Genomic DNA, 57671 nt, shown 5'->3' on the forward strand with positions numbered 1-57671 from the left:
TACTTATGCTCGCCTACGATGGCTACATTATTAATACCAGGGATAGACTGCATTCTATCTTTGATAGTCGTAGAAGCAAGGTGACTTACTTCTTTTATATTTTTGGTGTCGCTTTCCACTTCCAGGAATGCCACCAGATTGTCTGGTGATGATGCCTTTTGTACGATTGGTGGATCGACATCGCTCGGGAGCTGTTTACGAGATTTGGAGACTTTGTCTCTAACATCGTTCAGCGCATCCTCAATGTCAATTTCCCGATTAAATTCGATTGAAATAACACTTACCTGTTCTCGCGATTCGGATGATATGGTCCGTATGCCACTTGATTCGGCAATGGATTCTTCCATCGGTCTGGTCAGTTTAGATGCAATTACATCTGGACTTGCACCAGGATAGAAGGTAATGACCGTAATGACGGGTGGTTCTGTTAACGGGAATTCGCGGATACCTAGTTGTTTCCATCCTATTATTCCTAATATGACGATAAGGAGAGAAAATACCCCGGCCAAGACGGGTTTTTTTATACTTAAATCTGATATACTCATGAAGCTAAGATTTGAAATTAATTAATTTGACAGGACAGCTTTTACGGGAGTACCGTCTCCTAAGCGCAGCATGTTGGAAACAATGATGCTATCGTTTGGCATGATACCAGACGTTATGATTGCGTCCTTTTCTGTTCTGTTACTTACGGTGACTGCCATCGGTTTTGCAACCCCATTTTTGATCACAAAAACAGCATAGCCTTTTTCACCTGGTGCTAAAGCCTCAGTTGGAACTGTTATTCCCTTTGCACCTTGATTATTTACTTGGAAGTACACTTTAGCCGATAGACCTGCCCGGAATTGTCCGTCAGCATTATTTGTTATTGCTTGTACTTGTAAGCTTCTGCTTTGTGCTTCAAGCCCTGGTTCTGTAGCTGCTATTGTAGCGAAATATTCGGTATCGGATAATTCGGATGTAAACTTAATTTTGCTTCCTGTCTTTATCAATGGTAAGTATTTTTCTGGGACAGAGAAGTTGATCTTAATAGCGCTTTGATCCTGTAAGGTCACGAGTGTCTCTCCGGGAGATACATAGGCTCCGAGATGTACTTTTGAAATACCAATTTTCCCGGAGAATGGCGCCCGGATTATGGTCTTTTCTAAATCTACTCGAAGCAGCTGTTCTTGTGCATTTAAAGATTCGAATCGCATAACGGCCTCATCATATTCTTGCGGTTTTACGGTTTCGGTTTTTAATAGATTGCCAAGTCTTTCTTTATTCAGTTTAGCGAGATTCAATTCGGCACCTACTTGTTTTAAACGGGATCTGATATCGGCATCATTGAGTTTGTAAAGTACGGTTCCTTGACTGATATAACTACCGTCTTTAAAAGATACCTGAGTAATCTTCTGAGGGAGCTCGCCAACTATGGAAACTTCTCGATAAGGCATCATGGTGCCGACGACGGCTTCTTTTTGATCGAGTTGCTCTTCCTGTGCGATGATGATATCTACGGGTAATTTACTGGCATCTGCGGATGGTGTTGGTGCTTTTTCTGACGTTTTTTCTTGTTTATTTTCACAAGAAATAAGTAAGATGCTGAGTATGGGAATTAAAATTCCTAATCTTTGTATTGTGTATTTGTATAACATGTTTTGATGTTTTATTTTTAACAATCGATTAAATTTCATTGCCAAAATTAGATACAAATGCGACCGTACTTTTACAGAATTACAGATAAGAGTTATGATATTTATTTTGATGTTTTATATCGTTTTTTGCTGAATGGCGTGAGTGGAATCGCTTAACATCTTGGCAAAAAATAGGAACTCCTGTTCATGTATATAAACAGGAGTTCGAATAAATATTTGAATTAATTAATGAGGTCTATTACCGCTAATTTTCTTTAGCAGTTTTCTAAACTTGGTTTTTATTTTTTGATTGCTCTTCTATAATTGCTAGTTTATTGCGTTTCATTCTTTTATAATGTGAAGATGTAAAACCTGTGTATTTCTTCAACTGGTTTGACAGGTGTGCAGGACTACTGTACCCTAGACTATAGGCAATTTCAGATAAGGAGAGTTGTGTATAAAATAACAGTTCTTTTACTTTCTCTATTTTCCTTGAGATAATGAATTTTTCAAGTGTCCATCCTTCTGAGGATGAGAATAGTGCACTTAATGAATCATAATCTTTACGTAATTCGTCGCGGATAAGTGTTGAGAATTTAATGCGTTCGCCAGTGTCTAATTGTTTTTGAATGCCTTTTTCTACAGCGCTTTTAATCTGCGAGATGAGTCTCTGATCTTTGTTATATAGTAAATCAAAACCATACTTCTGCAACATGGTTTTGATAACTTGCTCTTCAAGGATTTTATCCCTTACTTTTAGAATTACTTCACCTAAGCGTATGTCGGAAATCTCCAGACCAAGCTTTGGTAATTCTTCTGACAGAATGTATATGCACCTATCGCACACCATTCCTTTGATTAATAGTTTCATGGATAAAATAAATGTTTAATATTGATTGTGTTATGTGATCAAAATTGCGTTTTTATCAGTAATAAAATATTACGTTATTTCTTGTTTATTTTATGAAATTTTAAGAATCATGAAAATAATCGACAAATTTATTAGCATTAAAAATTACAAACTAAACAAGTAAAAGCAGCAATAATTTACTATCAATCATGCAGATTTTTGTATGAAGTAAAAACGCGAAAAAAAATGAAAAATAGACAAAATACGGAAGATCAAATTTTAAATGTGCTTAAAGATTATGAATCAGGAAAAAGTGGTTCGGAGCTGTTTGCTAAATATGGTGTATCAGGGACAAATATTTTTGAACTGAAGAAAAAATATAAGGACTTAGGGACAGATATCTTGAAAGAGTTTATAGATCTACATGACGAAAATTATAGGTTGAAAACGATGTATGCTGATTTAAGTTTGCAATATCGTAAACTGAAAGATGTATTAAAAGAGGATTTCTAAATGAAATATCCGATAAGTAGTATCTGTCGGGAAAAAGTGTTCAATAAAGTGGGTGTAAACAGGGTGTTATTATTAATCAGCTATAATCTAAACATAATTTCAGGGATACTTTATTGTGTTTTAAGGTATCCCTGAGATTTAAAATCTTTTAATTGCCACAACAACCTGTTGCGCAACTTGAGTCTTGTGTGATGTTATCAGCGACTTTATAACCCGCTTTTTCAATCGTTTCAATTACCTCCTTTTTTTCATTGTCATCTTCATAGTTGATGAACAACTTGCCACTTTCAATTTTTTCGATTGTAATGCCTGCGATACCTTGCACAGCACTGTTCACTCTTGTTTGGCAATGAGCACTCTGCATGTCTGGTATACTCAATTCTACTTTTTTCATTTTTAACTAATTTTGATATAGCAAATTACCGGATAGTTATTGAATCCTATATTACACTTTTTCCTATTTGATTTGCGATATTTACTGATGAAATGGTGTATTGTGTCGAAGTCAAGACTGTTCTCTGTAATTGATGAAGGTGGTTCAATAGAAAAGGCGGCCCTTAATGATGGAACCGCCGATTTAAATATTGTGCTTTTTATTTAAAGTCGAAATTATAGTTACTGTTTTTTTGCAATAGGTGTGTAGTCGGGAAGATTAGTTACTCTTATCGTATCGATCCCTTCCAAAGACCATGTAATAGGAAGCATAGTCATATAGCCGCATTTCGGACATTGGTCTCCTTCTATACCGATCATCTCCTTATGTGATGGACAACCTGTAATAAAATTACCATTTTTATCAAGTGCGTGACTGAGTTCATTTTCGTACTTGTTTACTCTTTTTGTTGCCCCATTATTCTGAGCAACCTCCGTATGATTGTGGGTATCTCCATCTTGATGATCATGTCCTTTTTTTGCACTTGTGTTATCGCTAGCACAAGCTGATACAAATGCAATTGCCAAGGTCAGTATCGCTATTATAAATTTGTTTATTTTCATATTGTTACGATTAATAGTTTATAATCTTCTAGCTCTTATTGGGTTATTTTTTCCATTTTAACCGCAAGCTATTGCTTACCACACTTACACTGCTTAGGGCCATTGCTGCTCCAGCAAACATGGGATTGAGCAAGAAACCATTGATCGGGAAAAGAATTCCTGCAGCAATGGGAATGCCGATAAGATTATAGATAAATGCCCAGAACAGGTTTTGCTTAATTGTTGCTACAGTCTGTTTAGAAAGACGTATAGCCTGTGAGATTTTTGACAAGTCGGATGAAATAATAGTCATTTTGGCGACATCCATTGCTATATCACTTCCCTTACCCATGGCAATACTGACATCTGCCGTAGCTAGTGCGGTACTGTCATTAATACCATCGCCTACCATTGCTACTGTTTTACCTTCTTGTTGTAGTTTTTTTACAAAATCAGCTTTATGTTGCGGTAGTACTTCGGCCTTGTAGTTCGCTATGCCCGTCTGCTGCGCAATGGCTTTTGCGGTAGCTTCATTATCACCTGTAAGCATATACAATTCGATGCCCATCCGTTGCAATTGCTTAATGGCCTCAATAGATGTTTCTTTTATCTTGTCTGAGATTGCGAGTACGGCCAATGCTTGATGACTGTCTGCAAACCAGATAACTGTTTTTGATTGTTCACTCCATTTATCAGCTTGCAGCTGCAGTTCATCTGTAATACTGATATTGTTTTCCAGGAGTAATTTTCTATTACCTGCCCAATAATTTTCATTATTGTAACCTGCTTTTGCACCTTTGCCTGTTATACTTTCAAATGTGCTGAGTGAAACGGGAGCTGTACCTGCCATATGTTTAACGACTGCTTCAGCTAAAGGGTGTTCAGACTGTTTTTCTAAACTGAATAAAATCTGCTTTACTGTTTCATCCTCATTTAACCATTTGATACCGGTAACCTGTGGTTTTCCTTCAGTGATGGTTCCAGTTTTATCTAAAACAATCGCATTTACTTTTTTTGCTAATTCAAGACTTTCAGCATCTTTAATCAAAATTCCATTTTCTGCTCCCTTACCAACACCGACCATAATTGCGGTAGGTGTAGCTAATCCCAAAGCACATGGACATGCAATCACTAATACTGTTACTGCAGCCAGAAGACCCTGTACTAAACCGCTTTCTCCACCTAATACAATCCATAACACAAAAGTGATAAGCGCAATGCCAATAACTACGGGAACGAAGATACCTGCGATTTTATCGACAAGTTTTTGTACAGGAGCTTTGCTTCCTTGTGCATCCTGAACCATTCTGATGATTTGAGCAAGCATTGTTTCCTTACCAACTTTGACCGCGGTAAATTGGAAACTTCCCTTCTGATTGATGGTTCCTGCAAATACTTTCTCATTTTCGATTTTCAACACAGGAACAGGTTCTCCACTTAGCATGCTTTCATCCACATACGAATTACCTGATTTTACTATACCGTCTACAGCAATTTTTTCTCCCGGTTTTACTAATATAACATCGCCTGCATTTACATCTTCTATTGCTGTTTGTTTCTCAGTACCGTCAGATTGTATTACCATTACTGTTTTAGGTTGTAATCCCATCAGTTTTTTTATAGCCGACGAGGTGTTTCCTTTCGCTTTTTCTTCAAGTAGTTTTCCTAAGAGAATAAATGCGATGACCACGGCAGCAGCTTCAAAGTAAACGTGTGCGTGTAATCCTCTTGCATGCCAGAAATCGGGTGCAATCATATTGAATACACTGAATATATAGGCTATACCTGTGCTTAAGGCTACTAGGGTGTCCATATTGGCCGAACGGTGTTTTGCTTGTTTCCATGCATTGATATAAAAATCTTTACCTAACCATAGGACAACTGGTGTGGCAAAAAACCACATGATTTCATTGCCATAGGGCATATCCATAAAAAACATACCGATAGTCACTACAGGAAGTGAAAGTAGGATTGCCCAAATGGTTTTATTTTTTAGTGTACGGAATTTCTTTTCATGTATTGCCTCTAACGTTTCCTGTTCTTTGGCTTCATCTTCAATGAGTAAATCAAATCCGATGGACTGCACTGCTTTTTGGAGCGCTAATGGGCTGGTCATATTGGGAAGGTACTCTACGGACAGTCTTGCTGTAGCAAAATTGACAGCTGCATTGACGACGCCGTCAGCATATTTAACACCACTTTCTGCACTGATGGCACAAGACGCACAGGTCATATTAAGGACAGGAAAGGATTGTTTTACAGTAGTAACGCCATAACCTAAATCCTGGATGGCTTTAACAGCCGCCGTCACGGTATCGGTATCATTGACCGTTATCGTTGCACGGCGATTGTTTAGCTCTACTTTGTGGCTTTCAATACCTTTAACCTGTGCTAATCCTTTATCAACAATCAAAGCACAATGTTCGCTGTCTACATCTTCTAAAGGAAGGAATATTGGTTGCCTATTATTCGTTGCCATATTTTGTATCTTTTATTTTATGATACAAAGTTGAGAACAATTAAGGTTTTGGGTATTGCACTTTAATGGAAAAGAGTTGTAAGATTTACACCTCGTCCAACGGTGTTCTTTTGTCTTCTTTGATCTGCTTGAACTGACTTGGTGTAAGCCCTGTTACTTTTTTGAACTGGTTGCTTAAGTATGCAACACTGGAATAGTTAAGGCTGTCAGCAATTTCGCTTAAAGACAATTCGTCGTATCCTAACAGTTCTTTGACTTTTTCAATCTTTTGGGCAATAAAGTATTTTTCGATCGTCGTGCTTTCAACTTCTGAGAATAGGTTTGAAAGATAATTATAATCATGTTGTAACTTATTGCTCAAAATATCGGATAGGTTATTTTTTGTTTCACTGTCTTGGTAATGTACCAACTCAATAATAACGTTTTTGATACCCTCAATGATTTGACTTTTTTTATCGTCAATGACTTCAAATCCTCTTGCTAATAGATTTTCATTCAGCATTTTAATTTGATCGTCCGATAATTCTTGCTTCAAAGCCACTTTTCCAAGGGTCACATTTTCTGTTTGAATGTTAAGTTTTTTTAATTCACTCTGTACCACCATGATACAGCGGTCGCATACCATGTTTTTTATATATAGTGTTGCCATATCTTTTCTTTATATGCTAAAATAATGTATGAAATCGAACAGGTAAATGTACAATTAATATTTATAGGTCATCAATTTTTTAAAAATTTGACGCTATTCCTAATTGCATATGCTTGTTGTTTATAAAGGATATCATACTGCGACCCCTAATCGACATATGCATTGTTCGTTAAACTTCCTCTTTGATAAGAATCGGGTAGGGGTATTTTGTCTTTCTAGGATAAGTTTTTAGAGTTAGAGGAAGGTTTGCCGATATTTCTGAGGGCTGATTCCTATTAATTCTTTGAATAGGTTTGAAAAAGTCGGAATACTGTCGTAACCGATTCTGTAAACAATTTCACTAATATGCAGTGATTGATCTTCTAATAATTCTAATGCGAGCTGCATACGGCTTAATTTTATAAACTGAAAAATGGTTATATCTGTTTCTTTTTTAAATTGTCTTGACAATGTCCTCTCGGGAATATTTACGTGTTTGGATAAGGATGTTATTGTAATCTGTTCACTGATTGATTGCGTAATATATTCAACAACTTTTAGGAGTGACTCGGATTTTGGTGGTTGTGCATGAAGTTTTAGGGGGCTGACTAATATATATGATAACATTTTTTTTAAAGACGCTAACCCAACTTCTTTCAGTTCTTTATCGGACCAATGTTGTACGCCAAAGGCTAGAAGATTATCCAGTAAGTTTGATGGAGAGAAAATAGCGATATTTCCCCAATGTGCAATAGGATACTGTTCCTTATTCAAATCAAGAAAGATCGTCTTGAGTTTTAAATTGGGCGATCTTGATATTAATTTATGTTTGACTTGTGCGTCAACATAAGCGTAGTGGCGGGCAGGAATACAAAAACTTCCCTTTTCTGAGTAGAGATATACGGCGCTCATTTCGGGGGAGATCAGCTGTGCTTTTTCATGATCATGTATCTCGGTATTAAATTGACCAAAATACCGGATCTCAATATTTCCATCTTCAATAACTTTTGTACAATCTAGTGTTGATATATAAGCTTTTGGCATAATTAGATAAGTATTGCTCTATTTTCAAATATAACAAAATAAAATCTGTCTTTATTTTTGGGAAAAAGAAATAGAATGAATAAGAAAAAAATAGATATTTTCGATACAACTCTTCGCGATGGCGAGCAGGGACCTGGGTGCTTGCTGACTCTTCAATCAAAACTGGAAATAGCCGAACAGCTTGAATTTCTCGGTGTTGATATTATAGAAGCCGGTTTCCCTGTGAGTTCTCCTGCAGATTTTAAAGCCGTACAGGAAGTTTCAAAATTAATTAAAAATGCTAAAGTGTGCGCATTGGCAAGAGCTCGTGAACTGGATATTGACATTGCGGTTGATGCCCTCAAAAATGCAGTGTGCCCTCGTGTGCAACTTGGTATCGGGACTTCGGATATTCATATTAAAAATAAATTTAATAGTACCAGAGATGAAATTTTAGCCGTAGCATTTAAAATGGTGAGGTATGCGTCAAAAAAAATTGAAGAGGTGCAATTTTTTGCTGAGGATGCTGGTAGAGCTGATAATTTATTCTTAGCAAAAATGGTTGAAAATGTAATTGATGCGGGAGCAAAGGTTGTTAATTTACCAGATACAAATGGTTTTTGCACACCATTTGAATATTATGAAAAGATAAAATTTGTGATTGACACTGTTCCGAATATTCATAAAGCTAAAATCTCTGTCCATTGCCATAATGATCTGGGAATGGCGACTGCAAATACGATCGTAGGTCTGCTAGCTGGCGCTAGCCAAGCGGAAGGCACTGTAAATGGTGTTGGTGAAAGAGCTGGAAATGCCGCTTTGGAGGAAATCATTATGACGCTTATGATCAAAGATCTGCCAGTGTATACGACTGTGAATCCGATCTATATTAGTAAGTTGAGTAAAATGGTCGAAAGGGCTATGTCGAATGATGTTCAGGCGAATAAGGCTATTGTTGGGAGAAATGCATTTGCGCATTCTTCGGGAATTCATCAAGACGGTGTACTCAAGGACAGAAGCAATTATGAAATAATCGATCCTGCGATGATCGGTTTCGAGTTGCCGGATCTTATACTGACAGCCCGAAGCGGTAGGGCTGCATTGAAAAATAGGATGCAAACGCTAGATATACAATTTGTAGAAAAGGAATTTGAGCTGTATTATGACTGTTTTTTGCGGTTAGCGGATACTAAATCTATTGTAACTGATGCTGATCTCGTGGATTTATGTCATGATATTAATAAGAGATAAGCTGACGTGTTGAATTTCCTGATTCTTTATAGCATAAGATAGGATCATTTTTTAACATATGTAAAATTTATAATCAATGCTTTTGGTCAATTTTGTACTCCGCATGATAGGTTGATTACAATAGATATATAAAATTGAATTGATTATAAATGAGTAAGTATGGATCTTAAGAAGATATTAGTGGAAATTTATCCATTGCCTGAAGAATCGATTTCGAAGTTGATGCTATTAATTCGAGAAGTACATTTTCCAAAGGGGCATATTATTATTAAAGCTAATAAAATCGAAAAGTCGATCTATTTTATCAAAAAGGGAATTGTCCGAGCTTATGCTGAGCATGAAGGCCTGCAACGTACTTTTTGGTTCGGTGAGGAAGGTGAAACTATTCTTTCCATGAAAAGCTATGCTGAAAATGAAAGGAGTTATGAATTTATAGAATTAATGGAACCTTGTCAACTTTATGAACTTGAGATAAAAGCAGTAAAACATTTATTTAACGAAGATATTTACATTTCTAATTGGGGTCGAAAACTTGCTGAAAAGGAATTGATAAAAGTTGAAAATAAATTGATATCCCGGGAAATACAATCTGCAAAAGAAAGGTATGAGCTGTTGGTGAGTAAAAACCCGAGTTTATTGCGTCGGATACAATTGAAATATTTGGCCTCTTACCTAGGGATAACGCAAGTTACACTAAGTAGGATCAGAAAAAAAAGTTAGGGCAGTATTAATATTACGTATTTAATAATGAGCGTTTTATTTGCTGTAGGAGTAATTGTAAAAGGGTTTTCATCCAATTGGCTGAAAGCCCTTTTGTTTTTTTAGTTCGGAGGTATAGTACTGCTGGATTCATTAAGAAAGAACTTATTTTGTATGTAGGCATTATTTAACATATGTAAATTTTTATCTGTTTTTGATTTGTCAATTTTACACCCATATTAAATATGATTTGCTAAACAAACAAAATTCAGATATGAAAAAAACAATAGGATCGATTAGGCAGTTTCTTGAAGCTAATTTTTTACATTTTAATGCGGCTAGTCTGGTTGACGCAGCGAAAGGTTATGAAGCTCATTTGGAGCAGGGGGGTAAAATGTTGGTTTCATTAGCCGGAGCAATGAGTACTGCTGAGCTGGGAATTTCATTGGCAGAAATGATTCGACAGGATAAAATCGCGATCATAAGCTGTACGGGTGCTAACCTCGAGGAAGATATTATGAATTTGGTTGCCCACTCGCATTATAAAAGAATTCCAAATTATAGGGACTTAACTCCTCAAGATGAGTTAGATCTTCTTAACAGTAAATATAACCGCGTGACGGATACCTGTATACCGGAAGAGGAGGCATTCCGGAAAATACAGGTTCATATTGAGAAAATCTGGAAAGATGCTGAGCAAGCTGGTGAAAGATTTTTTCCGCATGAGTATATGTATAAACTTTTATTAAGTGGTGTTCTTAAGGATGTATATGAAATTGATCCTAAAAACTCCTGGATGCTTGCCGCAGCGGAAAAGAATCTACCGATTGTGGTCCCAGGATGGGAGGATTCGACTATGGGAAATATCTTTGCTTCCTATGTTATAAAAAATGAATTAAAAGCATCAACGGTTAAGAGCGGTATTGAATATATGGTCTGGTTAGCTGACTACTATGCGAAGCATGCTATTGATCAAGGTATCGGTTTCTTTCAAATCGGAGGTGGAATTGCGGGCGACTTTGCGATGTGTGTAGCGCCAATGCTGGAGCAGGATCTTGAAATGGAAAATATTAAAAAGTGGCGATATTATTGTCAGATCACAGATTCAACTACTTCGTTTGGTTCGTATTCCGGATGTATCCCGAATGAAAAAATAACCTGGGGTAAGCTGGACGTGGATACTCCTAGCTATGTTATTGAGTCCGATGCAACAATAGTTGCTCCTTTGATCTTTGCCTATCTTTTAAATCGATAAAATACTCCTTCATTATGGTGTGCGTCTCGTGATGCACACCATAAATCTAAAATTCTTAATAATTGAATAATGCATGATATCAAAAATCTGAAATGGTTCTGTTTGTTTCTTTTCACACTGTTCGTTTCTGTGTCAAAGGGGAATGCTTCGGATGCAAAGAATTCTCAAAAGGAAAATATAGATCGCTTCATACAGCACCATCTGGAGGATGACTATTATTTTTCGTTATTTAAAGACGAAGAGAATAGCCTCACTTATGGATTTCCTTTGCCAGTGATATTAATAGATGAGGGTATTAACATATTTTCATCATCTAGGTTTATCCATACGGATGGTCCTGTCCAGATCGAGGATAAGTTTTATCGTATAGATCATAATAAAATTTATCGAACTGATGAGAATGGGGATAAGCTAGTTGAAGCTAATAAATTTGTAAAACCGATCGATTTGTCTATTACAAAAAATGTTGTTGGTTTGATTTTGACTGCTGGTTTAATGTTTTTTATGTTTATAGCATTGGCAAGATCATACCGGAAAAATAAGTTGCCACAGGGATTTGGACGAGTGTTAGAGCCTCTTATTATCTATGTGCGCGATGAAATGGCTAAGCCTAATATCGGCTCTAAATATCAGGAGTTTTTGCCTTATCTTCTTTCTGTTTTCTTTTTAATATGGATTTTAAATCTGATTGGGTTAACTCCTTTAGGTTTTAATGTTACTGGAAATATTACGGTGACATTATGTTTGGCTTTATTTACTTTAATCATTACCAATATGAAGGCATCTAGGAGTTATTGGAAGCATATTTTCTGGATGCCAGGTGTTCCAATTCCTTTTCGTATCGCATTGATGCCGATTGAGGTTATCGGAATTTTTACCAAAGCTTTCTCCTTAATGATTCGACTGTTCGCCAATAATGTAGCTGGTCACACTGTTATTATGGGGCTTATTGCAATTATTTACTTATTGAATAATCAATTGACATTGGGGGGAAGTATTGTTGTTTCACTTTTACTGACGTCCTTTTTGTTTATTATCAAGTTATTGGCGGCATTTTTACAAGCTTATATCTTTACAATGCTTTCCTCTCTTTTTATTGGACTGGCGGTGCAAGAGGATGAGCATCATTAATTCTTGACGGGAGCTAACTTCAGCTTAGACATATTTTTTTCCTAACAACTTCGTACCGCTCATAACAAAGGAGCGGTACGAAGTTGTTTTTAATATGGACAGGTTTACATCAGTCCAAATTTCAATCCGATAAAAAAAGTTCTTGGTCGACCAGGACCATAAATATAATTACTGTCTCTATTTTTACCGATATCAAAATCTTTCTGATATTGATTGAACATATTCTGAATACCGATATTGAATTGAAGATCCTGCTTAATTTGTTTTAAGGTAAATCGATAGGATAATTTGATGTTATTTTCTAAAAATGTGGGTGAGGTGTTAAGGACATCCTGATCAATGCCTGGGGCACCTGCAAAATGAGGTACTTTCATTGGACCAGTCAAAACTCCTGATAAAACGGCATTGAAGCGATTCTGGGGCCAAAAACTGAGTGTATAATAACCGTACAGATCGGGCGAACGCAGATATTTTCTTGTTCCTGATATAGTTGAAGACCAAGATACAGCTTCATCATAGGTTGATTTTTGGAATGTTAAACCCGTCTCAAGCTGTATTTTCTGATCATAATTGAATCTTCCTTCAGCTGTGATTCCTCTTACGGATGAGCTGGATCCATTTTTTCGTAAGAGTTGCTGATTGTTATTTTGATCGGTACCGATTTCTTCTAAAACAAAAGTATTATACAGTCGTGTGAAAAAGCCATCTACCGTGAAACCGTAGATAAAATGTTCGCTTGCTCTATTGAAATCTAATGAAACGTTAAAGCTATTGGATGTTTCTGCGATCAGGTTGTCATCTGTTCTAATGACGGAAACTCCACCTCCGGCAAAAGCCATATGCATGTCGGTTTCTAATGCTTGCGGTGCTTTAAACCCTCTCGCATAGGATGTGCGAAGCTGGGTTTCAGTACCAAGTTTATATAATGCACTTAACCTAGGGGTCAGTACAAGTTTATCTATACGATTGGATTTATTTAACCGTAGTCCTGATAGCACGGTTAATTTTTGGGTTACTTCCCAGTCACTTTGTAAAAAAGCACCTAATAGATTTACATGCTGATCAATGAGATAATCATATGCCTTAATTTCATCGAAAGTATATTCATATTGATTTTCAATTCCGGTGGTGAAGGTGTTTTTTCCATTCAGAAAATCAGAGCTGATGTAGTTGTATTGGACTCCGCTTTGAATGGAATAATTTTTTGTATGGCCCCAGGCATCGATTTGATCTATGCCTGTATAATGTGTTCTTTTTGTATTTTGAGCAGCGCCATAAACGCTAAATGAGCTTTCTTTATCTTTTGCCTGATGTTCATAATTGAAACCTCCTACTAAGATATTATGTAACCGATATTCGGACTGGTCGGCTTTGTCGGCTTGCAGATCCAATTTATTTCCACCTTTTCTTTCTTCGTTGATACTCCAACCATTTATTTCTAGTTTATCCTGAGGAGATAACTTAAAAAATGAATTGAAACCAAAGGAGTTGTTTTGTAACATAGGCATTTCGGAAAAACCATCGCCATTTGCATCGTAAGAATTACGGTTGCGGTGAGATGCAAAGAAAGAAACTCCCGCATTTTGCTCTTCATTGACTGCTGTTAGATTGGCATTGAAAAAATGATCCCAGGTTTTGTTGCCCATTAATGAACTGTTATTTGAAAGTGTAAAGGAGCTTTTTTGGGCTTGCTTGGTCAGAATATTGACTGTTCCGGCTATAGCTGATGAACCATATAAGACTGATCCGCCCCCCCTGACAATTTCAACACGATCAATCATGTTGGCAGGTATCTGTTCTAATCCATATAAACTCATCAATGAACTAAATACGGGCCGACTATTAATTAAAACCTGTGAATAAGAACCTCCTAATCCATTCATCCGCAATTGAGAATAATTGCAGGTCTGACAGTCTGTTTCCATCCGTAAACCGGGCTGAAAACATAATCCGTCGGCTAAGGTGTTGGATTGTGTAATATTGAATGTTCTACTATCTAGGATATTGACTGCTACAGGACTTTCAGACCTTGTGCGCGCCGTGCGGGTACCGGTTACAACGACACTATTTAAGCGATTGCTGATCGAGGTCAATGCTACATCTCTTACTTGAAGTTTTGTATCTGCTATTGTTAACGTTAAAAGCTTTGTCGCAAAACCAATGAAACTTACTTTGATCTGATGCGAACCTACAGGGATATTTTGCAATTCATAATTTCCTGTGCTGTCTGCTTTTGTGGCAAGACCTAATAGGGGAATGCTTACTGTGGCCCATTCAATAGGTTCTCCTTCGCTATCTGTTATTTTACCTTTTAGACGTGCAGTTTGGGCAGAAAGAGTCAAACTCATCAAAATGATGACTCCTGTTATTAAAAAAATGTTAATGTTCATTATGTAAATATTATTTGTTAGTCATGCAAATCTATAAAGTTTGCACAAACTAACAAATTATTTATAACAATATTGTTAGATTGTGCTAATAATTAGTAGTTTTGTTATAATGATATCACAGACTGAAGAAAATTATCTGAAAGCATTATTTGCTTTGACGAGTACAAAAGGTGAAGCCAGCGTAAATGAATTAAGTAAACTGCTGGATATAAAAATGCCTACCGTTAATGGTATGATGAAACGCCTCAGTGAAAAGGATTTTGTTATTTATGAGAGTTATAAACCATTAAAGCTTACGGAAAAGGGTAAGAAAGAGGCATCATTGATTATTCGGAAGCATCGTCTTACCGAGATGTATCTTGTGGAGAAAATGGGTTTTGGCTGGGAAGAGGTACATGATATTGCGGAACAAATTGAACATATAAAATCTCCAGCATTTTTTGAGAAAATGGATGAAATTTTAGGTTTTCCTGAAGTGGATCCTCATGGTTCTCCCATACCAGATGTAAATGGTAAATTAAAATTAAAAGAGTTTATTAAATTGAGCGATTGTAAAAGTGGGGATGTCGTAAAATTTATGGCTGTTAGACCTTCTTCGGAAGAATTGCTTAAATTTTTAAATAGCCGTCAATTGATTCTTGGGGCTGTGATTACGATAAAATCTGTTGAATTATTTGATAAGAGCATGTCTGTTAGTTACTCGGGTGATGGAACCGAGGTTTTAAGTAGTATGGTATGTGAAAAATTGCTCGTAGAACATATCAGTAAATAGGTTAATCTATATTTATAAATATAGGAAATAAGCATAGGAATAGAATTGTAGTTTCTAATGCTACAAGATGAAGTGTATTTCTCGTATTTCCTGTAACATTTTAAGTACTAAAAATCAATTTTGGAACAGCTCATTGAGCTGTTTTTTTATAAGCAAACGTTTGATTCAGTAGTCTAATGACGTTTGGACTAGTGGACCACACTTCTTGATGATCTGGCTTGCAACTTGGCTTTTGCGCATATTATTATATATTTGAAATACAAAAATAAGGTTGACTTATTTATTGTTATCGTTTTTTATGCGCTTTTCCTATGAATGGCACATGAAAAAGGGACGACAATTAAGTTTGGCTCATTTTTGTTATACTTCAAACCAATAATTATGTACCTAAGATATCAACTATTATCTTTTCTCCTTATCGTTTGCCTGTGCTCATTTGCTGTACAAAAACCTAAAAATTATCCTCAAAAATCTTTCCATAACCTAGCATTGCGTTTAGATGGTCATGATAATGATGTAAGAACGGGTATGGGTGTTTTACGGAATGAATGGACGATAGAAGCATGGATAAAAGGAGATGATCGTATATGGAAGGAGTATGAAGCTATCTTTGGTGGCGGTGAGTATAGCGATCTAAATAGCTGCGATAATATGCCTCTTGTCATTAAGAATGGTTATCTACATAGTAATGGGGCTGGACTTACGGCTTCTGAGCAATTGGATGATAATTGGCACCACGTTGCGGCTTCCTGTAATGGGAAGTCTACTTTTTTATACTTAGATGGTAAAGAAGTGGCTCGTAAAGATACAGTTGTTGCCATTTTACCAGGTGCTATTGGTCTCCACGAGAAAAAACAAAGTTTTGGTGGATATATTGATGAGGTTAGAATTTGGTCAAAAGCTGTTCCTATCAACGTAATCAATAAGTGGAAAAATAGATCTGTTGAAAGAACTCATCCCCAGTTTTCTGCCCTCGTAGGCTATTATACATTTGATGATTTTAAAGATGTGGTATCGGTAAACTGGGTAGGAAAGGGACATCTATCTTATCACTTGAGAAATGGACGCAGTGACTATTATGGCCAGCTTCCGATGGCATATACGGTAGAAAATACCAATGTTTCTTTTCAGAATTTTAATAAGAAACAGCAATTGTTTAATGCGGTCGTTGTACAGAATGAGTGGGATTTAGAACAAGGTACTGTAGATGGCCAGCTGTTAAAATTGAGGATTGTGGTACAGGGTGATCAAAAAGCGCTTAGCTTGGACGAAATTAAGCTTGATCTCACGCAAAACTCTTCTTTGAAAGATCTCAATGGTATAAAATTGTATTATACGGGGCAGTATCCTAAATCGAATATTAAACAGCCTATTTTCGATGGTACACAGCATCTCGAAAAAAAGATGATTTTTAGAAATAAGAATGCAAAAAATAAATTTTACTTAAAACCAGGTGTTAATTATTTTCTCGTTAGTGCCACTGTCCAAGATAAAGCGGAGATCGGGAATCAACTGGGGGCGCTCATTACTGATTTCGTTTTGTCTGGAAAAAAATATAAACCTGAGATAGAGGAATCAAAAGTTAAACAGTTTGTTACTCCTAAAGACAAGAATAATTTTGTTAAAGTGCTTCAGTGGAATATCTGGCATGGTGGTGTGCATTTGGGTAAAGATAAAGGCCGAGAACGTATTATTGATTTGATCCAAACTTCTAATGCAGATATTATTACCATGCAGGAAGGTTATGGTGCACAGGATACGATCGCAAAAACTTTGGGATTTTATTTACAAACCAAATCTTCAAAGGACAATCTGGCATTGTTCAGTAGATATCCTATCAAGAAGATCCAATCAAGTGAACCGTTTAAATCTAATCCTGCAACGATCAAACTACCTAATGGACGTGATATTATAGTGAATGGCTGCTGGCTTAGATATGCGTATCGACCTGAATATACAAGTGGTTATCAAAACTTCGGTATGGAACCTAAAACCTGGGTTGCAGAAGACGCTATACTTTCTTTGGTGGATGTGAAAAATTTATTAGAAAAGGATGTTGATCCTTATGTTGAAGCTGTAGATCAGCCTATTATAATAGGCGGCGATTTCAATTCTTATAGTCACCTGGACTGGACTGAAAAAACTAAAGAACTGCATTTTGGTTATGGTGCTGTACCATTTCCGACATCGAAGTTTATGATAGAAAACGGTTTTAAGGATTCTTTTCGTGAAATTAATCCTGACGAATTAGGTAATCAGGGCGGCACTTTTGCACCCATATATGGTCAAATGCCTGATGCCAGAATAGATTTTATTTACTATAAGGGGGCTATTCAGGCGATCTCATCAAAAGTCATTAGGACAAGTCCGGAAATTGATGACGTTTGGGCTTCTGATCATGCTGCTGTGATGACGATCTTTGAAACTACGTTAGGTAAAAATATTAATAAATAGATCTCGATCGTACTTTTATGAAGAATTAAAGTTATTCGTACCTGTTTATTTGATCTATACTTTACTAATTGTTCAGAAACCAAAGTCGGGAGCAGTGTATCGCGCAAAAGAGTAAAAGTTTTTGAAAAAAAATAATCAATCTGCTATTTGATTTTCTCAAGGTATCTCCAGTAGTACCAGAATTGGAATTACTACTGGAGATTTTAATTTATTGCTTTTCTAGAACCCATTTTTGATTATTAGTACCAATATTATTATTGATACTGTATAATACAACTTGTGTATTATCACTCGTACTACTTCCGGGATTGTCGATAATGTATCCTTTGCTCAGAATGGTTTTAATGTATACCGTATTGTTGCTTTCCAGAAAATTGATGGTCCATTGTTGATTTTGGTTTGTCGAATTGGTATATTGAATTAATCCTGTGTTGATGTCATCTATACTTCCAGGAATATCGATAGATTTGGAACTAGCAACGTTTACTAAAGCATACCCAGCGCTTCCGGCAACGATTTTCCATTTTTGTGAATCACTTATGCTATTGCTATACTGTACGATCTGAGCTGCATTAGCAGTACTATTATCGCGAACAGTGAGGTATTTGCCGCTGCTTACATTTTTTATTTTGTAGGTATCATTCGCACTGAAAATGGTGAGCGGAATTAATTTTGAGGGTGCTTGTTGATTAAAAATATCTGTTAATGTTATGCGGACTGTATAATTTCCTGATGTTAAACTGCTTGATAACGTGTCCACTCTTTTTTCGGGTTTAATTTTCTCCTGCGTTTGTATTACAGACCCTGAAGCATTTAAAAGCTCAAGTTTATAACTAAGCTGCGGTGATTTGTTTTCATTTATTCCCCAGGATACAATCAGCTTGTTGTTGTGGTAACGTGCAGTATTATAGCTGTTCTCTATGGTCGTTAATTCAGGTGCATTACCTTGACCTGTCTGTGCTGGTAAATTTAGTACCCGCCCTGTACCAAAGGCTGGATCTGGCGTGGTGGAACCGCCGTGTTCCATGAAATATGCGTCTTCTGTACTGTTGTATCCGACATTAAAGGCGCGATCAAATTGACCATTACGTACTGAATCATTGTCATTGGCAGAGAAATATCGGCTACTTGATTTTTCCCAAACGTTATTGATACTTAAATTCCAATTGTCTTTAAGAAATGCTTTACGGTGAAATCTACCATCATAATTTGGATTATCTCCGACCCAATTTTCTAAAAATGTTCCAGTACCTGACCCCAGATATCCTGCGCTTGCTTCACGGCCAATTGTAGAGGTATGCAACCATTTTCCTGTAGATAAATCTTGAACAAAATTGGCAATATATATTTTTCCATTTTCCTTCCAGGAACGAATGACCATATTATACCAGGTGTTGAGCGTCCAATTATAAGGATTTAATGTTTTTTGCCCATCGCCTTCACCACCAAATCGGCTGGCAATTGTTTTGCTATCGAGATAAGAGTAAAACGCTAAATTATTTGTTGCAGTATTTTTGTCCCACAGTGATGCGAGCATAATATTGGAGGTGCCATAGCGCAGGTCTGGTGTATCTTGAAGTCCCATATAACCTCCGTTATAATTTAGGACAGAAAAGTATTCTGTTTTCGCCGTATTTGTGATCTTTATTTTGCTCATTTTCAATATTGCATCAGAAGTGAAACTGTAAACAAGATGTTGTGAAGGAGCTGCATTACTACCTGTCAATGTGAGGTTAAGTAAATCTTTGTCACTCTGTGAGATTAGATCTGAAGGCTTTTCTAATCCCGATTTTACAATTTCCTTTGAACACGCTATTGTGCTCAATGCAGCGAGAAATACGCTGTGAATCATTAATTTTCTCATAAAAGGATCTGTTTATAATGGGTTTTTATTGCGTATTCTTTCCGCAATGGTATTAAGGTAGGAAGTTTTCTTTGTATAATTTGCAGCTGTTTTTAATGAAATCGATTGCGCAATTTTTAGTGTAATAAAAGGATGGGGGGCAGATCGTGAGCTGTTTAAGATGTTGATTTTCAGTTTTATTCAGAATACCGCCTAATTTTTAAAAAAAAATCATCAGTTTTTTGTTTAGACAAACAAACTTATGCTCGGTTACTATTGTTATATAATTAAGTTGCTAAATATTAAAAACATTAAAATAACATATATTATGGGAAATTTATTATATATAATCGCAGTCATTTTAGTCATTATCTGGGCGATCAGTTTTTTAGGAGGTTTCTACAGTGGCGGTATTATCCACGCTTTATTAGTCATTGCAATAATTGTAGTATTGTTGCGTGTTATTAGAGGAAATGCATAAACTTTAACTTACTGATAAACATTCAGGATATTTCAAGAAGGTAGGTTGAAAAGAGACTTTTTAAAAGTCTCTTTTTTATTATACAGGATCTGAATAAGGTGCAAATGCGTAATCTAGTTCCTACTTTTTTGATCTGGAATAAGCAGATGGACTGACGCCTTTGCTATTTTTATAGAAATGAGAGAAATGACTTTCGTCGTTGAATCCAAATTCGTCAGCAATCTGTCTGAAAGTAAAAAGTCCTGACGTTAATCGTTTATCGATCAATGTTATTTTATATGCTGTTAGATAGTCGCGATAACCCATGTCGAAGTTTCTTTTAAAATAGGTGCTGAAGTAAGTAGGCGCAATATTGAAGTGGGCTGCAATTTGTTTAATTTGTATTTGCTTTGGTTCATAAATATGTTGGTGAATATAAGAAATAAGAAGTTCCTTTGCCGGGAAATCATTTATTCCAAATAATAACATTTTCGTCATCGTTTCTATGATTATCCCGAATATGGAAAGAATCTGATGGAAAACAAGTGGAGATGTGGAAAGTGATCCAACACTATTATAAAGTAAGATATTATCTATTGTATTCCTTAATATTTTCCTTATCTCTGGATTGAAATCTAGTTTTATTTCTTTCAATATTTTATTATTCATGATCGCAATAGGCTTATTTATTGTTTGATTCTGTTGCGTCCAATGATTGCTATTACTGAAATAATCGTCAGTGAATTTGATTGCTATTACCCTTGTCCGTTTTTCAATTTTGAAATTATGTTGATCGTCAGGTGATATTACAAAGAGATCTCCTGCGTTATAGGCTAAGCTGTTGTTGTTGATCTCATGAATTCCCGACCCTTTATAAATATATACCAGCTCATAGTAGTTCTGCCCATGAACGGTTAGGTGGAAGTTGGATTCCTCAAAGTCAAATAACTTCAACGCATCAAATTGCTTGAGTTTGGTCATATGCGAGGCTGTTTTATGTAGTACTTCTCTTTGTTAAACTTCGTGATACATCTCTTCCAATACTCAAAAATTGTTCTAAATACCGTTGATTACCATGATTATTATAACTTATTTATTTTTTGTTTAAAACAAATATACATACTAATGTTGTTTTTATACATGCGATAGGGATTAACAGGGTGATAATTTTGCTGTCATAAAATAGCAAATTTTCACATGGACAATTTTGTAATGATCGCTTTCTGTATTAGTGCAGGAATGATCTTTCAGCATGCCAAATTCATGCCTCATGATGCACATAGAGGTATTAATATCTGGATATTGTATTTAGCTTTACCAGCTGTATCATTTAAGTATATTCCACATATCACATGGAGTAATCAGATGGTTTTTCCTGCAATCTCTCCCATTATTGTCTGGGCAGGAAGTTGGGTATTTATGGAATTCTACTGTCGTTATAAAAAGTATGGGCAACGTACCCGCAGTACTTTAGAATTATCTAGCGGTTATAGTAATACTTCTTTTATTGGATTTCCCTTAATTACGGCCTATTTTGGAGAACATGATCTGAGTATTGCTATTATTTGTGATCAGGTAATGTTTGTTCTTTTGTCTACTATTGGAATTATTGCGGCAGTTAAAGGAAATCCTTCCGATACAGGGGGAGTTAAAGTTTCTTTATTAATTAAACGCTTATTTACTTTTCCTCCTTTTATCGGTTGTGTTAGCGCTCTTTTTTTGTCCAAATTTATCGATTTGCAGGTAGCAGAACCGTTTATCAATAAATTAGCAGCTACTGTTGGTCCGCTTGCTTTGTTTTCTGTAGGTCTACAGCTCAAGTTTAAAGGGTGGAAACAGCAAATTTCACAACTTTCAATGGCGATGTTATATAAACTCATGATTGCTCCTGCTTTGGTACTGTTTATTGCGGTTATTATGGGTATTAAAGGGGATATCGCCCGCATCAGTATATTTGAAGCCGCTATGCCAACATTAATTACCTCGGGCATTATTGCAGAGCAGTTTCGGTTAAATGCCCGGTTAGTGAATCTGATCATAGGGATCAGTATTTTAGTAGGATTTATAACGACTGCATGTTGGAATGGAATAATGGATTATTTCATGATTTAAAAAGTTTTAATTTTCAATCTTAATGTATGACAATTCTTAAAGGTTAGATTTCAGTTTTGTTTTTGAATTCATTTGTTTCTCTATTTTTCAGTTCCGCTGTAATTTCCTTTAGCTTTTTGAAAAGAATGATTGCGATCGTTGATAGTGAAAAAGGTATCGCTAAAAGGGCACTGAACTTTTTGGTTATGGAAATATAAATCCCCATTGCTAATAGCAGTACCAACATTGAGGTTAACGTAATGGCTATGACTGCCGTTGTTTTTTTTGCTTGCAGCAATTCTTCATTACTGTATTCACTGAGTGGTTTCTTATTCATAAATAGGTTCCGTTTTAATAATTTAAATTTAATATCGCTAATTTTTTGTCGATTTTACTACAGTGAAAAGCAAAGGTTAGTTTAATTGTTTTTATCTGTTATTTATAAGTTTTAAACTTAACCTTTTTTCGACTTTGCAAATCGTTTTGCTAGGTAATTTCTAACAGGAATATCATATAATTTTAAACAGATATAAGCCAAAATAATACTTCCTATGACTACAGCTGCCGCGCCAGGTAAGGATTGCTCGAAAGTGAGTTTATTATTTTTTACCCAGGCATAGTAAAGATAAATAAAAGGATAATGTACAGTATATAATGGGTAAGAAATGTCTCCTAAGAATCGACATAATCGAATTGTATATTTATCTGTGCTTTTGCCTGAAGCGCCCAGATAGACAAGAATAGGGAATATTACTACGCAACAAATGGTGTCATATAGCCCATTTATCCACAAGTGCTCTGCTCCACCTAGGCGGGGTAGGGCTAATAGGGTCACTATAGTGATACTGCATATCCAAAAGGCTCCCTTAATATGAGCGGGTCTGAAAATTCGGGAGAGCAATAAGCCGGCAGAGAAAGAAAATAGAACGCGTAAAAATCCTGCTGTAAATTCTATTTCAGTTAACGAGAAACCGGCGCAAATGTCCCCGTACGGTCCTGCAATGGCAAATGTTGCTAAACCACAACCCGAAATAAAAACTAGTAGTGCTAGAATCTTTGTTGAAAATTTTCGAATAATTAAGGCATAAAGAATATTTCCAATATATTCAAAGAATAATGACCAGCTCGGTCCGTTTAGCGGAAACATCTCACCTAGACCCCGAACTTCATGTCCCGGCATGGCCGGAATAAGTAATGCATTTAATAATGTTGCTCCAAGTAAAGCCGTTATCGTTACGGATGATACATCCCATACTGAACATCCTTGAAAGTAAAACATAATTGCACCTATAACAGCTCCCATTACAACCATCGGGTGTAGCCGTATGATTCTGCGTCTGATAAAATCTTTTGTTGACATTTTTGACCAGCGATCATCATAGGCATAACCGATAACAAATCCAGATAAAATAAAGAAAAAATCAACAGCTAGGTAACCATGATTGATACGTTGATCCAAATGACTGGTCGCGAATGCTTCAAAAATGTGAAAACATACCACAGTAATTGCTGCTACACCCCGAAGTCCATCCAGTACGTTGTAATGTGGTTTATTAAGATCGTGTGTGAGCGAATTGGTTTGTGTGTTTAGCATGCAGACAAATTTGATTAGTAGTATATTTTTATTGAATAGACAAAAGACCGTGAATATAGGAATTTATTACAGTTTTTGAAATAATTATGATCTTAAAAAATGGAAATTTCTTTCAATTTTCGTAATATTTTTGCTATTATTATAGTTATTAGATTCATTAGTTGTAATTTGCTCAATATTTATGCAATTATAATACCTTACAATGAAAAGGAAACTAAACCTATTATTTCTCTTTCCTATATTATTGGGATTTACCAATAATATTGAAAAGCCAGTACATCAAAAAGTAAAAAATGAAAATGTACATTATTCAACTACAGCTACATTACATGCTCAGGATAGCTTAAAAACTTTATCAGGAGCTCCGGCAGACCTGATTATGACCTCTTTTACAACCGCGGATCTTACTCCTAGTCCAGCTTGTTTAGCTGTGGCGCCTACGGGTGAAGTTTACGTTGGGGTTGATATGATCGGATCTTTAGGAAAAGATATGGGTAAAGGGTTTATCCGCAGATTTGTTGACACGGACAATGACGGGAAAATGGATAAGCATACTGATTTTGCACGTGTTGATAATCCTCGTGGTATTTTTGTTTTAGGTGATCAAGTTTTCGTTTTGCATACGACGTTTGATGCATCGACTGGAAAAGCAACAGGAATGGATTTAGTTGTATTTGAAGATAAAAATCAAGATGGGGTTGCGGATGGGGTAGCTAAACCACTTATAGTGGGTCTAAGTAATACCAAATATATTCAAGAGCGTGGTACGGATCATGCTACTAATGGAATACGGATGGGTATTGATGGTTGGATGTATATTGCAGTTGGTGATTTTGGATTTCATAATGCAACAGGTACAGATGGCAAGAAATTGACCATGCTGGGGGGAGGAATTTTACGTGTGCGTCCTGATGGAAAAGAAATGGAAATATATACACATGGATTACGTAATATCTATGATGTCGCTATTGATCCATATATGAATATCTTTACCCGTGATAATACCAATGATGGTGGCGGTTGGGACATTCGTTTTTCGCATCAGATTCAATCTGGAGAGTACGGCTATCCTTTGTTATTCCAAAATTTTACAGAAGAGATTATTCCTGCTTTGGCCATGTTAGGTGGTGGATCGGGTACAGGATCTTTATATATGGACGAGGATACCTGGCCTGAAAAATATAATAAGGTACCGATGATGGCGGATTGGGGCAGAAGCTTCTTATATATGCATCATGTTATACCAGATGGACCAAGTTTTACACAAAAAGAAGAAGAATTTATCCAATTGCCACAAATTACAGATTTAGATGTGGATGGTTCCGGCAGGTTATATCTAGCAGCTTGGGATGGAGCTGGTTACTCAGGTAACCCGGATAAAGGTTATGTTGCGCGCGTAGTACCAAAAGGATGGACATACAAAGCTTTTCCTAATACGAAGAAAGCATCTATTGGCGAGTTAACTAATCTTTTGAAATCGGGTAGTGCAACAACTAGGCTTTACGCGTCACAAGAACTTGTTTCCAGATCATCAGATGAAGCAACAGCAGCTGCTATTAGTATTGCTAAAGACAAGAGTTTAGGGCTCAGTGCTCGTGTTGCCGCAATATATACTTATGCACAGTTGGCAAAGGAAAAAGCAATTCCGGTTTTGGTTGAACTTACAAAGGAGGATCAGATCCGTGAATTTGCGTTACGTGCTTTGACTGACCGTATGGGATCATTAGAGCAAGTGCCAATTGATCCATTCATTGATGGATTGAAAGATGCTTCCGTACGTGTACAAACGGCTTCAATGGTTGGTTTGGGTCGCTTGGGCCGAGTAGAAGCTGCTAATGCATTATTGCAGACAAAGGTGCCAGCATCTTTTGTTGCTCCCGCTAAAGGAGTGGAGGGGCCACACGATAAACCTAATGCCGCAATTATACCTGCACATCTAGCGGTTAAAGCGTTAGTTCGCTTAAATGCAGTTAATGCAAGTGTAGGTTTTTTGGGAACAGAAAATCCTGATCTAGCTTTATGGGCTATGCGTTATATGCACGATGCCAGAGCAGTTGATGGCTTAATCGCTGCTTATGGAAAATCAAAAGATCAAAAATTTAAAGATAAGATTCTAGTAACCTTAGCTCGCTTATATAAGAAAGAAGATGCTTATGATGCCTCGTGGTGGTGGGGAACTCGTCCAGATTCGCACGGGCCATACTATAAAGGAGTTGTTTGGGAATCTTCATCGGTCATTGAGAAATTCCTGAAGGCAGAGAGCGTAAAAGCTGGAGCGACGAAAAAACAATTTTTTTCAGATCTAAATGAGAAATTCCGTATGGAAATTGCTTCTTTTAATGTTGCTAAGAAAGAGGTTGCTGTAAAAGAAGTTAAGGAGAAAAAAGTTGATTTAGAAAAAATCAAAAACCAAAAAGGGCAAGTAGGAAAAACATCCATTGAGGATATTATGTTAGCATTAGCTAAAATAAAAGGTGATCCGGTAAAAGGAAAAGCGCTATTTACAAAACAAGGATGTTTTGCATGTCATAGTCTTAGTAAAAGTGAAACGATGAAAGGACCATTTATGGGACAAATTGGTGCAATCATGAATCGTGAACAGATTGCCGAATCAATTTTAAAACCAAATGCTTCAATTTCTCAAGGATTTGCAACAGTTTTGATCAGCACTAAAGACAAAAAGAGTTTTATGGGTTTTGTGACACAGGAAACTGCTGATAAAGTTGTATTGAGAGATATTGCTGGATCTGTTACGACAATCAAAAAAGCTAATATTGCAAAACGTAAGGAAATGGGTAACTCCATGATGCCCGCTGGATTGGCAAATTCATTAACAGTTGAAGAATTTGCTTCACTAGTTGCGTTTCTAGCAAAACAAAAATAAGAAGTCTTAACATTTATATCATTAGAGGCCGTCAAATACATTTAAGTTGGCGGCCTTTTTATGTTTCTTGTCAGCCTAATGATAAATTATTTATGGATATCTTTTGCTACAATAATCGAAAAGGAAATTGATCTTTGATTTGGACTTGACAAAATAATATAAAATAGATAATTTAACATATATAAAAAGATTTATGATTTTTAACGGATCGTTTTTTTATAATTTGCTCGGGATTATAGTCTGCAGCTACTCAGACTAATCGAGAAGAGTAAAAACCAAACAAACTTAAAGCCGTTCTGTGTTGTTATATAATAAAAATATGTTCGGTCAAGGACAGCTTATGAGTTGTCCTTGTGGAACTGTTTTGTTTAATAATATAATGTATAACAGGTTTTTGAGGTTATATCATTGAGTATCATTTTTTAAATTAAATTGAGTATGGGAATACGTTTTTATGTCTGTCTTTTTTTCGTGGTAAGCTCGATCACATGTTTTGGTCAAATCAATATTGATAAGATGCGCTCAGATTATGCTTTAGCTGTTAAAGATAAAAAGCTCTGTGAAACGAATCTTAAAATCTTAGATGAGGGAGCAAATACAGTAACCGAAAAAGGATATCTTGCCGCATATGAGATTCTTTGGGCAAAACATAAAAACAATCCATTCACCAAATTAAGCCAGTTTAAGAAGGGTAAAAACTTATTAGAATCTGTTATTGTCAAACAAAAAGACAATATTGATCTGCGTTTTATCCGTTGGTCTGTGCAAACCCATGCGCCCTCATTTCTCAATTATAGTAAAGATCGAATAGATGATAAAGAGTTTTTGGTGCGTAATCTAAAAAAACTACCGAGTCAGGAAGGGAAAAAAATAATTTATAAATATCTGAGCGAAGCCAATAGCTATCTTAAGGGAGATCATGCATTCTCAAAAGCTGAGCTTGCTGAACTTTCAAAATAGTGGCTTAATTTTATAAATGGTTACGTATAGTTTGTAAGAAAGATTACTTACTATTTTGATTTCTTGTTTTTAGAACATACTTTAATAGTTATTGAATGTTTTAAAAATGAGATTTTTTTTTGATTCTTACTTCTGCAATTACTTGTTTTTTATTTTTGAAATTAATTAAATGATCTGGACATGTAGTCTATCTAGGTATAGCACTATAAAATTATTTTTATGCTTTTTGGCTTATATAAATAATTTTTTTTAAGAGATCAAGTTGAATTATAAAGGCTAAGCTGATCACCATACTTACTATATAGGAATGATTAATTTCCTGTCCTAACACATAGAAACCCCTATATTCGACAGAATATTGATTTCAATGTATTGGAATCAATTGTTTAAACAATTCTTTATCTAATTTATTCAGAACAACTGCAAGTAGCCGAATTTATATATTTTACGAAAATTGAGATGATTGAAGTCTAAAGTATTCGCATTATCAATGAAGTCTAGAAGAAAGAATAATCTAATGCATCTTGTAATGATTAATGGGCAAGAACTAAGTGAAATTTACTTAGTCTTGCCCATTAAGTGCATTTATATTTACTGTAACTAATACATGGAAGTATTATACGTTAAATTATCCTCTGGTTAACCAACCACTTCTTCCCGCAGTTGCAATTGCATAAGGTGTGATCCAGAATAGTGAAAGTGCGTAAAAAATACTATATGTATATGCCCAGATTGCTTCCTTCTTATTATCACTTTTTGAAGCAAAAAAGAACGCTTGTACACTTGAAAAAATCAATATACCGACAAAAGTAGCGCTCAGAAACATTAGTGGATAGTGAAATATTGTCCATAGCATTAATAGAAGCAAAGGATAAGAAAGTAAGACTTTTTTCCACTGCATAAGCAATAAGATACGCGTACCTAATTTTTTACCTTCTCGGAAGTTGGTAAAAGCAAAACGGCTCATCATGATGTTTTCGCGTACATTACTTCTCTCCCAACGGATATACATTTTATATAGATTTTTGTATCGTACAGGAGTATCAGTATACACATAAGCATTGGACTGAAATAGTACGTGATATCCTTGTTTTAGAATCATATTTGTCATAGCACGATCTTCACCAATATCTGATGGTTGATCCATAAAGGTCTGGTTAATCCAATCTTCAAGACAATTCATTACCGATTCTTTTCTGTATGCAGATAGGGCTCCAGGTGTACACATTACTGAACCTAATACACTTTGTGCAGAGCGTACAAATTCAAAACTAAATATAAAACTAACACTGAGCATACGTGGAATAATTGCTTTCTTATTGTTTAAAACACGTACATTTCCTGCAACTGCTCCACAATTCTCATTTTTTACAAAAGGAGAAACCATATTACGCAAAGTGTCTTTTTTAACAATAGAATCACTATCAACAGTAATAAATACATCGCCTTTTCCTAATTTGAATCCACGATATAATGCATGTCGTTTACCCATATTCTTAGGTTGCTTATAGATTTCCACACGGTCACCTAATTCTGCTTTGGCACGCTGTATCCAGGTAAACGTATCATCTTTACTTCCATCATCAATAGCAATTATCTGAAGTTTCTTTTCTGGGTAGTCACTATTAGCGAGACTGTGTAAGGTATCATATACCAGATGACCTTCATTATATGCCGGTACTATAATGGTACATGAAGGCAACTCCTCATTTGAAACCGAAGCTATCGGTTTATACTTCATATGTAAAACAATTAGATAAACTAAAAAGCTTACGCTAGATAAAAGTAAAAAAATACCAAATCCAACAAGCAATGTTCCACCTATACTGTTTAATCGTTCAAATCTTAATGCTTCAAATTCTGTTTGAAGCATATACAGACCGAAAACCGATGTTAGTAAGATCAAAAATGTAAAGCCCCAAATGCTATATTCTTTGAGACCATATTGCATTGTTTTACGTAACAAATTATTTTTTTGTTGTTTCGATTCCAGCTCTTTTGAATTAAATACTGCTGGCTTGACTTGCATCTTAACCTCCGATGAGGGAGTGAGAACTTCTTCCATGTAATTCATATTCTTCTTTATTATGAGTGTGTGCTAATGCATTTGATTTTGCTATCAAATGATAAACTATCTTTTGTAATAAGAATATTACGATTGACTATTTACAAAACACATGCCCTAATAACCATTTAAAAAATATGTTAATTGCCAATTGTAACAAACTTGATATAATTATTGGTATCATAAACAACTGATTTATAGTGGGGTTATCGTTGTTTTTTGATGCTTTGGTATACTTGGTAAATGTCTGTTAGATAAGTAGATATTTAAGGTTTTTTAACATTTCGGACATGTTGTCCTATGCTATTTGTTCTTTTTTGTTGTCACTTGAAGACAGTAAATAACCAAAATTATCTCATTGTGCTGATGATTTACTGTTAGCATCTGGAAAATTAAGCAACTAAATTTATACAGAAGTTATGATAGGGTCTATGTTAAAATTTTGGCACTAATTATTCAGTTAAGGTTGAATTTAATTTCTTGTATGCGTAAATCCAAATCTTGCTCGAAGCATGATAGGTTATAAAGTAATTCAATTATACAATGATGAAGCTTAAATATTTTACCCTTGATTTTGTCTATCCGTAATAATAACGATTTGCTTATTAAAAGTAAGTATATCGACCTCAAGAGGTGTGATGTTGCTTCTAATATAGTGGAGAATTCTAATATCTAAAAATAACATACTAATATTTTTAGATATAATAAATTATGGTTACATTAGTACTATTAATATTAGTATGCTTTATAATTTGATTATGGAAAAGAAACCAGCTTGCTGTCCGCTTTGTGGTGCTCGCACAGAATGGATTACCGAATTTATGAATGCGTCTTATGTACAGATTCATACTTGCTTAGATATTCACTGCTGTTATGGATTTTTAGTAAAGGAATAATGAACGGGTGTGAAAAATTGATATCTTGAACGGGTGTTTACTTCTTTTTTATGTATAAGTAGTGCTTAAAGGAGTTAGTCTTGCGTGGCTAATTGGTCGTGAATTTGTTCTACAGTTTAAGAAATAAATTGCAGACCCTTAGCCCTCTGGAGTAAGGCTATTCAGAAAAAGATTCCAGTAAGGTGCAGTAATAGGATGCGGATAAGAATATTTATTCTTTTTCCCTGCTTATATGAGGGAAAAAGAATGTGTATAGTATGAGATTTAATCTGAAATCAACATATTGAGATAGGGTGTTATTTCATTGAAACAACTAGGCCTTTATACCTCGTCTATAGGATTTTCCTTACTTTATTTTTCAGATTGCTTTTTAGGTTTTTTTACAAGGATGTATATTGAGAATGCAAAGACGGTAAAATAGACAGCTGCTAATGCGGGTTTTTCAAATGTAAAATTTTCAAAGTCGAACTGCTTAAACAAGGTCACTCCGAGTATAATAGCGATAATGCTAAATACAAATGATATTGGTTTTCTATTTTCCATATTTTTAATGTTTTATAAGTAAGTCGATTATTGTTCCTATTGTTAATGCAATTGTTACAGAAGTTAATATTCCTAACACGAATGCGGCGAATGCTTTTAAATAGTTTATAGTCTTCTTTTTGTCAAAGAAATGACCAATAGCCCAACTACAATAGGCAATACCAATCATGCCTCCAAATTGCATTAAGTCAATTTGTATCAAACCATATAAGCAAGCAAAAAATGCATATATAAGCATCTCTATACCTGTAACAAAGCATAGTAATATTAAAATTTCAAAAAAATTATAGTCATATTTTTTGAAAAATATTTTAACCCAAAAAGCAGTAAATACTCCCAGTATGATGTTAGCATAGCCATAGTGACTTTGTACCCAGCTGAAAATTCTGCCTGTGGTTGTTGTTGAGATTCCGTCATATTTTACATAACCTTCCTCAATATGGAAAAATCCGTTAACAATTGTATATAGAAGGGAAGTGATGATGATAAAAATAATAGGTTTTACAAGTCGAGCTCTATTTTCTGAAATATAACGTCTCACATTGTCCCCAGGGCTAGTTATTAATTCCTTGATGGTATATAGGATACCTCTTTCAAAATGTAATAAATGTTCGATCTCGTGTGCAATATAATGCCCATCTATTCTCTTTAGTTTTGAAGGTTGTCCGCAGTTTGGACAGTAATTCTGATATACTTCGTTGTTGCAACTTTTACAATTCATCTCTCTTCATTTAATAATTTGGCTAGTATTTATTTACAAATGGTTAGATCGGTAGCAACTTCCATTTTTGATATAAATATTGAAATGTATATGGATGAAACAGTTTGTCATTATCCATGAGTCAAATGTATTAAGTTTAATCGTTAGTACGCATCGATCCTATTAAATCTACACTTTTGTGTAGGAATAAAATCAATACTCATTTTGCAATCAAATTGAATATACAGAAGCTATTGAATGATATTGCGAAATTGATTGGTTAATTTTTATAATTGATGAGCATAAGTGCATCTTACTATGAATTAGAAAAGTGACAGTTCAATTGCTATGGCTGTAGCTTCTGTAATACTTTTTACTTTTAACTTGGAGAATATTTGCTTTTTGTAGAATTTAATAGTATCGATAGAAACAAAAAGCATTTCAGCTATTTGCTCCATCGTTAATCCTTGGGCAGAGTATCTTAGAATATCTTTTTCTCTTTTTTTTAATAAAATTGCAGGTTTTTCTGACCAAATATTATTGATCAGATCATATTCGAAATAAGATTTGTCAAATTCATTCTTTATTCTAATATTTCCCGCTTTAGCATGAGACGATATGGACACCAAACAAAGTGCTATCCAAAGGTTTGAGGAGTTGTCTAGTAGGAGAGGCTTTAGCTTGTGATTGATCAGAATTGGTTTTCCTATTGGTTGCTTAAGGTGGAAGTCATATGAAATGGAATGTTGCATCCGATCTTCTTCCGATAGATTTTTGAGGAAATCAAAGCCACTATCATTAATTTTTTTTAATAGTAGAAGATCTTCTTCAGGTACATTATCAAGATAATGCTGATAACCATTTTTCAAAACCTCATCAGCTGTACGACCACAAAGAAATATTGGATTGTCGGACACAAAAAGAAATCCCTTTTTGTAATAATCAATCAAATACACACTTTGATAAGTTAATTGACTGAGTGATCTTGCAAAATCTACAAGAGGTTTGGTTATATTATAATCCAGCTCATTAAGAGTATCTTTAAAATGTACGGGCTCAAAAAAATCATCAATATTTATATTCATAAAGTAAGGTTAGTAGGTATAAAATGGTTATCTCCTAATCTATTTTACAAAGTAATGAAAAATGAAGGAAAATCGAACCTTAAATTTAATGTGACTTTGGATCATTTTTATGTATCTTGAAATGTAAAAATTAGTTGTACGTAGATTAAATTAGTTGATTAAATGATGGTAGAAATACGGAATGCGATTGAATCTGATATTGAGATATTATTAAATTTTGAAAAAGGAATAGTAGATGCTGAAAGACCCTTTGATGACAGTTTAAAAGAAGGGGAGATTCACTACTATGATTTAATGGATCTCATTCGAAGTGAGCGAGCAGCGTTATTGGTGGCTGTTGTTAATAATGAAATTGTAGGTTCAGGCTATGGTAAAATTTTGGAGGCGAAACCGTTTCAAAAACATAAGGAATACGCGTATTTGGGTTTTATGTATGTGAAGCCCACATTTAGAGGTCAGGGCATTAACGGTGTAATTTTACAAAAACTTATGGAATGGGCTAAAAGCCGTGGCTTAACGGAAGTTAAATTGGATGTTTATGATGCAAATGTAATTGCTAAAAATGCCTATCTAAAAGCGGGATTTAAACCCCATTTATTGAAAATGCGTTTAGACTTGTAAATCCTTTTACATTGTAAATTTATAGCTATGTCACTTAATAAAAGTGATCGCGTTACAAATCTGCCTTGGAACTTATCTATTAAATATTTTACATTATAATACTTAACAAAGAAAGCCAAGATACCTAAAGTAACCAAGGTATACGAACTGATGTAGTAAGATCCGGTCCGTATACCTTGATTGTAATTATTCTTATGAAGACTTTTAATTCGCTAATAGCGCGAGTAATTCTTTCGCTGTTTCTTCTGAAGAACCTGGGTTCTGTCCAGTAATTAGGTTACCATCTTTTAAAACATAGCTGTTCCAGTCCTCTCCTTTACTGTATATCCCACCAAGTTTTACCAGTTCATCTTCTACTAAAAAGGGAACAACATTGGTCAATTGCACAGCTTCTTCTTCAGAGTTCGAAAATCCTGTAACTTTTTTCCCTTTAACTAATGACGAACCATTAGTATCTTTTACGAAGCGCAATACGCCAGGAGCATGACATACTGCGGCAACTGGTTTATTGTTTCTCCAGAATGCTTCAATAAGTGCGATAGACGTTTTATCATTTGTTAGATCCCAAAGAGGACCGTGTCCTCCCGGATAAAAAATGGCATCATAATCTTGCTCACTTATTTCCTTTAATGGAATGCTGTTTGCTAGTTTAATTTTCAGTTCTTTATCTTCATCAAATCGTTTTGTTGCTTCTGTCTGAAATTCTGGAAGCGCACTTTTGGGGTCTATTGGCGGTTGTCCGCCTTTAGGAGAAGCAATTGTTACATTTACACCTGCATCGGCCAAAACATAATAGGGAGCGGCAAATTCTTCAACCCAGAAACCTGTTTTATTACCTGTATCTCCAAGTTGGTCATGCGATGTCAGTACAACCAATACTTTTAAATTCTTTTTTTCCATTTTTGAAAATTTTAAATGTTTAAAATGATATCACAAAATAGATCATAAATCATTAGACCTTTATGTGATATACATCACATTTTAAAGAATGTTTGTTTTGGTGATATATGTCAGATTATTTGACCTGATAAAGTCTGCTTAATGTTTCGCGCGAAACTCCGAGATATGACGCAATTAAATGCTTTGGTACCAGGTTATAAAGATCAGGATATTGTTGCATGAGTTGCTCATAACGGCTTCTAGCGTCATTGTTAAGCAAGGAGAGAATTCTTTTTTGTAAACCTATATATCCTTTATTTGAACGCCATCTTAGAAATGTTTCTATCTCGTGAATTTCTTTGCAAACTTTTTCCCGGTCTTCACTAAATAGACAAAGAGCATTGGTATCGATAACACAGTCTAGATTGACAGTCGCCTTTTTATTATTATGAAGTGCATCATAATCAGATGCCCACCAGGTTTTTGTCGCAAACTGTAGAATATGCATCTTTTGTTCATCGTTGACAAAAAAAGTTTTTAGGCAACCATTTAGAACAAAATATTCACATAATACACGATCCCCTATATTTATAACAGATTGTTTTCTTTTAAAGGATACAGGTTTTAAAAATGAGAAAAAGTAATCAAACTGTTCATCACTAAGCTGGACAGTTTGTTCTATATGATTTCTAAGAATTTCACGATCGGACATGTTCAACGTATGGATTTGTATAGAAAATAGTATCTAAAAATAAGTGTTATAATTTAAGATTAGGAGCGGTTTTCAATCTCTTATTGTTTGTTTAGATCTGAATCTTGTTTGCTATTGTAATGTTAGATTCATCTCTATTTGGTTATGAAAGTTATTTGAAATTAATCTTCATAATTTTATTTGCATTTCGTTAAAAGCTTTAAAATTTATAAACAAATGCATTGATATTCATACCAGCACCTACGGAAGCAAATAGCGTGATGTCTCCTTTGTTGATCTTGTGTTGAGGCAATTCCCCTTGAAGGATCATCGCTAATAAAGTTGGTATGGTTGCAACGCTATTATTGCCCAATTTCTGAATGATCATAGGCATAATGTCGGGTGGTTGTGGTGTATTGTACAGTTGGTAGAATCTATGTACAATAGCTTCATCCATTTTTTCATTAGCTTGGTGAATGATGATCTTAGCAAGATCTTTTATGTCATATCCACTCTCGTCAAAGCATTTTTTCATCGCTTTTGAAACATTAGTCAATGCGAACTCATATATTTTTCGCCCTTTCATTTTCAAGTATTTTGTGTCAGAATCTTGATTAAAATAGGAGGGGCCAAAATATAAATAATCAATCTCATTGAGTGTGAAAGAAGCCGAAATATGAGATTTAAGACCCGAATCATCATCGCTAGATTCCATTATCACTGCTCCTGCACCGTCAGCATAGATCATACTATCTCTATCATGAGGATCTATGACGCGGGAAAGCGTTTCAGCACCAATGATCAGGCACTTTTTAGCAAGCCCTGCTTTGATAAAGGCGTTTGCCTGAATAACACCTTCCACCCATCCTGGACAACCAAAAAGTAGATCATAAGCTACGCAGAAGTTATTTTTAATTTTTAAAAGATGTTTTACACGTGAAGCAAGGCTTGGTACCATATCAGATTGGATAGAGCCGTGCTTAACATCGCCGAAATTATGGGCAAAGATGATATAATCCAAAGTTTCAGGGTCGATCTGCGCATTTGTTATCGCCTTTTGTGCAGCCTGAAATCCTAGATCGGATGCCACTTGATCATCCATTGCATATCGTCTTTCTTCGATTCCAGTAATCTCTTTTAGTTTTTGTGTGATTATCTCATTGGACTGTTTTAGAGGCTGTTCATTTTCATCAAAAAATGTGGAATCTTGAAAAAATGTATTTTTAACGATGTGGGATGGAGTATAATGTCCAGTACCTATAATTTTGCTACTCATTTTCTTATATTACTTAATTAATTTAGCGATAATTACTGAGACCAGCAAATCTTAGTTATTGAAGAGGGAATAAATATTTTATTTGTAACTGGCCAACCAGCTTCAAACAAGCCTCGATAGTTAATTCTCCAGTACTTTGGACAAGAAATGAATATCCACTTCTTGTACTGGCAAGGAGGTAGATTTAGTCAATTTACTTCCAAAACGTTCGGGATTCTATAAACAATTCAATCTGATTGATTACAATTGGGAGTTTTTTAATGATATCCTGAGTCCAGAACCGGAATACCGTATATTCTAGTTCACGCAGAGCAAGGTTAGTGCGTACGTCTTTTTGCATATTACGTTCGATTTTCGGTATCCAGAATAAACGGTTAGATTTAATACGGTTTCGGTTCTTTTCCAGTCAAAGCCGTGCCAAAATTCACCATCGACAAAAATAGCCAATTTACATTTTTTTTATGACGATATCAGGTGTTCCGGGAAGTGATTTATCATGTAATCGTATGTTTTTTGTCTATAGTGCTTACCGTAAGATCAGTTCTGGTTTTGAATTTTAACTCGTATTCTTGCCATATTCCAACTTCGTTTGAGGCTTCTATAGAAACTAGCTTTCTTCTGGAAATGCGGTACATGGATTTTTTAGAATCTGATTAACTGCGTTGTTTTTCACTTAGTGTAACAGCGATTTTCCTAAAACTTACTCATTTCATCTCTTTGATTGCATTGATCTTCTTTATATTTGATTTATCTTTTCCAAACCACCAATAGAAAATGCATCCAATTACATTGAATAGTACAGCAGCATTTCTGTTGTTCCGATATTGATAAATGATAAGTTTATAATTTTAGGTTTAAATATTGTTGCCATAATAACGAACTCTAGTGCGTTATTTAAATCTATAATTATTTTGCATTCATGAATAAGATTTTATTTTTTAATCTTTTGACTATCATAGCACCCAGTTCTCGATTTTAGCAGGATCAATAGAAATTTCAGATTATGCCCGTAGCAAATATGAGGAAAAAATCATTCACGTATAATGGAACAGGAACATTAGTATGAGAATAAAAATAAGCTAAGTAAGCCTATACTTTAGTTTTTTAGTGTCCCTTTTAGTAGCGTGAAATCTATTTCATGCATGCGTGTAATAAAATCTATAGGATTAGTAGTTTTTATTAAAATAAAAAATTATATTTGCAAAGTGTTTTTAAAGAATAAGCACAATAAGCCCTGATTAGAGACAGTCAGGATCAATCACCTAACTAAAAAACAGCAGTATGAAATATTATTCTACGCTTGATGACTCAAACCTTTTTGGACATTATGAAGATGATGTTTTAATTTCTTCCCTAAATTTTTTCACCATCCTATTCCATTCCGAATACCTGGATTACGATTCTCGAATGTGTTGTTAAAACGACAAACTAACAAAAAGGGGAAGCAAGCTTCCCCCATTTTAAAAATTAGATGAGGTTCTGATTCCCAATTGGCGTTGTCGTCAGAAACCTTTTTTTACCTTAATTTTCTACAAGAATATGAAAAAAAATCAAAAGTATCTGATTTTTCAGGTACTCTTTGTCCTAACTGTGCATTTAGGGCAACCAACCTATTCCCATGCACAAAGTAAATCTACTCCTATCGTAAATGCGGCTTTTGAAGGGAAAGTTGTTGACCAGGTTAATGGAAACCCAATAGTGGGGGCGACTGTAAAGCTTCAAGGAGTGACACATTCTGTCCAAACAGATAGTCATGGAAATTTTCAATTTATTACGGGACAAAAATTACCAGCTACTGTCATTGTTTCTTTTCTCGGTTATCAATCTCAAACTGTAGAAATCACATCACCCAAAAGTATCATAAAATTATTGCCCACAGCTTCTAATTTGGATGAGGTTGTCGTTATCGGTTATGGAACAACAAAAAAACAAGATGTAGTTGGTGCCATCACAAAGATTAATGCAGGGGAAGTCAATAAAATTCCTGTAGCCAGTTTTGATGCTCAGTTACAGGGGAAGGCAGCTGGATTACAGGTCGTAGCCAATTCTGGAGTTCCGGGAGAAGGTATATTTGTCCGTGTCAGAGGTACGACTTCTATTAATTCAAGTAGTGATCCGCTCTATATTATTGATGGTGTCTTTCTAAACAATACAAGCTTACAAAATGCAAATTTAGGAGGTCGTACTACATCTCCATTAGCCGATATAAATCCGGCAGATATTGAATCTATAGAAGTATTAAAAGACGCTTCAGCAACAGCAATTTATGGTTCTAGGGGAGCTAATGGTGTTGTTATTGTAACGACTAAGCAGGGAAGTTATGGTGCAAAAACAAAAATTGATTTTAACCTTTCCAATGGTTTTGTTCAAGCGGACAAATCGACTTTGCCACATTTGGCATCTGGACCAGAGACCGCTGCATTAGCGAATGAATGGTGGATTAACTCGGGTATTGATAAACCATCATTAAATCAAAACTTTTCTAACAGACCTTTTCGACCTGTTAATGAAGGAGGTCGTGGCCTACCGGAGGAGCAGCAGACCTATGATCGTTTAGATTTTATTCTAAGAAATGGACGTGTGCAAGATTATAGTTTAGGTATTCAAGGTGGAGGAAATAAGTCCCGATATTATATAGGCACTGGGTATACAGATCAAGAAGCATTTTTTAAAGTTATCGATTTCTCACGAGCAAATTTTAAGTTTAATTTTGATCAACAGCTAAATGAACGCATTAAGATCGGAATTACAAGTAATATTGCTAGAACAAAAAGAAATCAAGCACGTACAGGTGACGGTCCGCAGGTCAGTTTGTGGAATTCTGCAGTTTCTTCGGCTACCTATACAGCGACACACGATCAGGAGGGGGTGGCTACAGGATCTGATAATACTTATGTGTTAGTTGATAATTATGATGTCAATACGTTAAGTTTACGTTATATCGGAAGTGTTTTCGCTGAAGCAGATATACTTCCCGGTTTAAAATTCAGGAGCAGTTTTAGTGCTGATTACAACAAATATGATGAAAATCAGTACTGGAATACCAATACTAGTATTGGAAAAGCTAACAATGGACAAGCAACGTCTGGAATTTCTGAAAATACTACTTGGATTAATGAGCAGACCTTAAACTATCAAAAGCAATTCAATAGCGTTCACAAAATTACGGCTTTAGTGGGTAATACCTTGCAGCATAATACTTTAAATTATTTGTACGCAGAAGGTAATGGATTTGCCAACAATAGTTATAAATTAATTTCTTCAGCTTCTACCCGTACTTCATCTCAGGACTGGACAGCTTACTCTATTGCTTCTTTTTTTGGAAGAGCAGGATATCAGTATTCCGATAAATATTTTGCAGAAGCGACATTAAGAGCTGATGCTTCTTCCAAATTTGGAAAAAATAATCGTTGGGGATATTTTCCAGCTTTTGCGCTTGCTTGGCGACTGAAGCAAGAGGACTTTTTGAAAGATGTAAACTGGTTAAATGATCTGAAAATTAGAACATCCTATGGAATTACAGGTAATCAGTCAGGGATTAGCAATTTCGCTTCACGAGGACTTTGGTCCGGAGGTAGTTCGTATGCCGATGTTATCGGTTCACCTTTACCAGGTATAGGGCCTCAGCAACTTGGTAATGATGACTTGAAATGGGAGACAACCGCACAGTATAATGTCGGTTTTGATGCAGAGTTATTTAAAAATAGGTTATCTATTACCCTGGATGTTTACGATAAATATACTTCCAATATTTTACTGCAACAACCGATCAAGACTTCTTCTGGTTTTTCCCAGTACTGGGCCAATGTTGGCGAAGTGAGTAACAAAGGTTATGAGTTGACTATTAATAGTGTTAATATTCAAAATCAAAATTTTACGTGGAAAAGTAGTTTCAATATCTCAGGAAATAAAAACAAAATAGAAAAACTACCGACCCAAATTACGCAGTATACACGTGATTGGGTGATTTTAAAAGAAGGACAATCTTTGAATTCATTCTGGCTCTATGAGCAGTTAGCTGTTGATCCTAAAACCGGAAATGCCATATTTGATGGTCAGCTGGAAGATGGAACAGTTCCAGTAAGTGCCCGCAAAATTATGCATAATGCATATCCTAAATTTTATGGTGGTTTAAATAATTCGTTCAGCTATAAAAGTTTTGATCTCAGTGCAGCACTGTCTTATCAATTTGGTAACTACACTTTAAATCTGGAGCGCTACTTTAGAGAACGTAATCCTACTAGCGGGGGAGTATTTGAAAATGTGCTAAACCGCTGGCAAAATGATGGTGATATTACCGATGTGCCCAGATTAACATCGATAGGGAATAACTATACCATTGATCAGAACAGCCGTTATTTAGAGGACGCATCCTTTGTAAGGCTTAAACAATTGTCGATAGGGTATACACTACCGAAATCTTTCTTGAGTAAAGCTAGAATTAGTAATGCTCGGATATATTTTCTAGGCTCGAATTTGTTCCTTTGGACAAAATATACAGGAGATCCTGAATCTAATGTTACCTCAAATCCGAATGCACAGGGACTTGGATCATTCGGAACTCCACCTCAGCCCAGAAGCTTTCAGCTTGGATTTAACCTAACACTATAATTTCACCTAAGATAAAAATAACAGATGAAAATTCTTAAATATAGCTATATATGGACTTTGGTCGTGACGTTTACACTGTCCTCATGCGAGAAATTTTTGGAAATAGATCCTCGGATTTCTACCTCTGATCAGGTGACAATCAATGATGAAAATTCTGCACACACTGCTGTTAGAGGGATATACAATCAGTTGCAGTCAGACGGATATTACGGGTATACATTTCAGACTATCGGTTTTTTCTCCGGCGATAATATTGAATATACAGGAAGCCAGATTGTGAACCAATCTTTAACCAATCACAGTGTAAGAGCAGATTTACCCGCTTTAGCCACTGCATGGTCAGCGATATATAATACGATCAACCGTGCGAATAATGTGATTGCTAAAGTACCGGCCCTATCGGTTACTCCAACTTTTACAGATGCGGTAAGAAATCAACTGGTCGGAGAAGCCTATTTTCTTCGGGCATTGTCTTACTTTGATCTAGGTAGAACCTGGGGTGGGGTACAGCTTGTCTTAGTCCCAACATCTTCTTCCAACACTCTAGAGAATTTAAAAAGATCTTCTTTAGAAGATACCTACCGGCAAGTACTGGCAGATTTGATAAAAGCAGAAGAACTTTTACCCAATACTACCAATCGTATCCGTGCAACCCGTAAAACAGTTTGGGCACTTCGCGCACGCTACCATCTGTATCGGGAGGAATGGAAAGAAGCAATTACTTATGCCAGCAAATTAATTGATGATAAAAGTAATTATAATCTTTTAACGCCTTACTCTTCATTTTTTGCAGACAATGCTTCAGGAACAAATGAATCCATATTGGAATTATATTATACAACTAATGTCGTTAATACCCAGGCTTATCAATGGCAACCCAGTACAAAGGGAGGAGTAGGCTGGATCCGACCTTCAATGGGAATTGTTAATTTATTAAATAATAAATCGATCGCGGGAACGCGTCAATCTTTAATTTCTAAAGTTGTATTAAATGGTGTGGACAATTGGTTCGGCAATCTCTATTATAGAACTAATGGAACAGATCCAGCATTTCTGATCCGAATAGCTGAACTATACCTGATTCGTGCGGAGGCATATGCGCAGGATAATGATATTGCCAAATCTCTTGCAGACTTAAATGTAATTAGAAAACGTGCCGATATTCAGGAACTTAATATAGCTGATAAAGCAACATTATTATTAGCCATAGAACAGGAGAACCGAATTGAGTTTGCATTTGAAAATCATCGGTGGTATGACCTAGTGCGCACAAGACGTGCAAAAACAGTTCTTGGAATAGATGAAGATTTTCGACTTCTTTTACCAATTCCGTATGCGCAGATTCTGATCGATAAAAATCTAGAACAAAATCCTCAATATAAATAAATATTTTTATGGAAATAGCTATTTCAACTAAAAAATGGAGTTCAGCTGAGAGTTTCTCCTTCCGGCTTTTATTTATCTTTTTTATTATTTTGACACTCCCATATGATGTTCATTTGTATCAAGCTCTTCGGCACTTCAGCTTTGAATCTGCATATCAGCTAGCGACTTTCAGAACATCGTTTATAGCTGAAAGCGATTATGTAGGGAATCATTTTGAGGGATTGTATAATTGGCTCATAGCTTTAATTATTGCTTTTTTTGGTGCTGTTATATGGACTAAAAAGCGGAAGAGTCAAGAACATGAGCTCTATTATTGGCTTAGGGTACTTTTACGTTATCGTTTGGCTTTTGCCATTATTGCTTCAGGAATAGTTAAGCTGGTACCGGTTCAGTTTCCAGCTCCAACGCTTAGTGATTATAATACCGAATACGGCGATTTTTTATTATGGAAGATTTATTACTTAAGTACTGCAATCACTAAAGCTGGGTATGTTCCGGGCATAGGAGTTTTAGAGATAACGGCGGGTGTACTCTTGGTATTCCGAAAAACAGTAGCAGTAGGGGCAGGTGTTTTAATTGCTCTTTTAGCCAATATTGTCATTGTCAATTTTGTGTATGAATTGGGAGAACAGGTGTATAGTCTATTCCTATTATTGATTGCCATTACCTTATTTTCCTATGATTTACCCCGTTTTTTTAACGCAGTATTTCGGCAGGTGAAAACACAGCCAGAGATCGTTAATCCGCTAGTTTCACAGCCTCTCAAAAAGCTAAGGGTAATATTAAAAGGTGGGTTTTTACTATTTTTTATACTTTTTGGATTTTGGACCTACAGCTCCTGGAAAAGTAGTAATTACCCATACCCAAAGGAATCTGGAATAGCGCATATCCGAAGTTTATACAACGTGGATGAGTTTGTTCTTAATTCAGATACATTAGCCTACTCCCTGACCGACAGTAGTCGGTGGCAAAATGTGGTGTTTGAATCTTGGAATACTTTTAGTATAAAACGAAAATCAGATATCAAAGCAGATCTTCATAAACCTCGTATTATTTGGCAAGCTGATTCACTTCGCAATTTTGAAAATATCGGAAATGGTGGTCGGGAATTTTACCGTTATACCTTTGCTCAGGCTCCAGAAGGACGGTATCAGGTCCGTGCAATAAATAAGAGAAATGCAATACAATCATTTCAATTTGAATTGCAAAAGAGTGGTGAAAATGTGTTATTGCTGTCAGGGAAGAATGAACAAGGAGAGTCCCTACAGGTTAAATTGCGCAAGGTTAATAAAGAATACCTCTTAGACAAAGGCCGTAGAAAGCCAATTTCCATTTATTAAATTATTTCACAATGTCAGCTATAAAAAATATGTATCCGGAGAGAAGTTCTATATATCGTGCTTGGTCTACTTGGGAGAAAATAAGTTTTAGATTTGCTTTTATTTTTTTTATACTACTGGTAGTTCCCATTCAATTTTCCTGGTATAAAAAGTTATTTGAAGATTTTTCATTTTATGGACTATTGGCGAATGTCTCCGGTTTCAGACCGGAATTTATAGAGATTTCGTCAGAAAGTGGTAAGTGGGGAATAGATTCTTATGCCACCTGGACTATTGCGGCAATTATTTCTGCTATTGGAACCGCAATCTGGACTTGGTTAGCTAGTAGGCGCCAACGCTTGTCGTACAATCAACTTTATTATTGGCTTAGAGTACTGGTTCGCTACCGTATCGGTCTAGGATTGATTGCATTCGGTTTTATTAAATTTTATCCGATGCAGATGCCTTTTCCTTCAATCGCAAACCTGCATACCGATCTGGGCGATTACGCACCTTTTAAATTATACTGGCAGTCCGTAGGAGTTTCTGTTTGGTATCAGATATTCTTAGGTTTCTTAGAAATAGGAGCGGGTATATTGATGTTTTTTAGAGCCACGACGGCCATTGGAGCTATTATCAATGCAGGTGTATTATATAATATTGCTCATGCTAATTTTGCCTATGACGGGGCTGTTCATGTCTATAGTTCTTACTTTGTATTGTTATCCTTGTTTTTATTGATCCTGTATATTCCAGATTTATATCGGTTGTTTATCAAAAAAGAAGCAATTACGCCACAGTATTATCGTATAAAGTTGGACAGTAGGACTAAAAGGCGTGGATATTATCTTGCTAAAGCACTTTTTATCTTGGTATTTGTCTTTGTGTATGGTGCTTACCGCTATGATTTTCATTATTATCAGGGGCGATTAAAAGAACCCGTTATTCCAGGACTTTCCAAGGCAGTAGGCCATTATACGGTTAGCCAATTTATCTTAAATGGTGATACCTTAACCTATTCACCTTATGATTCAGTGCGTTGGCATGATGCCGTATTTGAACGGTACTCAACACTGGTGTATAAAGTTAATAAAAAACAACCTATAGATCTAAGAAATGGAACTCCCCATAAGACAGATCTTTTTAAAGATTATGAGTTTACTGGCCGTGCCGGCGGTAGAGTATATCTATATTATGAAATTGATTCTTTGGAGAATGCGATTTATGTCGTCAATAAAGGAAGGAAGTTTAATGAAAACTTCGAAAAGGAAAATAAAAAAGAAAATGAAGTTAATCTCAAAAAACTTTATCAAACATCAATTCGTGATAGTATTGGTATTCTCAAATGGAAATATGAAAGACCTTCCACAGAACAGATTGTGCTATCCGGTCAAGATGTGAGTTTTGATTCTATTAAAGTCGTTTTAGATAGAATTCCAGAGCAACCTTTACTTGGAAAAGGCTGGTTTTCAGAAAATAAAAAATATACTTATGTACAATAAATTAATCGTTTTATTTGTCTTGGTACTGATAGCATGTTCTGGTGTCAATGCACAATCGTATGAAAATCTTACCGTGACAAAATTTGAGAAAGGGATCTCTGGAAAGCGGCATCAGCTCGTTGATGTGCGGACTCCAAAAGAATATGCTTTAGGGCATCTTGAAGCAGCGTCCCTGGCCGATTGGAAAGATTCGACAGTATTTGTTGCTCAAATTGGGGTTTTAGATAAATCAAGACCTGTTTACATTTATTGTCGATCTGGCAACCGAAGTAGTAAGGCTGCATCATGGCTTATTGAGCATGGTTTTAAAAAAGTATACAATCTTCAGGATGGGATAATCGGCTGGGAACAGTCAGGAAGAAAAATAGTTAAAGCAGATGATAAATAGAAGAAGTTTTCTCACGCAAAGCCTACTACTAGCTGGGACAGGTATATGGGCACAGACAAAAAAAGTAAACGATAAACAAATTATATATCAATTTTTTGATTCAGGTTTAGCACATTTCTCCTACGCCGTCTTAGTAGATAAAAAAATTATTTTAATAGATCCTGCACGTGATGCAGGATCTTATTATACTTTTGCCAAAGAGCATGGGGCAACGATCATTGGTGTTATAGAAACTCACCCGCATGCTGATTTTGTCAGTTCCCATCTCGAGATCGCTAATTATACCAAGGCGAAGATTTATATTAGTAAATTACAGAAAGCAAGTTTTGAGTTTGAGCCTTTCGATACAGGGAACACCATTAGATTAAGTCCATCTATTAGTTTAAAAGCGCTCTCTACACCTGGACATTCTCCAGATAGTATTTCTGTTGTATTAGAAAAAGACAAAGAGCCACATGCTGTTTTTACGGGCGACTCCTTATTGTTTGGCTCCGTAGGCAGGCCAGATTTACGAACATATTCAGGCGAATTTACTACTCAGCGTGAGCAATTGGCAAAGCAACAGTTTCATACGATGCATGATATCTTCGCACTATTTCCAGATAAAACCCTTGTCTATCCTGCACATGGGGCAGGCTCTCACTGTGGTAATGCTATTCGCAATGTGAAGGAAAGTACAATTAGGGAAGAGAAACGAACCAACCCTGCTTTCACTTGGCTCGATGAGGATGAATTTGTAAGGCAACTGTTGCTCGATCAGCCCGATATTCCTCAATATTTCCCTTATAATGTAGAACTCAATAAATTAGGGGCGAATGAGTTGCATAAAGCATTGTCAGCTGTTCCAATACTTGACAATAATTATTGGGAAGAAAGTGCGCTTTTTATTGATACTCGTCCTTCTTCAGCTTTTAGAATAGCGCACAGGAAGGGAGCACTAAATATTCCAGATGCTGATAAATTCGAGACTTGGTTAGGCACTTTAATTGCCCCTCACCAGGGATTCTATGTTGTGGTTTCAGAGGTGTCAAAAATCAAGCCTATGCTACTGAAAACCGCAAAGATCGGATATGAAGTATTTGTTAAGGGTATATTTGTCTATAATCAAAACAGCGCAGATTTAAGTATAGATGATTTTGATTCGGACCTCCTTAGGGCTAATCAAGACCGATATACCATTATTGATGTTAGAACTGAAAAAGAAGCAAAGGATAAATATTTCGATAAGGTGATTAATATTCCACTTTCCGAGTTAACGGAGCGTTTGCAAGAGATTCCTGATGGAAAAACGGTACTTGTACACTGTGCTTCTGGCTATCGCTCAGGAATAGCGGCAAGTTTAATTTTGCGTTTAAGACCTGAGCTAAATATTATGGATATTTCCAATGCGATTACTAAATTTTAACATTATCTTCGATTATGTCTAAAACATATGATGTTATTATAGTCGGTTCAGGACCTAATGGAATTGCCGCAGGTATTACATTACAGAAAGCAGGATTGTCTACGCTCATCATTGAAGGTCGTGATACTGTTGGAGGAGGCATGCGTACGGCCGATTTGATTGAACCGGGATATCGACATGATATCTGTTCTGCTATCCATCCAATGGCTTTGGCTTCTCCGTTTTTTACCGCTTTGGATTTGAGGGCGCACGGACTGGAATTTATTTTTACTAAGTACCAGGCTGCTCATCCCTTTGACGATGGTTCTTCGGCATTTTTAAGTCGCTCTATTTCAGAAACTGCCGAGGGATTAGGTTTGGACAGAAAGGTGTACCGCGATTTGATTGCCCCTATTGTTTCCGAATGGGATTATATCGCTTCTGCAACAATGGGTCCTTTTGAATTTCCGAAACGTCCCCTTTTATTGGCTAAATTTGGACTGCAGGCTTTAAAACCAGCGGCTACAATGGTCAATAAATTCAAGGAAACTCATACAAGAGGATTATGGGCAGGTATGTCTGCGCATGCCATTCAGCCATTTACGAATATAGCTTCTTCAGCAATAGGGTTGATATTAAGTGCTGTTGGACATAAATATGGATGGCCTATTCCTAAGGGCGGATCACAGGCTATTGCCGATGCATTAGTTTCCTTGTACACTTCCTTAGGAGGCGAATTAAAACTTAATTATTTTGTAGAAAATATTGATGAGCTGGCACCGTATAATACCGTTATGTTTGACCTAACACCGAAGCAGATCTTAAAAATAGCAGGACATAGATTGTCAACTGCCTACAAAAAAAAGCTAGAATCTTATCGCTACGGCATGGGGGTTTTTAAAATGGATTTTATTATTGATGGAGAAATTCCGTTTTTAGATGAGCGATGTGGGGATGCTGCTACTGTTCATTTAGGTAATACTTATGAAGAAATAGCTGCTGCTGAATCACTGACATCAAAAGGCGGATATCCCGAAAAACCATTTGTAATGCTCGCTCAGCAAAGTAAATTCGATAACAGCCGAGCACCTGCCGGTAAAAATACTGTTTGGGCTTACTGTCATGTACCTAATGGTTCGATCAGAGATGTTTCTGTTGCAGTTGAAAATCAGATTGAACGCTTTGCACCGGGATTCAAAGAACGAATCACTGCAAAAAGTACAATGAATACAGCACAACTGGAAGCCTACAACCCAAACTATATTGGAGGAGATATTAATGGTGGTATTATAGATATCCGGCAATTATTTACCCGACCTACTGTACAGTTAAAACCCTATAGAACATCCGATCAACAGATTTATATTTGTTCATCTTCTACTCCTCCAGGGGGAGGAGTACACGGTATGTGCGGTTATCATGCTGCTAAAACAATGCTAAAAGATCGTTTCAATATTTTATTATAAAGGTATTTTTGTATGATGCTGTGCATCATTGCGAAACCGTTGTAAAGGAATATCAATATTATTCATATTGGCAGCACAAATACTATGTTTCCATAGTATATCGTTGATTAACGTATAAAAAATCTTAACTTTTTGTCAAGGTGCATTGACAAGAATATTTACAATTTGATATGAGGGCTCATTATCCTATTTACATATGTACTCGTAATTAATCTGAAGATGATTAGTAATATTCTTTTTTATAGATAAGATGGTATTTATCCATTTATCATTAAATGTTGCATTATTGTTACTGATGTTTTTTTTGTTGTGAGTGATTAATTTTTTTTAATAGTAACAAGTAAAAATTTATAGAGCAGATAAGCGGATATCTGATTACTGTATCTATTTTGTTCGGTTAAGGTTGAGAATGGTTATTTGAAATAGCGTAATATTTTGGAGATTGACTTATGTGATTCGTACGTAAGTTTGTTCGAATGAGATCATTCGTTTGTATTAATCTTATGTGTTAAAATGGTTGTACATGTGTGAATTATCTGTTAATTTGATCAGGCGAGTTTAAAGTTTTATAACAATAGGCAAGATATTGTTGTTAATATTGGAGCAGTTCAATGGTTCTGCAATGACCAAATCAAAATTAAGATTGGGTATAAATATTTAAAACAATACCTTTATCATCATCGTTTATAAGTATGCTTAAGTGACTAGTACAAATTAATTTGAATTATTTAAAGTAATAACCCGTGACGATCGTCTACAAATGCATGGATGCTACTCATACCTTAAACATGTCTTATAAAAAAACATCTTCAATATCCGAGGTCGTCAAAAACTATGGCTCACAATTGCTTCGTTTCATCAATGGAAAGGTTAAAAAGATAGAGGATGCTGAAGATATTTTGCAAGAAGTATGGTATCAGACAAACCGGCTTTCTAATATCGACCAGTTGGAGAATATGAGCGGATGGCTTTATGCGGTGGCTAAAAATAAGATAACAGATCTATATCGTAAAAAGAAACCAGAATCTTTGGAAGATCATACCTATGAAGATGATGAGGGAAAGATACAGATTAAAGAAATATTACTGGCTGATGATACAAATGATGCCGAGCTGAAAATGTTCAAAGATCTTTTTTGGGATCAGCTTATGAAAGCTTTGGATGAATTGCCCGAAAAACAGCGAAATACTTTTTTATGGCATGAGATTGAGGATATGACGCTACAGGAAATAGCAGATCAAGAAGGAGAAAGCATAAAGACTATCATCAGTCGTAAAGGATATGCTGTGAAGCATCTTAGAGAAAGGCTTCGCGTGCTTTATAATGAAATTTAATATTAAAAGATAACTTATGAACAATAGATTTAGTGGCAATAAAAAGAAAAAACTTTTTTTTATGATCCCTTGCGGAATCACACTTGCCTTATTATTTGTATGGGGAGTACAGTTACTCTGGAATGTACTTATGCCCGAAATATTTGGTTTAAAGATAATCTCTTTTTGGCAGGCTTTTGGTCTTCTACTCTTATCGAAGATTCTTTTTGGTGGTTTTAGATTTAAAGGCCGTAGAGGTGACATGTGTCATGGACATGATTTTAGCAACCCTTCACAACAGTTAAGTGATGAGGATAGATCCAGATTCAAAGCAGAATGGAAACGTAGATTTTCAGCAGCTTGCCACGATCAGAATAGAAATGATGATGAAATTAAAAAGCAGTAAAAGGAATATAGATTAATGTAAAAAAGAGCAACGAAATTCATTTTGTTGCTTTTTTTTTATACGCTACAATTTCTTTCAGGCCCATAATACTTTGAAAAAAGATATTTTTTTTAAAGTATTATGGATTCAAGTGCGTCTTCTATCAAAAGGCCTTTAAAATAATTATAAAAAAACAAGACATGAAAAATAAAATTCGATTTATCATACCAAAGCTCTTAGGAGTAACAATCGTTGTAGGTTTATTGTCCTTCGTCATCGGACTGCTTTTTAAATTATTAATAGCAGCTACGATCTTGAGTGCTGTAGGGATATTTATAGCTAGCAGGATGCGCAATAAGAAATCTAAAAAAATGTTGCGGGAATATTGGACCCCGGTTACGCCTGATTTTAGAACAGATAACAGTTCGCCATTGCGTCCAGTTTCTCACAAAGTTCAACACACTAATTTCGCCATTATCCCGATCAATTAATTTTAATACAAAGACAATGTTTAATAGAAATAATAACACCGCAGACTGTTTTGCTAAATACGGCAAGTTAAAAAATCAATTCGAACAGCAATTTGGAAAGTTTAGAAATGAGTTTTCTCGTGATATACGTCCACTTGTCAATATCGAAGAGAATAGTGCATTTTTTACACTTCAACTCTATGCTGCTGGTCTCAAGAAAGAACAGTTTAAAATTGAAATAAAAGATAAAATATTGACAATTTCGTATGAAGCCCCTGTGCAGGAACAGAGCGAAGAGCAGTATATGTACCGTGAATTTATTCCACAATCTTTCAGCAGATCGTTCCAGCTGAACGAGCAGGTCTCTAATGTCAATTTAACAGCAAGTTATGAAGAGGGAGTTTTAACTGTAATCCTTCCAAAAGACAGCACATCTTATCGACCATCCCAACATGTTAAGGTAGGTTGATCATTACTTGTGGTTTTGTAATAAAAGAAATGGCTTAGTGAAAACTAGGCCATTTTTTCATAAAAATAATATGAATCGTTTGTTATTAACTTTTGAAGCCTTGACCAGTATGTTTTTCTCAATGTACGAGGGAGCACATACTTTTTTAGCCTTATAGAGTCGGTCAAGATACTCAGCTAGGGACATTTTAGATTTAACAACAACTTTTTTGTCATTAACATGATTCTCTATGCAACGATATTTTACTGTTCAGCAACGTGATCATGTGTCGTATTGAAATTACTCTCTTGATCCAGCGACAGGGAGATAAATGAAATAAATGAGTTATACTTTTTAGGTATCGATTATTAATTAATTGATACTTTTTTGTTATTACATAGGGTTTAGGAAGCTGTATTGATTGTTTGTTAAAATCCTGATTTGTAAAATTCCAGAGGTATTTTTGATTTTTTGGACAACAAAATTTCAATAGTCATATCATGAGAGATTGAAATATATAGTTTCGGGAATGTTGGAAAGCAATTTGGATTGGCAATGGATAACCAAACTTTAACTAACGAATCTTTGGGATTGACAGCGCTAAGATCTTTGTATTTATCAAAGCCCCATAGGATGAACAGGACGATTTTTTGACGAGCAGATCTTATTTATTTAATCTTTTTTATTATCCTAATTTTCTTGTGATTTCGGGGTATATTATTTTATATATTTTGGAAGCTACTTAGGAATGCTTCGCTTTTTTTCTTAGGTTGTCTCCATTTTTTACGCGCATAGGGTTGGAAATATGAGGGGTGAGAAATAAAACAGAGTCATTTTTTTGATGCAAAAATTGAATTAGATAATCACAAAATAGCATTTTTCAAAACTTTTTATTTGGGTAATTTTACAGCATGTTAATGGGGTAAAAAAATACAAATTACAAAATAGCTTAAAAATAAGATGGAAAATTGATTATGGGAAAAATATATGCAATAAAATCATTTAAAGAACTATCTAATGAGGAGCTGTACCAAATATTAAAGCTTAGAAGCGAGGTGTTTGTGGTAGAACAGCATTGTGTTTTTCAGGATATGGATAACAAAGATCAGGAGAGTTTACATGTTATGTGCTATATAGATGACAAGTTAGCTGCATATACTAGAGTTCTTCCGGAAGGATTGAGTTTTGAGGAAGTATCTATAGGAAGAGTAATTACATCTCCGCTTTATAGGGGGCTTGGATTAGGAAAAGAAATAATGGAACAATCAATAGCGGTTTGTGAAAAGCTGTTTGGTATTACGCCTATACGAATTGGTGCACAGCTTTATCTGAAAAAATTCTATAACGAATTCGGATTTGTGGAAATTGGTGATGTATACATTGAGGATGGTATCGTACATATTGAAATGGTAAGGAATTCAAATAATTAGATTAGGTTAAGGACGTTTTTAATAATGATATTGGGATCATCTTTACGCCAGTTGATGTAAAGATCTGTATAAAAAGGTAGTGAAATGAAACGAACACCTGTTGCATTGTTGAGATCATATGATTGGGGTAAAATAGAAACACCTAGCCTTTTTCTAATCAGAGGCATAATAGTTGATCCAAATTGACAAGAAATGTAGGATTCTGAATCTATGTCATAATGGGCAAAAACCTTTTTAATTAGAGTAGCATAACTGCTATTTAATCCTCCATAGGTGAGTATAAACTTTTGAGCACTGAGATTAGCGTTAGAAATATCGTCGCTAGTTTTAAAATCATGATCTTCAGGTACAACAAGACAAAGATTTTCAGTACTCAGTTTTTTCGAATTAATAAATGGGGAGTGGTTGATATCTCTGCTGAATAACATATCAATTTTGTAATTTTTTAGTGATTCTTCTTCCTCTTCATAAGCAAGCTGTAGCAGCTCTATTTTTAATTTCGGAAAAACGGACGAAATTTTTGATATCATGTCGGGCAGGACCGCTGAAGACAAGGAATCTGGATATGCCAACTTGAGTGTGCCACACTCCCCTAAATGGATTTGAAGAGCTTGCTGCTGTATGATATCAAGATTAATGAGTTCTGCTTGCCACTTATCCTTTAGAAACATACCTGTGGCCGTTAATTTTACATTTCTCTTGTCTCTATAAAAAAGTTTGAGATTCAATTCACTTTCCAAGGCCATAATCTGCCTGCTAAGTGCTGATTGAGTAATACCTACTTTTTCAGAAGTATTCCAGAAATGTAGTTCATCGGCTAATGTAAGAAAGTATTTAATCTGCTGAATATCCATCATGCAATTTAATCAAAAATCGGATATGTCATTGATAATTGAGATATTTAATACCTGTATTAGCACTTACGTAAGGTAGAATTTTTGTGATTGTAGAAGCTAAAGAAAATATGAAATGTTTAAATTATGAATTGGAATTTTTACCAGATAAGATAACACTATGCAAAATATAGCAATAAAAAGAGTCACTCTTGATGACATTACAGTACTGCAGAAAATCGGCAGAGAAACATTCTTTGAAACATTCTCCAACAGCAACTCGGAGGAAAATATGCAACAATATTTAGAAGATGGTTTTTCTGTTAAAAAGCTCACGGAAGAATTAGGGAATAAGGACTCTGAATTCTATTTTGCGGTACATGATGAATACGTAATTGGTTATTTAAAACTAAATTATGGAAGGTCACAAACCGAATTGAAAAATGAAGCGAGTTTGGAAATCGAACGAATTTATGTATTACAGAAATATCAAGGAAAAAAAATTGGCCAAATACTATATGAAAAAGCAATTCAGATTGCACATGACAAACAGGTCAAATATGTATGGTTAGGTGTTTGGGAACAAAATCTGCGAGCGATTAATTTTTACAAAAGAAATGATTTTATCGAGTTTGATAAGCATATTTTTAAGTTGGGTAATGACGCGCAGACTGATATTATGATGAAAAAAAATATTACCATATAACGATCGTTTTTTTTTAAGTGATTTAATATCATATTGTAACTTCATAGGTTTCTAAATAGACATGAATAGGTTCTTTGCGTCTTTTTACCCGTAAAAGATTTCTATTGAGAAAGAAGCATTGATGCGATCGGCTGTAAATCTAGAATTGCTACTATCTTTTAAGAAGAGGCTTAGTACTGGGAAGTCTATGTTAATTTTCCAGAAGCCAATTAATTCCTACGACCAACATGATGATGACAGCAATTACATATTTTATTTTGATCACTTGTTGTTTTCGATAAGCAATGTAAATACCACAGGCCATAATAATAGCAAAGGCAATGATAATCCAGCCAAATGAGAGATTATTTCCAAGTTTAATTTCCATTATAATTCTAGTATTGATTTAAATGTTGATGATGTTGTAAAATGAATGTTATTTAATCTTTTTCAATTATAACATTGGTTATTTTATAATTGAAATTAGTATTGTCTCGTTCGCTTTCAGGTTTTTCTAACTCAGTGTAGTGTACTGTACCTGTCATCTTATATGTAGTATGTTGTTCGAGATTAATCTTTTCTCCAGTATTATCAACAACGTAAAAATCTTTAAGTGAGTATTTTTTTTGGTCCATTGGAATCTCAAATAATACGTTATTCTTATTCGTTCCAATAGGAAGAATAACACTGGTTGCAGTAAATTTTTCTGAGCTGAATGCACTGGATTTTACAACGAAATTCATCGGTATGAACGTTGATTTACCTGATGAAAAAGTAAATAGGGGAGCATCAAATTCACCAATTAATGTTATAGATTTATCCTCATTGTCATAATTGGATTCCATTGCTTTAATGGTATCGATGGATGAACCATTGCAAGAGGATAGGGATATAAGACCAAGGGATGCTAACAGCAGAGCTGGTATTTTTATTTTTGATGCCATATAGCGTTTTATTATTGTATGGTTAGTTCTCTATTTTTATAAAAATACAATGTTATTGAATAAATTTTGAACAGCATTTTAAATTCGTTAAAGATGAATTTAAATTCGTTATAAGATGGGCTTCTATGTAAAAGAGGGTGATTGTGAAGGAGTGTATAAAAAAGGAAGTATTCAACTAGAACACTTCCTTTTTTATGATGTTAAATCACTGAGAACCATTTTTGGTAAAGATGTCCGATAAATGGCAATTCTTTTTCTTCTCCCTTAACAGCACTTAGGATACCTAAAACAAGCATCACAAGAATAGCAATTCCGATGACAGATACTAAAATATTACCAACCATGGGAATAAATCTTAAAATGCCGGCAACTAGTGCAGTAACGGTTATTCCGATACTTTGGCGAATATGAAATCTTCCTAAATTGGTCGCATTTTTACTATTCATAATAAGTGCGGCGACAAGGCCGATGATGGTTAAATAGGCTATTATTGCAACTGTCTTTCCATTATTGGTGTCTGCCGAAATGTTTTTATTCTCTCTCATAACTAATTATTTTATTTTCCCCAAATTTAGAAGCTTTGCCTTTTTGAAACTATAGCCGAAATTGGGGGTATTTATAATACGAGAATAGTATTGGGATTAAAATGATCTCAATAGCCTAGAAAGTCGGCACTGTATAATGAAAAGAGTTGGTTAGACCAATATTTAATTCTTTTGATGAAATGTTCAGTACTATTTTTGGTTAATCACTATTCACGCTCCAATAGAAAACCTCGCGATATAAACCTTTTTATGATGTAATCGATATCAACGAGATGAATCAAGGTATGGTTTGTTAATTATCAAAATCTAAAGCTTACATCTTAGATTTTGATAATTATTTTTTGAAAGGTGAAATTTTGATCACATAACAGCGGCTGTACTGTGTATCGTTAGCTATGATCATTATACAGTGTAATAGACATGTAAATCGGTCTTGAATAACATAAATAGATCTGTTGTAGCTATTTCAATTATTAAAAAAACTATTTTGATCATTCTTATTGATTTATTGCTGGTATAGCGGTAATAGTTTTTGTTGTAGCTAAATTGATCAACAGATTTAGCCTGTCTTTGTATGTCTGCGAAATTTCTCCACTTATGTTCGGATCAAATAATTCTTTTTTTGAAATTGGAACACTGTAAGGAAGTGGCCATGCCCGGAGTGATTTGGCGATCGCATCCATGGTATTGATACCTTGCATCGCTTGTACCCCATCTGCCCAACATACTAGCCCCACTGTTTTATCTGTTAGGTATGGATTATTTTTCTTAGCACTTACCTCTAGCCAGTCTAAACAGTTTTTCATGACCCCTGGGATGCTTCCATGGTATAATGGAGCTAACCAGAAGTGTATATCGGCCTCCCGAAACAGGTTGTTCATAACCTGTACACCATTAGGTATTCTGGTCAATGTACAGTCGAATAGCGGAATACCACTATCTGCAAGGTCAAATATGTGACTTTCAATGCCGAAATTTTCTAATCCTGATTTTATGTATCTGGATAATAGGTTTGAGGTAGAAGATGATCTTCGTTCTAATGCTCCGTTAAATATGATTGCTTTCATAGCGCTTATTTTATTATTTAAAAATGACTTTAGGCAGACCGATTTCACCATACATAAGTGTTCTTACAATAGGTTTTAAACGTTGAGTTGCTAACATATAGAGTGCGGGATGTAAATCAGGCCGTGCGCGGAGGACTACTTTTTGATTTTTAAATGATGAGATAGATGCATTTTCAATATTTGATTTCCACAGTTCTAATTTCATAGAATCAACATCTATGAAATCAAAATGAGCGGCATGAGGTTGTAGTTTATCGGCTATAATCATATACACCCAGGGTGGAATAATGGCATCAGCTGAACAGTACACTGCAACTGTTTTTGCCACAAATACGGAAAAATCAATTTCTGAAATAGCTATTTTGAATTCTTTCTCTTTTACAATCATGCCCATAAAAAGTAGGTTTTTAATATCAAATTCTGCTATTTCATCTGCTGGCATAAAGTCCAGCAGATCGAAAGCGATTATGCCAGATGCAGTTACTTTATTTATAAATTGTTCCTCTGCCATTTTGCGTTTATTTATAGATGGTTGCACTAATTTAAATTGTTGAAAGAGCCTCTTCGTATTTTTTTTCAACAGCAGCCCAGTCTAATACTGACCAGAAAGCATCTAGATAATCGGCTCTTTTGTTTTGATATTTGAGGTAATAGGCATGTTCCCAAATGTCCACCCCTAGTATAGGCAATCCTCGATTTGTTACATTAATATCCATCAGTGGATTATCTTGATTTGGCGTACTGCTTATCGCTAGCGCACCACTGTAGGAAACAAATAACCAAGCCCAGCCTGAACCAAACTGTCCTAATCCTAGTTTTTTAATTTCTTCTTTAAGTTGATCAAGACTACCAAAGCTCCGGTTGATGGCCT

Annotated in this window: 52 protein-coding genes (2 of these 52 cut by a window edge); 25 read left to right on the forward strand and 27 right to left on the reverse strand. The window is 35.4% G+C overall.

Annotated elements, in window-relative coordinates; all coding sequences use genetic code 11:
- From JAZ75_RS11445 to JAZ75_RS11455, 3 genes are all read right to left on the reverse strand, one after another.
- On the reverse strand, positions 1–545 hold the start of the coding sequence (locus tag JAZ75_RS11445; RefSeq protein WP_208701930.1) for an efflux RND transporter permease subunit. It extends 2557 nt beyond the left edge of the window; the window shows 545 of its 3102 coding nt (coding positions 1–545); its start codon is at positions 543–545; its stop codon lies off the left edge, out of view.
- A 21-nt stretch (positions 546–566) separates the two neighbouring features.
- On the reverse strand, positions 567–1637 hold the full coding sequence (locus JAZ75_RS11450) for an efflux RND transporter periplasmic adaptor subunit (protein ID WP_183911799.1): 1071 nt from the start codon (positions 1635–1637) through the stop codon (positions 567–569).
- Positions 1638–1902: 265 nt separating this feature from the next.
- Positions 1903–2487 (reverse strand): helix-turn-helix domain-containing protein, encoded by a 585-nt coding sequence (locus tag JAZ75_RS11455; protein ID WP_021191689.1) that lies wholly within the window; start codon positions 2485–2487, stop codon positions 1903–1905.
- Positions 2488–2712: 225 nt separating this feature from the next.
- Here JAZ75_RS11455 and JAZ75_RS11460 point away from each other — a divergent pair, with 225 nt between their 5' ends.
- Positions 2713–2979: a transposase gene (locus JAZ75_RS11460; protein WP_132841837.1), complete on the forward strand. Its 267-nt coding sequence runs from the start codon at positions 2713–2715 to the stop codon at positions 2977–2979.
- Between the two features lie 148 nt (positions 2980–3127).
- On the opposite strand, the gene JAZ75_RS11465 is transcribed toward JAZ75_RS11460, so the two are convergent.
- From JAZ75_RS11465 to JAZ75_RS11485, 5 genes are all read right to left on the reverse strand, one after another.
- Positions 3128–3373, reverse strand: a complete 246-nt coding sequence (locus JAZ75_RS11465; RefSeq protein WP_132841838.1) for a heavy-metal-associated domain-containing protein — start codon at positions 3371–3373, stop codon at positions 3128–3130.
- A gap of 221 nt (positions 3374–3594) precedes the next feature.
- Entirely contained in the window at positions 3595–3975 is a 381-nt protein-coding gene (locus tag JAZ75_RS11470; RefSeq protein WP_208701932.1) for a hypothetical protein, read from the reverse strand.
- A gap of 43 nt (positions 3976–4018) precedes the next feature.
- On the reverse strand, positions 4019–6433 hold the full coding sequence (locus tag JAZ75_RS11475) for a heavy metal translocating P-type ATPase (protein ID WP_208701934.1): 2415 nt from the start codon (positions 6431–6433) through the stop codon (positions 4019–4021).
- A gap of 85 nt (positions 6434–6518) precedes the next feature.
- On the reverse strand, positions 6519–7082 hold the full coding sequence (locus JAZ75_RS11480; RefSeq protein ID WP_132841843.1) for an AraC family transcriptional regulator: 564 nt from the start codon (positions 7080–7082) through the stop codon (positions 6519–6521).
- Between the two features lie 234 nt (positions 7083–7316).
- The gene (locus tag JAZ75_RS11485; protein ID WP_183911802.1) at positions 7317–8105 is read right to left on the reverse strand and encodes a helix-turn-helix domain-containing protein; all 789 of its coding nucleotides are present in this window, start codon (positions 8103–8105) and stop codon (positions 7317–7319) included.
- Between the two features lie 75 nt (positions 8106–8180).
- On the opposite strand from JAZ75_RS11485, the gene JAZ75_RS11490 reads away from it, so the two are divergent.
- The 4 genes from JAZ75_RS11490 to atpB all read left to right on the forward strand — a co-directional run bounded on the left by JAZ75_RS11490 (position 8181) and on the right by atpB (position 12420).
- Positions 8181–9335: a 2-isopropylmalate synthase gene (locus tag JAZ75_RS11490; protein WP_208701936.1), complete on the forward strand. Its 1155-nt coding sequence runs from the start codon at positions 8181–8183 to the stop codon at positions 9333–9335.
- Between the two features lie 159 nt (positions 9336–9494).
- The gene (locus JAZ75_RS11495) at positions 9495–10055 is read left to right on the forward strand and encodes a Crp/Fnr family transcriptional regulator (RefSeq protein ID WP_208701938.1); all 561 of its coding nucleotides are present in this window, start codon (positions 9495–9497) and stop codon (positions 10053–10055) included.
- 253 nt (positions 10056–10308) lie between these two features.
- Complete coding sequence (locus JAZ75_RS11500; RefSeq protein ID WP_208701940.1) at positions 10309–11289, forward strand: deoxyhypusine synthase family protein; 981 nt, start codon at positions 10309–10311, stop codon at positions 11287–11289.
- A 69-nt stretch (positions 11290–11358) separates the two neighbouring features.
- Positions 11359–12420: a F0F1 ATP synthase subunit A gene (atpB, locus tag JAZ75_RS11505; protein WP_208701942.1), complete on the forward strand. Its 1062-nt coding sequence runs from the start codon at positions 11359–11361 to the stop codon at positions 12418–12420.
- Between the two features lie 104 nt (positions 12421–12524).
- Here the strand turns inward: atpB and JAZ75_RS11510 are convergent, their stop codons facing one another.
- The gene (locus JAZ75_RS11510) at positions 12525–14810 is read right to left on the reverse strand and encodes a TonB-dependent receptor (protein WP_208701944.1); all 2286 of its coding nucleotides are present in this window, start codon (positions 14808–14810) and stop codon (positions 12525–12527) included.
- Positions 14811–14919: 109 nt separating this feature from the next.
- Here JAZ75_RS11510 and JAZ75_RS11515 point away from each other — a divergent pair, with 109 nt between their 5' ends.
- Positions 14920–15582 (forward strand): metal-dependent transcriptional regulator, encoded by a 663-nt coding sequence (locus JAZ75_RS11515; RefSeq protein ID WP_132841854.1) that lies wholly within the window; start codon positions 14920–14922, stop codon positions 15580–15582.
- Positions 15583–15963: 381 nt separating this feature from the next.
- Positions 15964–18036, forward strand: coding sequence for an endonuclease/exonuclease/phosphatase family protein (locus JAZ75_RS11520; protein ID WP_208701946.1), 2073 nt, complete (start codon positions 15964–15966; stop codon positions 18034–18036).
- Positions 18037–18244: 208 nt separating this feature from the next.
- Here JAZ75_RS11520 and JAZ75_RS11525 read toward each other — a convergent pair whose 3' ends face one another.
- Positions 18245–19900, reverse strand: coding sequence for a DUF3472 domain-containing protein (locus JAZ75_RS11525; protein WP_208701948.1), 1656 nt, complete (start codon positions 19898–19900; stop codon positions 18245–18247).
- A gap of 307 nt (positions 19901–20207) precedes the next feature.
- Here JAZ75_RS11525 and JAZ75_RS11530 point away from each other — a divergent pair, with 307 nt between their 5' ends.
- The gene (locus JAZ75_RS11530; RefSeq protein WP_108158845.1) at positions 20208–20360 is read left to right on the forward strand and encodes a lmo0937 family membrane protein; all 153 of its coding nucleotides are present in this window, start codon (positions 20208–20210) and stop codon (positions 20358–20360) included.
- Between the two features lie 120 nt (positions 20361–20480).
- Here JAZ75_RS11530 and JAZ75_RS11535 read toward each other — a convergent pair whose 3' ends face one another.
- Positions 20481–21320, reverse strand: coding sequence for an AraC family transcriptional regulator (locus JAZ75_RS11535; RefSeq protein ID WP_208701950.1), 840 nt, complete (start codon positions 21318–21320; stop codon positions 20481–20483).
- Between the two features lie 216 nt (positions 21321–21536).
- Here JAZ75_RS11535 and JAZ75_RS11540 point away from each other — a divergent pair, with 216 nt between their 5' ends.
- Positions 21537–22451, forward strand: coding sequence for an AEC family transporter (locus tag JAZ75_RS11540; RefSeq protein WP_183911810.1), 915 nt, complete (start codon positions 21537–21539; stop codon positions 22449–22451).
- A gap of 43 nt (positions 22452–22494) precedes the next feature.
- Here the strand turns inward: JAZ75_RS11540 and JAZ75_RS11545 are convergent, their stop codons facing one another.
- Both JAZ75_RS11545 and JAZ75_RS11550 read right to left on the reverse strand, forming a co-directional pair.
- Positions 22495–22767 carry a redox-active disulfide protein 2 gene (locus tag JAZ75_RS11545; protein WP_132841860.1) on the reverse strand — a complete coding sequence of 91 codons (273 nt, stop codon included), beginning with the start codon at positions 22765–22767 and terminating at the stop codon, positions 22495–22497.
- Between the two features lie 117 nt (positions 22768–22884).
- A complete protein-coding gene (locus JAZ75_RS11550) occupies positions 22885–24024 on the reverse strand; it encodes an acyltransferase family protein (protein ID WP_208701952.1) in 1140 nt (379 codons plus the stop codon).
- 202 nt (positions 24025–24226) lie between these two features.
- On the opposite strand from JAZ75_RS11550, the gene JAZ75_RS11555 reads away from it, so the two are divergent.
- Positions 24227–26908 (forward strand): c-type cytochrome, encoded by a 2682-nt coding sequence (locus tag JAZ75_RS11555; protein WP_208701954.1) that lies wholly within the window; start codon positions 24227–24229, stop codon positions 26906–26908.
- A gap of 438 nt (positions 26909–27346) precedes the next feature.
- Positions 27347–27868, forward strand: a complete 522-nt coding sequence (locus JAZ75_RS11560) for a hypothetical protein (protein ID WP_208701956.1) — start codon at positions 27347–27349, stop codon at positions 27866–27868.
- 628 nt (positions 27869–28496) lie between these two features.
- Here the strand turns inward: JAZ75_RS11560 and JAZ75_RS11565 are convergent.
- The 4 genes from JAZ75_RS11565 to JAZ75_RS11580 all read right to left on the reverse strand — a co-directional run bounded on the left by JAZ75_RS11565 (position 28497) and on the right by JAZ75_RS11580 (position 33157).
- Entirely contained in the window at positions 28497–29942 is a 1446-nt protein-coding gene (locus JAZ75_RS11565; RefSeq protein ID WP_208701958.1) for a glycosyltransferase family 2 protein, read from the reverse strand.
- A gap of 1238 nt (positions 29943–31180) precedes the next feature.
- Positions 31181–31372, reverse strand: a complete 192-nt coding sequence (locus JAZ75_RS11570; protein WP_132841866.1) for a hypothetical protein — start codon at positions 31370–31372, stop codon at positions 31181–31183.
- Positions 31373–31376: 4 nt separating this feature from the next.
- Positions 31377–32093 carry a DUF3667 domain-containing protein gene (locus tag JAZ75_RS11575; protein WP_208701960.1) on the reverse strand — a complete coding sequence of 239 codons (717 nt, stop codon included), beginning with the start codon at positions 32091–32093 and terminating at the stop codon, positions 31377–31379.
- Between the two features lie 302 nt (positions 32094–32395).
- Positions 32396–33157: a response regulator transcription factor gene (locus JAZ75_RS11580; protein WP_132841869.1), complete on the reverse strand. Its 762-nt coding sequence runs from the start codon at positions 33155–33157 to the stop codon at positions 32396–32398.
- Positions 33158–33319: 162 nt separating this feature from the next.
- On the opposite strand from JAZ75_RS11580, the gene JAZ75_RS11585 reads away from it, so the two are divergent.
- Positions 33320–33778, forward strand: coding sequence for a GNAT family N-acetyltransferase (locus tag JAZ75_RS11585; protein WP_208701962.1), 459 nt, complete (start codon positions 33320–33322; stop codon positions 33776–33778).
- 204 nt (positions 33779–33982) lie between these two features.
- Here JAZ75_RS11585 and JAZ75_RS11590 read toward each other — a convergent pair whose 3' ends face one another.
- The 3 genes from JAZ75_RS11590 to JAZ75_RS11600 form a co-directional block, all read right to left on the reverse strand.
- Positions 33983–34678, reverse strand: coding sequence for a type 1 glutamine amidotransferase domain-containing protein (locus JAZ75_RS11590; RefSeq protein ID WP_132841871.1), 696 nt, complete (start codon positions 34676–34678; stop codon positions 33983–33985).
- A gap of 115 nt (positions 34679–34793) precedes the next feature.
- Complete coding sequence (locus JAZ75_RS11595) at positions 34794–35369, reverse strand: Crp/Fnr family transcriptional regulator (protein WP_208701963.1); 576 nt, start codon at positions 35367–35369, stop codon at positions 34794–34796.
- Between the two features lie 199 nt (positions 35370–35568).
- Entirely contained in the window at positions 35569–36624 is a 1056-nt protein-coding gene (locus JAZ75_RS11600) for a 3-oxoacyl-ACP synthase III family protein (RefSeq protein WP_208701965.1), read from the reverse strand.
- Positions 36625–38163: 1539 nt separating this feature from the next.
- On the opposite strand from JAZ75_RS11600, the gene JAZ75_RS11610 reads away from it, so the two are divergent.
- The 12 genes from JAZ75_RS11610 to JAZ75_RS11665 all read left to right on the forward strand — a co-directional run bounded on the left by JAZ75_RS11610 (position 38164) and on the right by JAZ75_RS11665 (position 52726).
- The gene (locus JAZ75_RS11610; protein WP_208701967.1) at positions 38164–41235 is read left to right on the forward strand and encodes a SusC/RagA family TonB-linked outer membrane protein; all 3072 of its coding nucleotides are present in this window, start codon (positions 38164–38166) and stop codon (positions 41233–41235) included.
- A 24-nt stretch (positions 41236–41259) separates the two neighbouring features.
- Positions 41260–42621 (forward strand): RagB/SusD family nutrient uptake outer membrane protein, encoded by a 1362-nt coding sequence (locus tag JAZ75_RS11615; protein ID WP_208701969.1) that lies wholly within the window; start codon positions 41260–41262, stop codon positions 42619–42621.
- Positions 42622–42629: 8 nt separating this feature from the next.
- The gene (locus tag JAZ75_RS11620; protein WP_208701971.1) at positions 42630–43961 is read left to right on the forward strand and encodes a beta-carotene 15,15'-monooxygenase; all 1332 of its coding nucleotides are present in this window, start codon (positions 42630–42632) and stop codon (positions 43959–43961) included.
- Positions 43962–43972: 11 nt separating this feature from the next.
- Entirely contained in the window at positions 43973–45442 is a 1470-nt protein-coding gene (locus JAZ75_RS11625; protein WP_208701973.1) for a hypothetical protein, read from the forward strand.
- Positions 45432–45830 (forward strand): rhodanese-like domain-containing protein, encoded by a 399-nt coding sequence (locus JAZ75_RS11630; protein ID WP_132770348.1) that lies wholly within the window; start codon positions 45432–45434, stop codon positions 45828–45830. The genes JAZ75_RS11625 and JAZ75_RS11630 overlap by 11 nt, the downstream gene beginning before the upstream one ends.
- Entirely contained in the window at positions 45820–47235 is a 1416-nt protein-coding gene (locus JAZ75_RS11635) for an MBL fold metallo-hydrolase (protein WP_208701975.1), read from the forward strand. Before JAZ75_RS11630 ends, JAZ75_RS11635 begins: the two co-directional genes overlap by 11 nt.
- 14 nt (positions 47236–47249) lie before the next feature.
- Positions 47250–48680 carry a phytoene desaturase family protein gene (locus tag JAZ75_RS11640; protein WP_208701986.1) on the forward strand — a complete coding sequence of 477 codons (1431 nt, stop codon included), beginning with the start codon at positions 47250–47252 and terminating at the stop codon, positions 48678–48680.
- A 788-nt stretch (positions 48681–49468) separates the two neighbouring features.
- Positions 49469–50014, forward strand: a complete 546-nt coding sequence (locus JAZ75_RS11645; RefSeq protein WP_232789418.1) for an RNA polymerase sigma factor — start codon at positions 49469–49471, stop codon at positions 50012–50014.
- Between the two features lie 16 nt (positions 50015–50030).
- Positions 50031–50399 (forward strand): hypothetical protein, encoded by a 369-nt coding sequence (locus tag JAZ75_RS11650; protein WP_208701990.1) that lies wholly within the window; start codon positions 50031–50033, stop codon positions 50397–50399.
- A 179-nt stretch (positions 50400–50578) separates the two neighbouring features.
- On the forward strand, positions 50579–50869 hold the full coding sequence (locus JAZ75_RS11655; RefSeq protein WP_208701991.1) for a hypothetical protein: 291 nt from the start codon (positions 50579–50581) through the stop codon (positions 50867–50869).
- A gap of 16 nt (positions 50870–50885) precedes the next feature.
- Complete coding sequence (locus JAZ75_RS11660) at positions 50886–51317, forward strand: Hsp20/alpha crystallin family protein (protein ID WP_208701993.1); 432 nt, start codon at positions 50886–50888, stop codon at positions 51315–51317.
- Positions 51318–52270: 953 nt separating this feature from the next.
- Positions 52271–52726 (forward strand): GNAT family N-acetyltransferase, encoded by a 456-nt coding sequence (locus JAZ75_RS11665; protein ID WP_021189351.1) that lies wholly within the window; start codon positions 52271–52273, stop codon positions 52724–52726.
- Here JAZ75_RS11665 and JAZ75_RS11670 read toward each other — a convergent pair.
- Positions 52723–53583, reverse strand: coding sequence for a LysR family transcriptional regulator (locus JAZ75_RS11670; protein WP_208701995.1), 861 nt, complete (start codon positions 53581–53583; stop codon positions 52723–52725). The genes JAZ75_RS11665 and JAZ75_RS11670 overlap by 4 nt on opposite strands.
- A 157-nt stretch (positions 53584–53740) precedes the next feature.
- Here JAZ75_RS11670 and JAZ75_RS11675 point away from each other — a divergent pair, with 157 nt between their 5' ends.
- Positions 53741–54265, forward strand: a complete 525-nt coding sequence (locus JAZ75_RS11675) for a GNAT family N-acetyltransferase (RefSeq protein ID WP_208701997.1) — start codon at positions 53741–53743, stop codon at positions 54263–54265.
- 190 nt (positions 54266–54455) lie between these two features.
- On the opposite strand, the gene JAZ75_RS11680 is transcribed toward JAZ75_RS11675, so the two are convergent.
- The 6 genes from JAZ75_RS11680 to JAZ75_RS11705 form a co-directional block, all read right to left on the reverse strand.
- The gene (locus JAZ75_RS11680; protein WP_021189353.1) at positions 54456–54632 is read right to left on the reverse strand and encodes a hypothetical protein; all 177 of its coding nucleotides are present in this window, start codon (positions 54630–54632) and stop codon (positions 54456–54458) included.
- Positions 54633–54684: 52 nt separating this feature from the next.
- Positions 54685–55188, reverse strand: a complete 504-nt coding sequence (locus tag JAZ75_RS11685; RefSeq protein ID WP_208702004.1) for a hypothetical protein — start codon at positions 55186–55188, stop codon at positions 54685–54687.
- Positions 55189–55388: 200 nt separating this feature from the next.
- Complete coding sequence (locus JAZ75_RS11690; RefSeq protein WP_208702006.1) at positions 55389–55733, reverse strand: DUF4870 domain-containing protein; 345 nt, start codon at positions 55731–55733, stop codon at positions 55389–55391.
- 497 nt (positions 55734–56230) lie between these two features.
- Positions 56231–56800 (reverse strand): NADPH-dependent FMN reductase, encoded by a 570-nt coding sequence (locus JAZ75_RS11695; RefSeq protein ID WP_208702008.1) that lies wholly within the window; start codon positions 56798–56800, stop codon positions 56231–56233.
- A 13-nt stretch (positions 56801–56813) separates the two neighbouring features.
- Complete coding sequence (locus JAZ75_RS11700) at positions 56814–57311, reverse strand: DUF2480 family protein (RefSeq protein WP_132770321.1); 498 nt, start codon at positions 57309–57311, stop codon at positions 56814–56816.
- A 31-nt stretch (positions 57312–57342) separates the two neighbouring features.
- On the reverse strand, positions 57343–57671 hold the 3' portion of the coding sequence (locus JAZ75_RS11705) for a superoxide dismutase (RefSeq protein ID WP_208702010.1). Its footprint extends 295 nt past the window's final position; 329 of the gene's 624 nt are visible here — the last part of the coding sequence; its start codon lies off the right edge, out of view; the stop codon is at positions 57343–57345.

Source organism: Sphingobacterium sp. UDSM-2020 (assembly GCF_016132525.1).
Taxonomy (GTDB): Bacteria; Bacteroidota; Bacteroidia; order Sphingobacteriales; family Sphingobacteriaceae; genus Sphingobacterium; species Sphingobacterium anhuiense.

What these genes read in the sequence shown, in the direction of transcription:
- JAZ75_RS11450 (WP_183911799.1), bottom strand. Translation starts at nt 1,637, where the DNA reads ATGTTATACAAATACACAATACAAAGATTAGGAATTTTAATTCCCATA.
- JAZ75_RS11455 (WP_021191689.1), bottom strand. Translation starts at nt 2,487, where the DNA reads ATGAAACTATTAATCAAAGGAATGGTGTGCGATAGGTGCATATACATT.
- JAZ75_RS11460 (WP_132841837.1), top strand. Translation starts at nt 2,713, where the DNA reads ATGAAAAATAGACAAAATACGGAAGATCAAATTTTAAATGTGCTTAAA.
- JAZ75_RS11465 (WP_132841838.1), bottom strand. Translation starts at nt 3,373, where the DNA reads ATGAAAAAAGTAGAATTGAGTATACCAGACATGCAGAGTGCTCATTGC.
- JAZ75_RS11470 (WP_208701932.1), bottom strand. Translation starts at nt 3,975, where the DNA reads ATGAAAATAAACAAATTTATAATAGCGATACTGACCTTGGCAATTGCA.
- JAZ75_RS11475 (WP_208701934.1), bottom strand. Translation starts at nt 6,433, where the DNA reads ATGGCAACGAATAATAGGCAACCAATATTCCTTCCTTTAGAAGATGTA.
- JAZ75_RS11480 (WP_132841843.1), bottom strand. Translation starts at nt 7,082, where the DNA reads ATGGCAACACTATATATAAAAAACATGGTATGCGACCGCTGTATCATG.
- JAZ75_RS11485 (WP_183911802.1), bottom strand. Translation starts at nt 8,105, where the DNA reads ATGCCAAAAGCTTATATATCAACACTAGATTGTACAAAAGTTATTGAA.
- JAZ75_RS11490 (WP_208701936.1), top strand. Translation starts at nt 8,181, where the DNA reads ATGAATAAGAAAAAAATAGATATTTTCGATACAACTCTTCGCGATGGC.
- JAZ75_RS11495 (WP_208701938.1), top strand. Translation starts at nt 9,495, where the DNA reads ATGGATCTTAAGAAGATATTAGTGGAAATTTATCCATTGCCTGAAGAA.
- JAZ75_RS11500 (WP_208701940.1), top strand. Translation starts at nt 10,309, where the DNA reads ATGAAAAAAACAATAGGATCGATTAGGCAGTTTCTTGAAGCTAATTTT.
- atpB (WP_208701942.1), top strand. Translation starts at nt 11,359, where the DNA reads ATGCATGATATCAAAAATCTGAAATGGTTCTGTTTGTTTCTTTTCACA.
- JAZ75_RS11510 (WP_208701944.1), bottom strand. Translation starts at nt 14,810, where the DNA reads ATGAACATTAACATTTTTTTAATAACAGGAGTCATCATTTTGATGAGT.
- JAZ75_RS11515 (WP_132841854.1), top strand. Translation starts at nt 14,920, where the DNA reads ATGATATCACAGACTGAAGAAAATTATCTGAAAGCATTATTTGCTTTG.
- JAZ75_RS11520 (WP_208701946.1), top strand. Translation starts at nt 15,964, where the DNA reads ATGTACCTAAGATATCAACTATTATCTTTTCTCCTTATCGTTTGCCTG.
- JAZ75_RS11525 (WP_208701948.1), bottom strand. Translation starts at nt 19,900, where the DNA reads ATGAGAAAATTAATGATTCACAGCGTATTTCTCGCTGCATTGAGCACA.
- JAZ75_RS11530 (WP_108158845.1), top strand. Translation starts at nt 20,208, where the DNA reads ATGGGAAATTTATTATATATAATCGCAGTCATTTTAGTCATTATCTGG.
- JAZ75_RS11535 (WP_208701950.1), bottom strand. Translation starts at nt 21,320, where the DNA reads ATGACCAAACTCAAGCAATTTGATGCGTTGAAGTTATTTGACTTTGAG.
- JAZ75_RS11540 (WP_183911810.1), top strand. Translation starts at nt 21,537, where the DNA reads ATGGACAATTTTGTAATGATCGCTTTCTGTATTAGTGCAGGAATGATC.
- JAZ75_RS11545 (WP_132841860.1), bottom strand. Translation starts at nt 22,767, where the DNA reads ATGAATAAGAAACCACTCAGTGAATACAGTAATGAAGAATTGCTGCAA.
- JAZ75_RS11550 (WP_208701952.1), bottom strand. Translation starts at nt 24,024, where the DNA reads ATGCTAAACACACAAACCAATTCGCTCACACACGATCTTAATAAACCA.
- JAZ75_RS11555 (WP_208701954.1), top strand. Translation starts at nt 24,227, where the DNA reads ATGAAAAGGAAACTAAACCTATTATTTCTCTTTCCTATATTATTGGGA.
- JAZ75_RS11560 (WP_208701956.1), top strand. Translation starts at nt 27,347, where the DNA reads ATGGGAATACGTTTTTATGTCTGTCTTTTTTTCGTGGTAAGCTCGATC.
- JAZ75_RS11565 (WP_208701958.1), bottom strand. Translation starts at nt 29,942, where the DNA reads ATGAATTACATGGAAGAAGTTCTCACTCCCTCATCGGAGGTTAAGATG.
- JAZ75_RS11570 (WP_132841866.1), bottom strand. Translation starts at nt 31,372, where the DNA reads ATGGAAAATAGAAAACCAATATCATTTGTATTTAGCATTATCGCTATT.
- JAZ75_RS11575 (WP_208701960.1), bottom strand. Translation starts at nt 32,093, where the DNA reads ATGAATTGTAAAAGTTGCAACAACGAAGTATATCAGAATTACTGTCCA.
- JAZ75_RS11580 (WP_132841869.1), bottom strand. Translation starts at nt 33,157, where the DNA reads ATGAATATAAATATTGATGATTTTTTTGAGCCCGTACATTTTAAAGAT.
- JAZ75_RS11585 (WP_208701962.1), top strand. Translation starts at nt 33,320, where the DNA reads ATGATGGTAGAAATACGGAATGCGATTGAATCTGATATTGAGATATTA.
- JAZ75_RS11590 (WP_132841871.1), bottom strand. Translation starts at nt 34,678, where the DNA reads ATGGAAAAAAAGAATTTAAAAGTATTGGTTGTACTGACATCGCATGAC.
- JAZ75_RS11595 (WP_208701963.1), bottom strand. Translation starts at nt 35,369, where the DNA reads ATGTCCGATCGTGAAATTCTTAGAAATCATATAGAACAAACTGTCCAG.
- JAZ75_RS11600 (WP_208701965.1), bottom strand. Translation starts at nt 36,624, where the DNA reads ATGAGTAGCAAAATTATAGGTACTGGACATTATACTCCATCCCACATC.
- JAZ75_RS11610 (WP_208701967.1), top strand. Translation starts at nt 38,164, where the DNA reads ATGAAAAAAAATCAAAAGTATCTGATTTTTCAGGTACTCTTTGTCCTA.
- JAZ75_RS11615 (WP_208701969.1), top strand. Translation starts at nt 41,260, where the DNA reads ATGAAAATTCTTAAATATAGCTATATATGGACTTTGGTCGTGACGTTT.
- JAZ75_RS11620 (WP_208701971.1), top strand. Translation starts at nt 42,630, where the DNA reads ATGGAAATAGCTATTTCAACTAAAAAATGGAGTTCAGCTGAGAGTTTC.
- JAZ75_RS11625 (WP_208701973.1), top strand. Translation starts at nt 43,973, where the DNA reads ATGTCAGCTATAAAAAATATGTATCCGGAGAGAAGTTCTATATATCGT.
- JAZ75_RS11630 (WP_132770348.1), top strand. Translation starts at nt 45,432, where the DNA reads ATGTACAATAAATTAATCGTTTTATTTGTCTTGGTACTGATAGCATGT.
- JAZ75_RS11635 (WP_208701975.1), top strand. Translation starts at nt 45,820, where the DNA reads ATGATAAATAGAAGAAGTTTTCTCACGCAAAGCCTACTACTAGCTGGG.
- JAZ75_RS11640 (WP_208701986.1), top strand. Translation starts at nt 47,250, where the DNA reads ATGTCTAAAACATATGATGTTATTATAGTCGGTTCAGGACCTAATGGA.
- JAZ75_RS11645 (WP_232789418.1), top strand. Translation starts at nt 49,469, where the DNA reads ATGTCTTATAAAAAAACATCTTCAATATCCGAGGTCGTCAAAAACTAT.
- JAZ75_RS11650 (WP_208701990.1), top strand. Translation starts at nt 50,031, where the DNA reads ATGAACAATAGATTTAGTGGCAATAAAAAGAAAAAACTTTTTTTTATG.
- JAZ75_RS11655 (WP_208701991.1), top strand. Translation starts at nt 50,579, where the DNA reads ATGAAAAATAAAATTCGATTTATCATACCAAAGCTCTTAGGAGTAACA.
- JAZ75_RS11660 (WP_208701993.1), top strand. Translation starts at nt 50,886, where the DNA reads ATGTTTAATAGAAATAATAACACCGCAGACTGTTTTGCTAAATACGGC.
- JAZ75_RS11665 (WP_021189351.1), top strand. Translation starts at nt 52,271, where the DNA reads ATGGGAAAAATATATGCAATAAAATCATTTAAAGAACTATCTAATGAG.
- JAZ75_RS11670 (WP_208701995.1), bottom strand. Translation starts at nt 53,583, where the DNA reads ATGATGGATATTCAGCAGATTAAATACTTTCTTACATTAGCCGATGAA.
- JAZ75_RS11675 (WP_208701997.1), top strand. Translation starts at nt 53,741, where the DNA reads ATGCAAAATATAGCAATAAAAAGAGTCACTCTTGATGACATTACAGTA.
- JAZ75_RS11680 (WP_021189353.1), bottom strand. Translation starts at nt 54,632, where the DNA reads ATGGAAATTAAACTTGGAAATAATCTCTCATTTGGCTGGATTATCATT.
- JAZ75_RS11685 (WP_208702004.1), bottom strand. Translation starts at nt 55,188, where the DNA reads ATGGCATCAAAAATAAAAATACCAGCTCTGCTGTTAGCATCCCTTGGT.
- JAZ75_RS11690 (WP_208702006.1), bottom strand. Translation starts at nt 55,733, where the DNA reads ATGAGAGAGAATAAAAACATTTCGGCAGACACCAATAATGGAAAGACA.
- JAZ75_RS11695 (WP_208702008.1), bottom strand. Translation starts at nt 56,800, where the DNA reads ATGAAAGCAATCATATTTAACGGAGCATTAGAACGAAGATCATCTTCT.
- JAZ75_RS11700 (WP_132770321.1), bottom strand. Translation starts at nt 57,311, where the DNA reads ATGGCAGAGGAACAATTTATAAATAAAGTAACTGCATCTGGCATAATC.